Raw genomic sequence first — 57,671 nt, 5'->3', positions numbered from 1 at the left:
GAACTGGTGAAGCGGTAGCGTCCGGCCTCGTCGACGGTGAACGGGTGCTGCTGCACGCCACCGAAGAAGAAGCTCTGGCTGCGGGCATCGGAGCTGGACTTGAAGAAGCTGGTCAGGTCGACCTTGGCGGCTGCGGCCTGCGCCTGCTTGAGCGCCTCGCTCTGCGCCATGGCGGGCAGCGCGGTGGCGACACCGACGGCCAAGATAAGGGTGGAAAACGCGCGATACTTCATGGGGCCTCTCTCTGCACTCTGCGACCGAATCGGAGCCGAAGCATAACAGAGACGCTCCCCGAGGCACCTTAAAGGGCCTGGGAGAGCGCCTCCGTGCTGAATAGCCGCTGCACTGCCTCGCCGACCTGATGGCTGACGAGGCGGAGCAGCGATGCCGGGCGGCATGGCTGCCGCCCGGCCTGCAGGCCACCTTAGCCCTCGCTTTCGCTCTCGGCAAGGTCGACCAGTTCCCGGATGGCCACGGCGACCAGCGGAAAGCTGATCTGGGAGCCCGAGTCGATCTCTACCAACAGGGCATTCCAGCGATCGAACAGTGGCGAGTGCAACTCCTGCCAGTGCTCGACCCGGGGTTCGATCTCGCGCGGGGCATCCGACATGCCCAGTACCTTGACCGTCAGCGCCAACTGCTGGCGATCGAGGTCGTCACGGAACGTTTCCCGCGCCTGAGCCTGCCAGCTGTCCCGCACTTCCAAGCTGTTGATCTGCTGCATCATCCGCGGCAGCTCCAGCCGCTGGCCGATCGTGTAGTAGGTCTCCGCGACCCGCTGGATCTTCTCGCCACTGGTCCGCGCCGCCTGGATGATCCCCAGTCCGGCATAGAGGCTGGAAGCGGCGGCGACGATCGATGCCAGACCTTCCGGCACCTTCGCCTTGACCAGCGCATCCCGGCGCTGGCTCCAGGCTTCACGCTCGTCGCCACTGAGACGGTTGCCGATATCTTCCTGCAGCTGTGCCAGCTGAGGAGCATACTGCTCGACGCACTCCTTGACGCCGAGCGAGCCCCGGTGACGCAGGAACCAGCGTGTCGCCCGACGCAACAGCCGCATCAGGTCGAGCATCATGGCGTACTGGGTCTGGCTGTCGACACGATAATCCAGCGCCTCGATCTGCTCCCACAGCTGGTTCAAGCCGAAACTGTCGCGGGCGATGACATAGGCCTGGGCGATCTCGACCCGCGATGCGCCGGTGGAGTCGCGCAACTGGCGCACGAAGGTGATGCCCATGTGGTCGACCAGATCGTTGGCGATCTGGGTCGCCACGATCTCGCGCTTGAGGCGGTGCTGGTAAAGGTCCTCCGGATAGCGTTCCGCCAGCGTCTCGGGGAACGCTCTCGTCACGTGCTGCTGCAACGGCAAATCGGAGGGCAGCTCCGTCGCGATCAGATCGCTCTTGAGCGTGCTCTTGGCGTAGGAGATCAGCACGCTCAACTCCGGCAGCGTGAGCCCGCCATCGTTGTTGCTGCGCTCGATCAACTGCTCGTCGCTCGGCAGGAACTCGAGCTCCCGGTCGAGACTGCCGGCCGCCTCCAGCTCGTTGATGAACCGGCGGTACGGCCCCAGCCCCTCCTTCGATTGCAGCTCGGAGAGCGACAGCGCCTGGGTCTGGCGATAGTTGTCCCGCACGACCAGTTCACCCACCTCCTGCGTCATCTCGACCAGCAACTGGTTGCGCTGCTTCTCGGTCATGTCGCCACGCTGGACGATACCGTCGAGCAGAATCTTGATATTGACCTCGTGATCCGAGCAGTTGACGCCGCCGGCGTTATCGATGAAGTCGGTGTTGACGCGAATCCCCTTCTCCGCAGCCTCCATCCGACCACGCTGGGTCAGCCCCAGGTTGCCGCCCTCACCGACCACACGGCAGTTGAGCTCGCGGCCATCGATGCGCAGACCGTCGTTGGCCTTGTCGCCGACATCGGCGTGGCTCTCGCTGGCGGCCTTGACGTAGGTGCCGATGCCGCCGTTCCAGATCAGATCGACCTTGGATTTGAGCATCGCGTTGATCAGGTCGTTGGGCGACAGCTTGTCCGCCTTGATGCCGAAGACCTTCTTCATCGGCGCCGAGATGGCGATCGACTTGGCATCGCGGGAGAAGACGCCGCCGCCTTCCGAGATCAGCTTCTCGTCGTAGTCCGACCAGCTCGAGCGCGGCTGCGCAAACAGGCGCTTGCGCTCGGCGAAGGACTTGGCGGCGTCGGGATTCGGGTCGACGAAGATGTGCCGGTGGTTGAAAGCGCCCACCAGCAGGATCTTGTCCGACAGCAGCATGCCGTTGCCGAAGACATCGCCGGCCATGTCGCCGATGCCGAGTACGCTGAAAGTCTCCTTCTGGGTGTTCAGGCCCATCTCCCGGAAGTGACGCTTGACCGACTCCCAGGCGCCGCGAGCGGTGATCGCCATTCCCTTGTGGTCGTAGCCCTGGGCGCCACCGGAAGCGAAGGCGTCACGCAGCCAGAAGTCGTACTCGATCGAGATCGCGTTGGCGTAGTCGGAGAAGGTCGCCGTGCCCTTGTCCGCCGCCACCACCAGGTAGGGATCGTCCGGATCGTGGCGTACCACGGTGCGCGGCGGGACGACCGTGGTGCCGTCGAGATTGTCGGTGATGTCCAGCAGGCCGCGGATCAGGATCCGGTAACACTCGACCCCCTCGGCCTGGATCGCGTCGCGATCGGCGTTTTCCGGCATGCGCTTGCAGATGAAGCCACCCTTGGCGCCGACCGGGACGATGACCGAGTTCTTGACCTGCTGCGCCTTCATCAGCCCCAGGATCTCGGTGCGGAAATCCTCGTTGCGGTCCGACCAGCGCAGGCCGCCCCGTGCCACCTTGCCACCGCGCAGATGGACACCCTCCATCCTCGGCGAATAGACGAAGACCTCGAACATCGGCCGCGGCTTGGGCATGCCGGGCACCTTGCTCGGCTCCAGCTTGAACGAGATGTACTCCTTGGCGCTGCCATCTTCGCGTGGCTGGAAGAAATTGGTACGCACGGTCGCCAGGATCAGGTCGACGTAGCGGCGCAGCAACAGGTCGTCGTTGAGGCTGGCGACCTGATCGAGCATGGCGTTGAGTTCGTCGATGCAGCTCTGGCACTGCGCTTCACGGGACTCGAGCTCGGGGGAGAAGCGCAGCGTGAACAGCCGCGAGAGCCCTCGGGTGATGTCGGCATGGGCCGCCAGCGTGTTGGCGATGTAGGCCTGCGAAAGCCCGATCCGCAGCTGCTTCATGTAGCGCGCGTAGGCGCGCAGCACGGCGACCTGGCGCCACTCCAGGTCGGCACCGATGATCAACCGGTTGTAGGTATCGTTCTCCGCATCACCGACCCAGATCCTGGAGAAGGCGTCGATGAAGTTGTCGCGCATGTCGCCCAGGTCAACATCGCCCGCGCCGCGATACTCGAAGGTGAAATCGTGAATCCAGTAGGTCTGCTGGCCGCTGGCGATACGGTAGGGCCGCTCGCTGATCACCCGCAGCCCCAGATTCTCGAGCACCGGCAGCATGTCGGAGAGCGGGATCGGCGTATCCTGATGGTAGAGCTTGAGATTGACGCTGCCGGCGGCGCTCTCCGCCAGGTGATAGAGACTGACCCCGATCGGGGCACCCTCATCGAGTGCCTCGAGATGACGGATGTCGTTGGCGGCGGTGCGTGCCGAGAAGTCGTCGCGGTAGCTGCTGGGGAAGGCGTCGCGGAAGGCCTGGGCCTGACGGTTGCCCGCCTCCTCGCCCAGCGCCTCGATCAACGCACCGTGCAGCTCCTCGCGCCAGTTGCGGGCCAGGTTGATGACCTTCTTCTCCAGCGCGCGACTGTCGAAATCGACGGGCTTGTCGCCGTTGAAACGCAGCGTGAACTGGATACGCGCCAGGATCGACTCCGAGAGATAGGGATTGAAGTCGGCGAAGGTCGCGTCGAGCTCCTCGCACAGCAGTTTCTGGATGCGCAGACGCAGGTCCGTCGAAAAGATATCCCGCGGCACGAACACCAGGCAGGAGTAGAACTGACCAGCCCGATCCTCGCGAATGAAAAGACGCACCCGCCGGCGCTCACGGATGTTGAGAATGCCGAACGCGGTCCGGCTCAGCTCCTCGGTGGAACTCTGGAACAGATCGTCGCGGGGGTGAACTTCCAGCACCTGCAGCAGCAGCTTGCCGTTGTGCCCTTTCGGGTTGACCCCGGCCGCGTCGATGACCGCCTGGACCTTGCGGCGCAGGATCGGTACGGTGCGCGGCGATTCGTTGTAGACCAGCGACGTGAACAGCCCGAAGAAGCGCCACTCGCCCACCGCCTTGCCCTTGGCGTCGTAGCGTGTGATGGCGATGTAGTCGGGATAGGTCGGACGATGCACGCGCGCATGGTAGGCGCTCTTGGCGAAGTGCAGCAGCGCCGTCCCTTCGTCCGGCTCGAATCGCACCGGCTCCCGGTAGCGCGGCTGGTCCAGCTTGAGCACGCCGAGCTCGCTGCCATCGATCCGCTCGCTGCGCGCTTTCTTGCCAGTGCCGACGAAGCGGCTCTCGACATAGCCGAGGAACGTGAAGTGCTCGTCGAGCAGCCATTTGAGGAAGGCCACCGTCTCCTTCTGATCCGCCGCGGTGATACCGCTCGGCTTGTGGGCGTCCAGCGCGTCGATGACCTCACGGACCTTGTCGCACATCGGATCGAAATCGGCGACCGCCGTCCGCACGTCCAGCAGCACGTCGCGCAAGCCCTGCTCGAGATCGGACAGTGTCTCGCTGTCGGTATGACGATCCACCTCGATCAGGATGATCGACTCGCGCGCCTCCGGGGCCTGCTTGGCCCGGGTGCCGGTAATTCGCGTGGCGTGGTGGCGCGCATCGCGATCGACCGCCAGCACCGCATTGTGAATCGCGTGCAGCGTGAGACCGCGGCGGTTGAGCTCCATGCGCACCGAGTCGACCAGAAACGGCATGTCGCGATGCAGCACGGCGACCACCGTGTGGGGCGACTGCCAGCCGTGCGATTCGAAGCTGGGATTGAAGACGCGCACCTTGGCTTCATCGGGATCGAAGGTGCGCATGAAATGCCAGGCCGCCAGGGTCGCGCCATAGACATCATCGAGCTGCCGGTCCGCAGCCTCTTCGAAAGGCGCGGTGGCATAGAGATCCTCGGCGAACGCCGTGATCCGCTTGACCTTGTCCTCGGGGAGCCGCTTGGACAGTTTTTCCTGCAACTGCTCCAGAAATTCCGTTTTTCCCTCGATCGCGACGTGTTGCATCTATCACCTCGGCTGGCATCGACCGTCAACATGGCGGCCGCATTCAATAGGCTGGAAGCTTACGTCAGCGCCCTATGGCGCCCTACACAATTGAAGCTTCGTCATGACGCATGTCGGTTATGCATCAACGACGGGGCTGCCTGGCCGCATCGGCGGTTGACAAGCGGCGATGATGGCCCGGTCCGGGCCGGCACCGCCCCTCGAATCATGCCGACGGCAGGCGCTCGAGCAGCACCCCGCACTCACAGTGGTCCGTCCACGGGAATTGGTCAAACAGCGCCATCCGAATCACCCGATGAGTACGGGTCAGCTGCTCCAGATTGGTGGCCAGCGTATCGGGATTGCATGAAATGTAGACAATGCGGGAATAGCGCATCAGCGGCGCGCAGCTGTCGGCGTCCAGACCTGCCCTCGGCGGGTCCACCAGCACGGTCGAGAAGTCGCACTCGTCGAGCGCCATGGCGGCGACACGTCGCCCCTGCTTCTCGCCGCTCAGCGCCAGGGCGAACTCCTCCGCCGACATCCGCGCCACATGCACGTTGTCGATACCGTTGGCGTCGAGGTTGGCCTGGGCCGAGGCGACCGACGTCCGCGAGATCTCGGTGGCGACCACGCGCCGGAAATTGGGCGCCAGCGCTACCGTGAAATTGCCGTTGCCGCAGTATAGCTCGACCAGATCCCCCTGGCTGTCGGCGGTGACGTCCCGGGCCCAGTGCAGCATGGCACGACATATCTCGGCATTGGGCTGGGTGAAGCTGTTCTCGACCTGTTGATAGTGGAGCTCCCGGCCATCCACCTCGAGTCGCTCCCAGACGTGGTCGCGATCCAGCACCAGCCGCTGCTTGCGGGAGCGCCCGATCAACGACACCCCGAGCCGGTCCTGGAGCTCGCGGGCCTGTGCCTCCCACTCCTCTCCCAGCGGCTTGTGGTAGATCATCGTGACCAGCGCTTCCCCGCTCAAGGTCGTGAGGAACTCCACCTGGAACAGCTTGCGCCGCATCAGCGGCTCATCACGAATCGCATCGAGCAGACGCGGCATCAGTGCGTTGATGCGCTCGCAGGCGACCGGGAACCGGTCGATACGGACAACGCGCTGGGCGACTCGGCCTCGCTGAAGCGGTGCCTCCGGGTCGGCCTCGAACATCGCGTAGAAAAGATCGTCTCCCTCGTGCCAGATACGGAACTCGGCGCGCATCCGGTAGTGGGACGGCGGCGAGGCGAACACCTCCAGCGGCGGTGGCGAAAAGCGATCGAATTGACGCTCGATGCGCTCGCGCTTGGCTTCGAGCTGGGCGTCGTAACGCGAGGGATCAATATCGAAAATCACCAAACCAGAAATCCTCGGACAAAATTGGCGCAATGGTTCATGAAACGGGGGTGGCGACCGCCGGCTGGGTGATCTCCAGGGCCAGCGGCGACGAGTAACCGAAACGCCTCAGAATCGGACCCAGACTCGGGACCTGGGGCGCCGTGGCCCAGCTGGGCGCCTCGCTCGCCTCGCCTGGCGGCGCGGGGACCGACCGGGTATCACCGAGCACCTGACTCAGTCGGCGGGCGATCGCCGCCCCGGAGTCGATCCAGAGCCTGTCGGGCATCAGCGGTTCGAGCAGCCCACGCAGCAACGGAAAATGCGTGCACCCCAGCACCACGACATCGAGCTCCGCCGCCGCTCTCAATGGCGCAACGGCCATCTGGAGCGTGCGGGCATCGATCGCCTTGCCCGCGAGATGGGATTCGGCCTGGATCACCAGGGCATCAGCCGCCACGCGCACCACCCGGCAATCCGATGCATGATCGGCGATCAGCCGGTCCAGGTATGGCCGATGAACGGTCGCGCCGGTGGCGAGCAGTCCGATCGTCCGGCTGCGGGACGCTTCGGCCGCGGGCTTGATGGCCGGAACGGTGCCGATGACCGGTATCGGTAGCCGCGCCCTCAATGCCGCCAGGGCCAGTGTGCTGGCGGTGTTGCACGCCACCACCAGCACGCGGGGGCGCGCCAGTTCGCACGCACTCACGCAGACGGCGACGATCCTCTCGATCAGCCAGTCGTCACGCCTGGTGCCGTAGGGCAGCGCCGCGTTGTCGCAAAGATAGCCCAGCGAACAATCCGGCATCCGCCGGCGAATCTCCTCGCTGACGGAGAGCCCGCCGACACCGGAATCGAAGATCAATGCGTCAATCATAGGGCTGACCGTCGCCAAAATAGCCGAGCAGGGCCTCGATCAAGGCGCGCAGGCGCGCAGGCATGTAATCACGTTCGGCGTACAGGAGATGGATATCGAGCGGCGGCATCTCGAAGGCCTCGAGCACGCGCACCAGTTGCCCGGCCCGCTCTTCCGGCGCGGCCAGGGACGCCGGTTTCAAGGTCAATCCCATGCCGAGTACCGCGGCCTCGATCAGCGCCCTGCCGTTGTTGCAGGAGAGTGCCGGTTGCAGCCGGAAACGGTAGATCTCGCCGTCGACCCGGAACGGCCAGTAGAGCCCGTGTCTCGACAGGGTGTAGTGCAGACAGCGGTGATCCCGAAGCTCCTGGGGATGACGGGGCGTGCCATGGCGCTGGAGATAGCCTGGCGACGCGTAGAGGTGCATCGGAATCTGCATCAAGGGCCGCGCGATCAAGCTGGAATCCTCCAGCTCGCCGATTCGCACCACAAGATCGAAATCCTCCGCCAGCGGATCGACGCGGCGATCCTCGAGCACCAGGTCGAGTGACACCGCCGGATGCGCCGCCTCGAAGGCCTGCAACGCCGGCATCAACGAGCGCGCCCCGAAATCCACCGGCGCGGATAGCCGCAGCCGGCCACGAATCTCGCCGCGCTGCTCGCCGATGCCAGCCTCCAGCTCCTGAAGTTCGTCGAGCAGGCGAACGACGGTGGTCAGGTAGCGCTCGCCCTCGGCGGTCAACTGCAGACGCCGCGTGGTTCGCACCAGCAGCCGTACGCCCAGCATCTCCTCGAGCCGGGAAACCTGCTTGCTGACCATGGCATTGGAAACGCCCAGGCGCCGTGCGCCGCCGGCAAAACTTCCGGCGTCGATGACCGCGCGGAAAACCTGCATCGCTTGCAGTCGATCCATCCTGCCCCCGTCCTCTCGTTCCAGGCGGCCATTCTACGCAAGCGACGGCGATCGCGCAGTGGCGATCGCCGGGGTGTCGGGTAGCGAAGGGAAGCGAGGCGCCACGCCTACAGCGGCGAAGGGGCCTCGCGAAATTCGGTATACAGTTCCGGATACGCTTCCTGCAGCCGCGCCAGCTCGGCGCCCGCCTGGGGAGGCAGCTCGTCGGCGAGACGGGCGAGATCGTCCTCGTCGAAATGCTCGCGAATCAGCGGGAACAGCTCCTCCCGCTCGGCGCGCAGATAGGCCCGATGCGCTTCGAGATAGGACTTGAGGTCGTCGGCGAACCTGTCCATCGGCATCACGCCATCCATCAGGATCATGTCGAGGTCCTGGGACAGACGCATCAGCTGTTCGTGCAGATGCTGATAATCCTCGGCCAGACGCGTGCTCAAGTCATGGATGCCGGACGCCTTAGCCGCCAGTTGATCGCTGCAGAGACGCTCGAGGGGAATCGTGAATCCGTTCATGTAATCGAGGATATAGTCCACGACTTCCCGAATCAGCCGGAAGTCAGGACGCTCGCCGTCGGCCAGTGTCTTGTGCTTGAGTTGCAACACATGCAGCAGGCGCGCCATGTTGGCATGGTCCTGACGCAGTTGGGTCAGCATGGGCATGGTGAGTCTCCTGTCCGTGAAGCGCGGTGTCGAGTGACGTCCGTCGCCTAGTCAGCCTAGTGTAGTGCCTGTCGACGACATTGGTGCCGGAACCCGTCTCGACGGTCCGCCACCGGTGTTGCCTGGAGTGATCGAAGGCATCGCCATCCCGACAGCCGCCATCGGAGCCGACGAAGTACGCCATAGATTACCTCGGCCGGAGACCGGCAAACGAGCCTCGAATGACATCTTGGTCGATGATCGGTTGGGCCTGCCTCCAGCGACACGCTAGAATTTCCTACCCTAGCGGTTTTTCCGATAAACGCTCTACGCCTAACGTCTGAATCAGTGTAGCGAAATGTACCGTTTCGCTGCCGTCAGCCAGCCTGGAAGCCCCATGGACCTATTTTCCGACGACGCCTCCCGAGGCGACCCGCATCCGGACAGCGCGCCCCTCGCCTACCGTCTGCGCCCGCGCACCCTCGATGACTACATCGGCCAGCAAGCGCTGGTGGGTCCGGGCAAGCCGCTTCGACGCATGGCGGAGACCGCCAGCGTACGCTCGATGATCCTGTGGGGCCCTCCCGGGGTGGGCAAGACCACGCTGGCGGAGATTCTCGCCGAAGCCTCCGGCGCCCGGCTCGAGCAGCTGTCGGCGGTGATGGCGGGGGTGAAGGAGATTCGGGCGGCGGTGGAACGAGCCCGCGAGGGGCAGATGCGCGATCGCCGCACCCTTCTCTTCCTGGACGAGATCCATCGACTCAACAAGAGCCAACAGGATGCCCTGCTCCCCCACGTCGAATCCGGCCTGCTGACGCTGATCGGCGCCACCACCGAAAACCCCTCCTTCGAGGTCAACTCGGCGCTGCTCTCCCGTGCCCGGGTCTATGTCCTGAAAGCCCTCGACGAGAGCGAGCTGATCACGGTGCTCAAACGCGCCCTCGGCAACGAGACTCTGGGCCTCGGGCGGCGCAATATCCGCGCCAGCGACGAGACGCTGTCGATTCTGGCGAGGGCGGCATCGGGGGATGCGCGCCGCGCCCTCGGCCTGCTCGAGACCGCCTGTGACTTCGTCAAGAGCGACGAGCACGGCGAGATTCTCGATCGCGACGCCGTGATCGAGGTGATCGGGCATCAGGCGGCGGCGTTCGACAAACAGGGGGAGCACTATTACGACGTGCTGTCGGCCATTCACAAGTCGGTTCGCTCGTCGCGCCCCGATGCCGCGCTGCTCTATGTCGCCCAATTCATCAGCGGCGGCGGTGATCCGCTGGACATCGTCCGGCGCCTCGCCGCGATCGCTTCGGAGGACGTCGGCAACGCCGATCCGCGCGCCCTGCCGCTGGTGATAGCCGCCTGGGACGCCTACCTGCGGCTGGGCGACTACGAGGGCCAGCGCGCCATTGCCCATGCGGTGATCCACCTGGCGATCGCCCCCAAGAGCAACCGCATCGATCAGGCCTGGAGCCAGGCCAAGGCATTCGTCGCCGAGCATCCCGACCTGGAGGTGCCAGTCTATCTGCGCAATGCCCCTACCGAGTTGATGGCTTCGCTGGGTTACGGCGAGGGTTATCGCTACGCCCACAACGAGCCCAACGGCTACCCGGCCGGCAGCCGCCACGACTGCTGGCCGCCGAACCTGCCGCAGACCCGCTTCTACGAGCCCAGCGACTACGGTCAGGAGAAACGCTTCCAGCAGATGCAGGCCTGGCGCGAGGAGCTGGATCGCCAGGCGGACGGCGACTCCTGAGAGACGTCGCCTGCCGTCAAACGGCACTCGCCCCGGCGTGGAGACCACGGCGGGGCGAGTCGAGCGGCGAGCCTGGCGTCACGGCGTGGCGGGAGACTGCTCGCGAATCACGTCGGCACCTTCAGGGGCCTGAAACTGGAACTGGGCGGGATCGATATCGACATTGGTCTGCGCGTTGTCGAAATCGATCGCGGTGCGCTGGCCGGTGCTGTCGGTCATCTGCAGCGCATCGAGCTGCTCGCCGTAGAAGGTCAGCTTGAGCTGCTCGAACAGGGTGTCGTTGGCCTGCGGTACCAGTGTGAAGGTCTCGCTGGCGCCCTGCTGCTGTCGCGTGACATCGTAGTTGTCGGCGAGTTCGGAAGCACTCCCGGAGAGCAGCAGTGCCGGCGTGTGGGTGACCCGGTCGTCCAGCGGCTGGATCGTGACCTGCTCGAGATCGGGGTCGTAGAGCGAGACTTCGTTGCCGTCGGAGACGACCAGTTGCCGGTAGGGCTCGTTCACTTCCCAACGAAAATGCCCCGGGCGGGACAGCCACATGTGGCCGCTGGTGTCCTGCAGGCTGGAGCCCGAGGCATCCAGGATCTGCTGCTCGAAATCCGCGGAGTAGGTCTTCAGCGGCTCGAGCAGGTGGGTCAGCCGATCGGCGGATGCTTGATCCGCCAGTGCCGACTGGGTCATCAATACCGGCGCCAGCAACAGCGATCCGGCCAAGGCCAAGGTCTTCATCTTGCGCATGGACATTCCTTATCGGGAATCGTCGATCCGAGATCGACGATCATGAATCTGGTGAATGCTAGGACAGCAAAACGGCCACGGGGTTTAATTCCTCGTGGCCGCTCGAATCAGTGCCCGACGGGGGGCGGCGCCAAGACTTCGCGGGAGCCGTTGTTGCCCATGGACGAGACGACACCCGCCTGCTCCATCGCCTCGACCAGTCTCGCCGCGCGGTTGTAGCCGATCTTGAAACGGCGCTGCACGGCGGAGATCGACGCCCGACGGGTCTCGGTGACGAACTGCACCGCCTCGTCGTAGAGCGCGTCCTGCTCGGCATCGTCGCCATCGCCGCCACCCTCGGCCTCGAGCCCGGCCAGAGCGTCCGCGGAAACACCCCCGGAGAGGATCTCCTCGATGTATTCGGGCTCGCCCCGGCGCTTCCAGTCCTCGACGATGCGGTGCACCTCGTCGTCATCGACGAAGGCGCCGTGGACGCGCTGCGGCATGCCGGCCCCGGCCGGCAGGTAGAGCATGTCACCGTGACCCAGCAGGTTCTCGGCACCGCCCTGGTCGAGAATGGTGCGCGAATCGATCTTGGACGACACCTGGAACGCCATGCGGGTGGGGATGTTGGCCTTGATCAGCCCGGTCACCACGTCGACCGACGGCCGCTGGGTGGCCAGGATCAGGTGAATACCCGCTGCCCGCGCCTTCTGGGCCAGCCGCGCGATCAACTCCTCGACCTTCTTGCCGACGATCATGAACATGTCGGCGAACTCGTCGATCACCACGACGATGTAAGGCAGCTTCGCCAGTGTCGGCGGCGGCTGGTGCATCTCCCACGGCTGCGGCTCCCACAGCGGGTCCTGAACCTGGGCCCCATGGCTCTCGGCTTCGTCGAGCTTGGCGTTGAATCCGGCGATGTTGCGCACCCCCATCGCCGCCATCAGCTTGTAGCGTCGCTCCATCTCGGCAACACACCAGCGCAGTGCGTTGGCCGCCTCCTTCATGTCGGTCACCACCGGGGCCAACAGATGAGGAATACCGTCGTAGACGGAGAGCTCCAGCATCTTGGGATCGACCATGATCATTCGGACTTCGTCCGGGGTCGCCTTGAGCAGCATCGACACCAGCATGGTGTTGATCCCCACCGACTTGCCCGAACCGGTGGTGCCCGCCACCAGCAGGTGGGGCATCTTGTTGAGATTGGCGACCACCGGCTTGCCGCCGATGTCGTGCCCGAGCGCCAGCGTCACCGGCGACTCGGCATGCTGATAGACGTCCGAGTCCAGCACCTGGCGAATCCGAATCATCGCCCGATGCGGGTTGGGAATCTCGATCCCGACGGTCGGTTTACCGGGGATGATCTCGACCACGCGCACGCTCTTGACCATCAGCGAGCGCGCCAGGTCCTTGGCCAGGTTGCTGATCTTGGAGACCTTCACCCCGGCCGCAGGGCGGATTTCGAACCGGGTGATGACCGGCCCCGGCCAGGTCTCCACCACTTCCGCCTTGACGCCATACTCGCGCAGCCGCATCTCGAGCAGTTCGGCCATGTCTTCCAGCTGTTCCGGCGAGTAGTTCGGCTGCTCTGGGTCGGCGGGCGTGGTCAGACGAATCGACGGCAGATTACCGCTCGGCTCCGGCAGATCGTCCATTACCGGACGCTGGCTCTGCAGATGCTCGACGGTCCATAGCGTCGGCTGGTCCTCGGCAGCCGCTCTGGCCTGATCCGCGGTGGCCAGCGGGCCTTCGCCGCTCGGTATTGTACTCGGCGCGGCCGGTGTCGCGGGATCGGGGCGAGCGACGGGCGGCGCTGGCGCGGTCGGCGGCTGGCGCTCCGGCAAGACCGGGCCGGCCGCGTCATGCCGCTCTTCGTCAGCGACATCGAAACGCGGCGGCTGGCGCTCCGGCGAGACCGGACCAGGCACGTCGTGCCGCTCTTCGGCGGCGACATCGAAACGCGGCTCCTGGCGCTGCCGCGCCGCCCCCTCGATACGAGGTTCCTCATCGGCCAGGGATGAGGAAAGCGTCGGGTCCGCCGGCATGTCGCCGCTCTCCGCCTCGATATGGCTCCAGTCGACACCGGTACGCCGATGCGCCGGCTGTTCCGGTTCGCCCGCGCGTTCGACCGTCTCTTCGGGTGCATCGTCCCGCGATATCGTGGCGTGATGCCGATCCGTTGCCGGATCGTGGCGCTCGGCGCGAATTCCCCACTGCTGGACCGGCGCATCGTCGTCGCGGGCCGAGACCCCGTTGACCGGCGATTCGGGGCGACGATCGTCGAGGTCGTCACGCGCAGTCTCGCTCGACGGCGCTTCACTGCCGGTAGCGCCGCTCGGAGAAGAAGCCGTCTCTCCCGGGGCCTGGAAGGCATCGGGTATACGCCGTCGTGTGACGTCGGCCCGGAAGGGCATCCTTTCCGGAGAAGCGGTCGAGTCGGCTGCCGAACCCGCCTGCGAGGCCGCGGCCGTCGCGGCCGAGGAGTCGGCGGCCGATATCCGGCCCGGCGTCACCGAATCGGAGGCTGCCGGCCGCCCCGGTTCGCCACGCGTCATCGTCCGCGCTGAGGCGTCGGCGTCGGTCGCGGGCAGACGGCCCAACGTCGGCTCGCGCGCTTCGTCGCGCTGCTGACGGGCGGTATAGGAAGCCTCGGGGCGCTTGGCGGAGGGCGTTCGCGCCGGCACGTCCCACGGGATGTCGGTCCGGCCATCGTGGCGCCACATCGAGGAGTCGCGATGTTCCAGGCCCTCGCCGGCGCCGACGACATTTTCCCAGCCGGGCTCCTGGCGTGACTGACGGGCATGCTCCAACTCGTCGTGGTCCCAGCGCTCCAGATCGGGCGCCTTGTGCCATGGCAGCCACTTGGCCCACCAGGATGTCCTGGCCGGCGGTTCGTCCTCGTCCGCCACGGCCGCATCGACCCGGTCGTCTGGGCGATCCCGCTCCATCGACTCGGCCGCGTCCCGGCGGGCATCGGCCTTGTCGGATCGTCGGTTCTGGCGTGCTTCGCGGCGCTCGCTGGCCCGTGACTTCGTCCAGTGGAACAGTCGGTTCAACGAACTGCCCAGCTCGTCCATCACCGTCAACCACGACATGCCGGTGAACAGCGTGAAACCCGACATGAACGCCGCGATGGCAATCAGGGTGGTTCCCCGCACGCCCACCAGGGCGGTCAGGGAATTGGCAATGCCACGACCGAGAATGCCCCCCGCCTGATTGGGGAGGTCACTGGCAGCGCTGTAGAAGTGCAGGTCACCCAGCGTGGTCGTGCTCATCAGCAACAGCAGTAGCCCGCCGGTATGGACGGCCAGCGCCATCGGGTCCCAGGCTATCTGGACCTGAGCCTGACGCATCAGTCGCCAGGCGCCCAGCCCGAACATGCCTGGCCACCAGAGCGCGCTGGCGCCGAATAGCGAATAGAGGACATCGGACAACCAGGCGCCGATCTTGCCCATCCAGTTCGAGACCGACTGGTCCGGCCCGCTGTGCGACCAGCCAGGGTCCGTCGGTGTGTAGCTGAACAGAGCCAACAGCAGAAAAACGCAGATGGCGAGCAGCAGAATCACGGCGCCCTCGCGAGTCACGCCCTGCAGGCGCATGATCACGTGGCGCGCCTGCTCCCTGGCTTGCGCTTGCGTCGATGAACGACGGCTCTTCTTGGCCGAACTCTTGGCACTCAAATGATCAACCCCCTCGCGCCCGGTATGGCGTGGCGTAGCGCAGTCAACTGCCACGCCGCTGGCGGCATTCCATTCCGCTCGCGGCATTGGCGATCAATGACCGGCCCCAGGACGGGCCCGGTGTTTTCAACCCGCCATCATACCGGGGCCCGCGCCGACATCACAGGGGGCGCGGGTTGCGTCGAGCGCCGATCGAATCGGCGACGCCGAATCAAGCCGGTAGCGGCTCCTCCGTCGAACCATGTCGGGTCAGACTGGCGGCGGGAGACCCCAGGGCCGCCCCCTGCCGATCGAGGGCCGAACCGTCGCGCAGCCGGAAGACCGAGACCGTCTCCGCCAGCCGTCGGCTCTGTTCGTTCAACTGCTGGGTCGAAGCACTGGACTGACGAACCAGCGCCGCATTGCTCTGGGTGGTCTCGTCGATCTGCGCGATGGCCTGGTTGATCTGTTCGATCCCGTGGGACTGCTCCTCGGAAGCCAGACGAATTTCCGAAATCAGGGTGCTGATACGCTCCACCTGCGACACGATCTCCGACACCCGCTGCCCAGCCTCCGCAGCCCGCAGATTGCCGTTGTCGACCTCGTCGACAGTCCGCCCGATCAGCGCCTTGATCTCCTGCGCCGAGGTCGAACAGCGCTCGGCCAGACCACGAACCTCCTGCGCGACCACGGCAAAGCCTCTGCCATGCTCGCCGGCCCTGGCGGCCTCGACGGAGGCGTTCAGCGCGAGCAGGTTGGTCTGGAAGGCGATGCCGTCGATCACGCCGACCACCTCGGAGATCTGCTTTGCCATCCCGACGATGCGCTGCATGGCGTCAGACGTGGCTTCGACCGTGTTCTGGGCCTCGCCCGCGGCCAGCACGGTCTGCCGGGTCTGCTCGTCGCTCTCCTGCGCCCGCTGCGTGTTCTGGCGCACGGTCGCGTTGATCTCTTCGGTGCTGGCGGCGGTCTCCTCGAGGCTCGCTGCCTGAGACTCGGTACGCGAGGAGAGCTCGGCGTTCCCCGAGGCCAGTTCCTGGGTATGGTTCTCGGTCTCCACGACCGCGTGACGCACCTGCCCCACGATCCGCTCGAGGCCGTCGCCGATGCCGTTCATGGCGCCGACCAACTGGCCGATCTCGTCACGACGACGCGTCTCGATGCGCTGCGACAGATCCCCCTCCGCCAGCGCCTGGGCCAGGCCGACAGCGCGATTCATCGGCTTCGTGACCAGTTGCTTGGCGATCCAGTAGAGCGTCAGGCTCAACGCCGCCGCCAGCACCAGCGCGATCAGCAGGAAGCGATCGCGAGCGGCGATGACACCGGCCTCGATCTCGTCGACCGACACCGAGCCGGCGATGATCCATTGCCACTCGGGATAGCGGGAGTAGAGCGCCAGACGATTGTCGCCGCTGCCGGAGACGTAACTGATCTCGCCGGATTCCTGAGCGAACAGTGGCGCGAAGGCGTCGGCGTCCACGGAATTCAACAGGTTCTGTCCTTCGAAGGGTCCACCCGCGATGACCTCCCCCTTCTGATCCCCGGCGGCGGAGATCAGCATGGTGTAGCCACCGTTGCCAATCCCCATCTTGCGGATACGGTTCTGGACCTGGGCCATCTCGGCGCTGATATCGACCCCCACGAACAGCGCCCCGACCACCTTGCCGTCACCATCCTGTATCGGCTGGTACTTGGTGATGTAAGGCGTGCCGAAAAGCTTGGCGAGTCCGATATAGGATTCGTTCGCCATCAGCCTGGCGTAGCTCTTGGATTCCCGGTTGAGCAGCGTTCCCATCGCCCTCTTGTCATCTTGGTCCTTGAGAGAGGTGGAGATGCGCACGAAGTCGTCGCCGTCGCGGGCGAAGATCGTCGCCGGCGTGCCGGTCTGCGCGCTGAAGCGATCGAGCTTCCACGTATTGTCGTTGAGCACCTCGAGTCCATCCCTGAGCGTCGGTGTCTGACGCCCGGAGACCTCGACCTTCTGGTCCGGGCTCAGTGCGAACCGCCCCGAGTACTGGTCCGAGAAGATACTCAGGAACCGGTCAGCCTGCTGCTGAAGGCTGTAATCGAACAGCGACAGCATGGCGGAAATCGAGTCCTGCTGGGTTTTCAACTCGCGAGTCGTGGCCTCGCGCAGTTGCGACGTGCTCGCCTGGGCCATGGCGAAAGCCAGCCCCATGAGCACGACAACCTGCAACAGGGCGACAATGATGGCCAATTTGGTGCCGATGCTGGCATGACGAAGGCGTTGTCGGAGTGCAGCCATGATTCTTTCCACAGGTTGAGGAGTCGAGAATCTATCGGCAACGGCTGAACTATTCTTGATGCCTCTTTCGGCAAAGGTAGGCCAAGGATCACGCTTCCGGTGTTTGCTATGCTGTGGATCGCTTTCCTATCGGGTCCCCTGCATGCTGCCCTGGCTACCACCTCATCTCGTCGCCTTCCCGCCGGTCTCCCACGCCCTGGATGAACCGGATGGCTTGCTGGCCGCCGGGGGCGCGTTGACGTCGGAGTGGCTCCTGAGCGCTTATCGCCGCGGCATCTTCCCGTGGTACGCGGAGGGCCAGCCGATCCTGTGGTGGTCCCCCGATCCACGCATGGTGCTCTTTCCCGAGGAGATACGTGTCCGCAGAAGCCTGGCCAAACGGCTCCGCAACGGTGGCTTCGCGGTGACATTCGATCACGCCTTCGAGCGCGTCATCACGGCCTGCGCCGAGACTCGCGCGGACGCGGAGGGGACTTGGATCGACGACGCGATGCGACAGGCCTATCTCGAGCTTCACCGCTTGGGACACGCTCACAGTGTCGAGGTCTGGCGGGCGCAAACGCTGGTAGGCGGCCTCTACGGCCTGTCGATCGGCCGTATATTCTTCGGGGAGTCGATGTTCAGCCACGTCCCCGACGCCTCGAAAGTCGCCCTGGTCCATCTGGCGCGGCGACTCCGACTGCACGATTTCGCCTTGATCGACTGCCAGATGCATACCCCCCATCTGGCCAGCATGGGTGCCAGAGACATCGCCCGGGAGACGTTCATCGACTACCTTGAAGGCAACGTCAACTCACCCAACCCGGCCGACCTCTGGCCAACGGAGCCACCGTGAGCAGCGACAATGCGAACAACCCGCAACGTCAGGCACGCGATCTTCGTTTCTTCCTGACGGTGCCCCACCCCTGCAGCTACCTGAAGGGACGGGAGGCGACGACGCTGTTTCTCGACCCCGAGGAAACGGTCGCGCCCGAGGTTTACGACGCTCTCACCCTGCTGGGCTTCCGGCGTAGTGGCAGCAATCTCTATCGCCCCCACTGCGAGGCCTGCAGCGCCTGCACTTCCGTCAGAATTCCGGTCGAGGATTTTACCCCCAGCCGGACCCAGCGCAAACTGATCAACCGTAACCGGGATCTCACCACACGATGGCGCCCGGCGGTATTCGACGAGCAACACTACTCGTTATATGCCCGCTACATTCGCGCCCGACACGCCGACGGCGACATGTTTCCCCCCAGCCGCGAGCAGTACCGGATGTTTCTGACCCAGGCACACCCTTTTGCCAAATTGCTGGAGTTCCGGCTGGGCGATCATCTGATGGCAGTGGCCGCCACCGACTGCCTGGGCCACGGCCTCTCCGCGATCTATACGTTTTTCGACCCGGATCCGATCTTCGAGCGACGCTCGCTCGGCGGCTTCGCCATACTCAGCCAGATCGAGCTGGCGCGCGAGCGCCGGCTACCCTATCTCTATCTCGGCTACTGGATACGGGCCTGCCAGAAAATGCGCTACAAGCAGGACTATCAACCGCTGGAGTACCTCAACGGGGGGCGCTGGCAGCGCATGGTTCCCGCCAAGGCGCTGTGATGACGAGGATGGACCGTACCGCGCCAGGCCGAACTCGGCGCCGCGATCCGCCTCGGTAGCGCCGAACGGTGGAGAGACGATTCACCGGTTCGAAAGCTCCCGCACCGCAGGCCTGGCGATAGGCCATGAGCCGAGATCCATTCGATTTACGACGGATTTTTGCCTTCCCTGGCGAGATAGCCCATAATATCGCGCACTTCAGAGGCCCAAGGGCGGGCTGGTTCGATGATGACGTGAATGGCACCCATGCCTTTCGCGGCATTCCGCGTCGATAGCCAACCGCGAGGCGCCGTGTCAGGCCCTCAAACCAAGCCCCGTTCTCAACACGTTCAAGAGGGATCGCCTATATGGCACGAGAAGATCATATCGAAATGGAAGGCGTCGTCGTCGACACGCTTCCCAACACCATGTTCCGCGTTGAACTGGAGAATGGCCACGTTGTGACTGCCCACATCTCCGGCAAGATGCGCAAGAACTACATCCGCATCCTGACCGGCGACAAGGTCAAGGTCGAGCTGACTCCCTACGACCTCTCCAAAGGGCGTATCGTCTACCGCTCTCGCTAATTCGCGAGCCTGTCCCGGCTCCGCCTTCCCCGAACGGCTTCCCGCCCTCAGGAACAGTCCTGATATTCTATCTCCGTCAGGCGGGCAATCAGAGATGATACGAATCCAAAAACGCCTCGCCATGTTGCCATGGCGAGGCGTTATCGTGCCGTTGCGACCGGTTCAGGCCAGCTCGGCTTCGGTCTCTAGCTGCAACTCGTCGTTGTCGACCCGCACGTGGACGATGCCGCCGTTCTCGGCCAAGTCGCCGAACAGGATCATCTCGGCCAGTGGCTTCTTGAGCTTCTCCTGGATGACCCTGGCCATCGGCCGCGCCCCCATCTCGGGGTCGTACCCCTTTTCGGCCAGCCAGACGCGGGCGTCGTCATCGACATCGAGCTGCACCCGTTTCTCATCGAGCTGAGCCTGCAACTCGACCAGGAACTTGTCGACGACGTTGCGGACGATGGATGGTTCGAGACCGTGGAACTGGATGATCCCGTCCAGGCGATTGCGGAACTCCGGCGTGAAGGTCCGGCGAATCACCTCCATACCATCGGTCGAGTGATCCTGGGTCTGGAAGCCGATCGAGCGACGAGAGATCTGTTCGGCGCCGGCATTGGAGGTCATGATGACGATCACATGCCGGAAGTCCGCCTCGCGGCCGTTGTTGTCGGTCAAGCGACCATGGTCCATGACCTGCAACAGCAGGTTGAAGACTTCCGGATGCGCCTTCTCGATCTCGTCTAGCAGCAGCACGCAGTGCGGCTGCTTGGTGATCGCCTCGGTCAGCAGGCCGCCCTGGTCGTAACCGACGTAGCCCGGGGGCGCCCCGATGAGACGCGATACCGTGTGGCGCTCCATGTACTCCGACATGTCGAAGCGGACCAGTTCGATCCCCATCAGGTGCGACAACTGCCGAGCGACCTCGGTCTTGCCGACGCCGGTCGGGCCAGCGAACAGGAAGCTGCCCACCGGCTTGTCCGGCGACTTGAGACCGGCACGAGAGAGCTTGATCGCCGCCGACAGACTGGTGATCGCTTCGTCCTGGCCGAATACCAGCATCTTCAGGTCGCGCTCCAGGTTCGAGAGCAGCTTGCGGTCCGAAGTCGAAACGCTCTTCGGCGGGATGCGCGCAATGGAAGCCACCACCGCTTCGACCTGATCGACATCGATGGTCGCGATCCGCGCTTCCGGGGGCAGCAGGCGCTGGTGCGCGCCGGCCTCGTCGATCACGTCGATCGCCTTGTCCGGCAGGTGACGATCATTTATATAGCGATCGGCCAGGCGGGCTGCGCTTTCCAGCGCGCCATCGGTGTACTTCAACTGGTGATGCTCTTCGAAGCGGCCTCGCAGCCCCTTGAGAATGCGAATGGTATCCTCGACGGTCGGCTCCGGCACATCGACCTTCTGGAAACGACGGGCCAGCGCTCGATCCTTCTCGAAGATGCCACGGAACTCCTGGAACGTGGTCGAGCCGATGCAGCGCAGCTCGCCGGAGGAGAGCAGCGGCTTGAGCAGGTTGGAGGCATCCATGACCCCGCCCGATGCCGCGCCGGCACCAATGACCGTGTGAATCTCGTCGATGAACAGGATCGAATTGTCCTGCTTGCGCAACTCGGCCAGCAGCCCTTTCAACCGCTTCTCGAAATCGCCGCGGTACTTCGTGCCCGCCAGCAGCGCGCCCATGTCCAGCGAGTAGACCACGGCATCGGCGATCACGTCCGGCACGTCTTCCTCGACGATTCGCTTGGCCAGGCCTTCGGCGATGGCGGTCTTGCCGACGCCGGCCTCGCCCACCAGCAGCGGGTTGTTCTTGCGTCGACGGGCCAGAATCTGCACCACCCGCTCGAGCTCGTGGTCACGACCGATCAGCGGATCGATCTTGCCCAGTCGGGCCTGGTCGTTGAGATTGGTGGCGTAGTTGGAGAGCGGGCTCTGCCCGTTTTCCCCGGCGGCCTCCTCGCCGTCCTCGGACTCCTGGGAGGGCTGTTGGGCCTGGCCATGGCCAGCGACCTTGGAGATGCCATGGGCGATGTAGTTGACCGCATCCACCCGTGCCACGCTCTGCTGCTTGAGGAAGTAGACCGCCTGGCTCTCCTGCTCGGAGAAGATCGCCACCAGTACGTTGGCGCCGGTCACCTCACTCTTGCCGGAGGATTGCACGTGGAAGACCGCGCGCTGCAGCACGCGCTGGAAGCCCAGCGTAGGCTGCGTTTCCCGGTCTTCCTGCTCTTCGGGAATCAACGGTGTCGTGGAATTGATGAAATCCTGCAGATCGGCACGAAGCTTTTCCAGATTCGCCCCACAGGCATTCAGCACGTCGGCTGCCGAGGCATTATCGAGAAGCGCCAGCAGCAAGTGCTCCACGGTCATGAACTCGTGTCGCTTGGAACGCGCCACGGTGAAGGCCGTGTTCAGGGTGAGTTCAAGTTCTTTACTCAACATGGCAGTCCCCTTTTAGCCACTGAGGGCGTCGGTCGGCACTTTCACAATCGGGCACAAACAGCGGTTTCGCAAGTCTTCGAAGACAAAAGCGTCGACGATGTGTGTCCGCCATCTATTCCGCGGCATCCACGTCGCACATGAGAGGATGCTCGCACTCTTTCGCATATTCATTGACGAGGTGGCACTTGGTCTCCGCCACGTCACGGGTGAAGATGCCGCAGGTCGCCTTCCCCTGGGTATGGACGGCCAGCATGATCTGAACCGCCTTCTCGCTGTCCATGGCGAAGAATCGCTGCAGCACCTCGACGACGAACTCCATCGGGGTGTAGTCATCGTTGTACAGCACGACCTTGTACATCGGCGGCGGCGCCAGTTGCGGATCCGACACCTGTTCGGCAACATCACCCTGCTCGTCGTGTGCAGGGTCGGGAGGACGCGTCATACCCGTGCGGGCCGGCTCCCTGGCAAGGTAAGGCGACACTCTGTTTGAGATCTCTGACATAGTAAGGATGAATCCCTGGATGCATCGGCTCAGATACGGCAAGCCGGGACTCGATGAGGTATTGGATACCGTTGAAGACCCGAAGTTCCTTGAAGATGCGGCCGATGGAGCCGGTATGCAAGCCTTCCCTGAAAATAGTCTCGATCGCCGCTGCCCGCCATGGCGCGACGCGCCGGGAGCGCCCCGAGAGCCGGCCAGAACCAGCGTGGGCGGCGCGCCATGAGTCGAATCTATCTGCTGCACAAGCCCTACAACGTGCTCTGCCAATTCACCGATGCTCATGGGCGCCGAACGCTGGCCGACTGCCTCGAGGTGCCCGGTGTCTACCCCGCCGGTCGTCTCGATTACGATTCGGAGGGGCTGCTGCTGCTGACCGAAGATGGCGCGCTGATTCACCGTATCAGCGATCCCCGGCACAAGCTGCCCAAGCAGTACTGGGTCCAGGTGGAAGGCGAGCCGGACCAGAGCGCCCTGAAGGCGCTTCGCGAGGGGGTCATCCTGAAGGACGGACCGACTCGCCCGGCCAAGGTCAGAAGGCTGGCGCCAACGGAGCCGCCACCCCGCGATCCTCCCGTGCGCTACCGGCCCTCGGTGCCGACGACCTGGCTGGAGATAGAACTGCGCGAAGGGCGCAACCGCCAGGTACGCAGGATGACCGCACACGTGGGTCACCCGACCCTGCGGCTGATCCGCGTCGGCATCGGACCGTGGCGGCTCGGCGACCTGCCGTCGGGCCACTGGCGCAGCGAGACGGTGAACGCCCCCCGGCGTCCGCCTGGGCGCGACGCGAACCGGCGCTCGAACTCCCCTCGCAAGCGCTGAATCGAAGCGAAACAGGCAGACGTCCGGCCCACCAATCCGATAGCGGGCTTTCGAATTGGCGTAGACCGGGTATGATCGGCTGGAGTCCCACGGCCGGATGTCGAGGGCAGAGCATCGAGTCGGGAGAATGATGACATGAACCGTTGGACGCCTCGCGTGACCGTTGCCGTGGTGGTGGAGCGAGCAGGTCGTTACCTGATGGTGGAGGAGGATCGCGGCGGCCCGTTCAGCCTGTTCAACCAACCCGCGGGCCACCTGGAACGGGGTGAGCGCCTGATCGCGGCCGCCGAACGAGAAGTTCGCGAAGAGTCTGCCTGGCAGGTCGCCATCACCGACTATCTAGGGCTCTACGTCCACCAGACGTCGGATGGCCTCACCTTCCACAGCCATGCGTTCCTCAGCCTGCCACTGGCCCATCTGGGCAATACGCTGGACAAAGGCATCATTGGCACCCACTGGCTCACCTTCGACGAGATCGACGATCTCGACCGCAGCCACCGGCTGAGGAGCCCGGTCGTGATGCAACGGCTGCGCGACACACGCGACGGTCGCCGCTACCCGCTCGATGTCATTCGCGAGCGCTGATCGGTAAGCGGAATTGGCCTCGCCGCCTGTCACCACACGCCCAGCCCTCGGGAAATTGTCGATGGGCTCGATGCGATACCCCGCTTTCGGCTATAATCGCGGGCCGCTCATCCGAGTCGGTCGTTGATCGGATCCTGCACGCTCGCCGGGCACCGCCACTGGCGCGCAGGGTCTCACGACCCGCCCTCACCTGCCCCGGAAATCGTCATGACCACAGCCAGCGCAATCAGCGATACCGCGCACTCATCCAGCGAAGGCCCCCGGAAAGTCATCGTCGGCATGTCGGGTGGCGTCGACTCCTCCGTGACCGCGCTGCTGCTGCTGGAGCAGGGCTACCACGTCGAGGGCCTGTTCATGAAGAACTGGGACGAGGACGACGGCACCGAGTACTGCACCGCCATGGCGGACCTGGCGGACGCCGAGGCGGTCTGCGAGACCCTCGGGATCAAGCTGCATACGGCCAACTTCGCCGCCGAATACTGGGACAACGTCTTCGAACACTTCCTTGCCGAGTATCAGGCCGGACGCACGCCCAACCCGGATATCCTGTGCAACCGCGAGATCAAGTTCAAAGTCTTTCTCGACTACGCCGAAATGCTCGGCGCCGACCTGATCGCGACCGGTCACTATGTGCGAAGAGGGCTCGACGACGACGGTCGGGCTCGGTTGCTCAAGGGGCTGGATGGCAACAAGGACCAGAGCTATTTCCTGCACGCGGTTCCCGGTGCCGCCATCGAGAGGACGCTGTTTCCCGTTGGCGAGCTGGAGAAACCGCAGGTGCGAGCCCTGGCGGAGCGCCACGGTCTGGCGACGGCGAGCAAGAAGGACTCCACCGGCATCTGCTTCATCGGTGAGCGGCGCTTCAGCGACTTCCTCAAGCAGTATCTCCCCGCCCAGCCCGGGCGAATCGAAACGCCTGAAGGTGACCCGATCGGCGAACACATGGGGCTGATGTACTACACCCTGGGCCAGCGACGCGGCCTGGGCATCGGAGGCCTGAGGAACCACAGCGAGGATCCGTGGTTCGTGGCCGCCAAGGATCTCGAGCGCAATGTCCTCGTGGTCGTTCAGGGCGAACACCCCTTGCTCTACAGCGATGTCGTCTACTGCGAGCCGGCAGCCTGGATCGCGGGAACGCCGCCCGAGGCGTCGCGCCTGAGCGCCAAGACCCGCTATCGCCAGCACGACGTTCCCTGCGAGGTGACGCAGCTGGCCGACGGCGAACTCGAGGTCCGGTTCGATACCCCACAGCGTGCGGTCACGCCAGGCCAATCGCTGGTGCTCTACGATGGCGAAGTCTGCCTGGGCGGCGCCGTCATTCGCGCCACCGGAACCGACGATGGCGCCGCCGTCGCCGAACTCACCGACACCCCCTCCGCCATGACAGGGAGCCAGCGCTCGGCATGAACCCGACGCCCATTCAATCGGCACCGCTCGATAGCAACGGCCGACAGGCACTGGCCCTGGCCGGCGTCTTCCAGGCGGCATCCGTCGTCGATCAACTGGCCCGCACCGGGCAGTGCGACGAGCGCGCCTGGAATACCCTGATTCACGCCACGCTGGACACCGACCCGCCCAGTTTCGAGTCGATCTACGGCGGCCACCACAACAACCTGCGTCTGGGCATCGACACGCTGCTGGCAGTCATGTCACGCCAGAGCGCGCAGCCGGCTGTCATGCGCTACGGCTTCTCGATGGTGCTGCTGATGCAGAAGCTACGCAAGGACAGCGCCATGATGGAGACCCTCGGCCAACGGCTGGGGCGCGTCCAGGGCCAGGCCGAGCACTTCGGCGAGACCCACGAGAACGTGATCGCGAGCCTCGGCGAGCTCTACCAGGAGACACTCTCCACCTTCCGCTATCGGATCGTGGTGCAGGGCGAACCCAGCTTGCTGCAGAGCCGAATGATGCCGGAACGCATCCGCACGGCCCTGCTCGCCGGCGTTCGCTTCGCCCTCCTCTGGCACCAGCAAGGGGGCCGCCGCTGGCGCCTGATCTTCCAGCGGAGCGCCATCCGGCGCACCCTGCGGCAGCTCGACACTCACTGACGTCGAGCCCATGAATCGAGCCGCACGAATCTCTCAATCGCGAGCTGCTGGCTCGCGCGATGTCTCGGGAACCCACGATGATCGAACTCTCCGCACTGACCGCCCTTTCCCCCGTCGACGGCCGCTACGCCACCAAGGCCGCCCCGCTGCGCGAACATTTCAGCGAGTTCGGATTGATCCGGGCGCGCGTTACCGTCGAGGTCCGCTGGCTGGAACGTCTGGCGGCCCATCCCGGCATCGTCGAGGTGCCGCCGCTTTCCGCCAAGGCGCAGGCGTTTCTGGACACCCTGGTGAGTGATTTCTCGGTGGCCGATGCCGAGCGCATCAAGACCATCGAGCGCACCACCAACCACGACGTGAAGGCGGTCGAGTATTTCATCAAGGAGGCCATCGCCGATCAGCCGGAGCTCCACGCGATCACGGAATTCGTGCACTTCGCCTGTACCAGCGAGGACATCAACAACCTGTCCTACGCCTTAATGATGCGGGACGGCCTCGATGCCCTGACGCCGACGATGCAGGCAGTCCACGATGCGATCGCCCATCTGGCCCACCAGCATGCCGAACAGCCGATGCTGTCACGGACGCACGGCCAGACCGCCAGCCCCACCACGCTTGGCAAGGAGATGGCCAACGTCGCCTATCGCCTGAGGCGCCAGCTCAAGCAGATAGCGTCCGTCGAACTGCTGGGCAAGATCAACGGTGCCGTCGGCAACTACAACGCGCACCTGGCGACCTATCCGGAGGTGGACTGGGCCGAGAACGCCCGCACCTTCGTCGAGTCGCTCGGCCTCACGTTCAACCCCTACACCACCCAGATCGAACCCCACGACTACATCGCCGAGCTGTTCGATGCCATCAGCCGCTTCAACACCATCCTGATCGATTTCGATCGCGACGTGTGGGGCTATATCTCTCTCGGTTACTTCAAGCAACGCACGGTGGCGGGCGAGATCGGCTCCTCCACCATGCCGCACAAGGTCAATCCGATCGACTTCGAGAACTCAGAGGGGAATCTGGGGCTGGCCAACGCGCTGCTCGATCATCTGGCCCGGAAGCTACCCATCTCCCGCTGGCAGCGTGACCTGACCGACTCCACCGTGCTGCGCAACCTCGGCGTCGGCCTGGCCTACGGCCTGATCGCGTACGAAGCGGCACTCAAGGGTATCGGCAAGCTGGAAGCCAACCCCCAGCGTCTCGATGACGATCTCGACCAGAGCTGGGAGGTGCTGGCCGAGCCGATCCAGACCGTCATGCGCCGCTACGGGATCGAGAAGCCCTACGAGAAGCTCAAGGAGCTGACTCGCGGCAAGCGCATCGACCAGGCCGGTTTTGCCGCCTTCATCGACACGCTGGCGCTGCCGGACGAGGTGAAGACCGAACTCAAGGCCCTGTCGCCGGCGACTTACATCGGCAACGCCATCGATCAGGCCAAGGCGCTCTGAGCGCGCCGTACACGTTTTCGTCCAGGAGACCGACATGACGTCCGCCAACAAGCCACGTACGCTGCTCGGTGGTCTCACCCCCGCCCAGTTCCTCAGTCAGCACTGGCAGAAATCGCCGCTGTTGATTCGCGGTGCGTTTCCCGACTTCGTCTCGCCCCTGGAACCGGACGATCTGGCCGGCCTCGCCTGTGAAGAGGGAATCGAGGCCAGGCTGGTGGAGGAGAAAGGGCCGGACAAGGCGTGGCAGGTCAGCCACGGGCCGTTCGACGACGAGACCTTCGCGCGCCTGCCCGCCAGCGGCTGGTCGCTGCTGGTACAGGCGGTGGACCACTACGTGCCGGAAGTCGCCGAACTGCTGGCGTCCTTCGATTTTCTGCCGAGCTGGCGACTCGACGACATCATGGTCAGCTATGCGCCGCCAGGCGGCAGCGTTGGCGCGCACGTCGACCAGTACGACGTCTTTCTGTTGCAGGCCAGCGGACGCCGGCGCTGGCAGCTGGGCGGCAGCCCCGGCGCGGATGCCCGGCTGATCCACGGGATCGATCTGCGCATCCTCGAAGACTTCACCGTACAGGCCGACCAGGAGTGGGTACTGGAGCCCGGCGACATGCTCTACCTCCCCCCCGGCGTGGCTCATCACGGTATCAGCGAAGCCGACGATTGCCTGACCTACTCGATCGGCTTCCGGGCACCTTCGGCCGACGAGATCGTCACCTCCTTCGCCGACTACATCGGTGAACAGCTCGGCGACGGCCAACGCTATGCCGACCCCGACCTGCAACCACCGTTCGCGTCGGGCGAGCTGGACGAGCAGGCCGTGGCCCGCGTGCGCAGGCTACTGCTGGACGTCATCGACCGACCCGATCAGATGGCGCAATGGTTCGGGCGTGCCATGACGCAGCCCAAGTATCTGGATCAGTTGGCCCCGCCAGACTCCCCTACCGCACCGGAAGCGCTGCGCGCCGCGCTCGAGGGCGGCGACGAACTGGCCCGCAGCCTCGGCTCGCGTTTCGCCTGGCACCGCCTGGACGAGGCCAACGCCACCCTGTTCGTCGACGGAGACGCCGTCGACTGCCCGCTCGAGCTGGCCCGGCTGCTGGCGTCGAACGCGCCCATAGATGCCAGTGCGCTCAACCATCCAGGCGGCGCGCGCCTGCTGGCGACGCTCGTCGACAGCGGCAGTCTGGGCTTCGCCGACAGCGACCGGGATCATCAGGAGTGAGAGGCAGGAATTGCCAGTGGCTCCTACACTCAATCCGTGCTGGGTACAGTGCCGAAGGACTCATTAGCACTGGACTAGTTTTAGAACACTGTTTTAATGTACTGGGCACGAAGCCATACCTGGATGTTAAGGAGAATCATCATGAAACGACTCATCGCCCCCGCACTGGTCATGGGCCTGCTGGCTCTGGCGGGCTGTACCAACACCTCGACCTACTCGGGTGACGTCTACCGGGGAGATCAAGCGGGCACGGCGCAGTCCGTGAGCTATGGAACCATCCAGTCGGTGCGTCCGGTACAGATCCAGGGCGGCAACGGCGAGAGCGTGCTGGGCAGCCTGGGCGGCGCGGTCATCGGCGGTCTGCTGGGCAACCAGGTCGGCGGTGGCTCCGGCCGCACGATCGCGACCGCGGCCGGCGCCCTCGGTGGCACGGTGGCGGGCAGCAAGATCCAGCAGGCCACCGACCGCGTCGATGGCTACGAACTGGAGATTCGCCAGGACAGCGGCCAGAACGTCGTGGTCGTCCAGAAGGCGGACCGCAACTGGCAAGTCGGCCAACGTGTCAAGCTGGTCGCCAGTGGCTCCAGCGTCAGCGTCGCCCCCTACTGATCGCAGGACGACAGCCAGATCCCATGCCAGCGGCGCCCCAGGGCGCCGCTTTCTGTTAGCGTGATACTAATTTTCTATGTTCTCGAGGTTTTACGTACGCTATTGTATGTCCCGCAGATTCAATTATTCGTTTTAAGGGAATAAGGCGGAACATGAAGGGACACCTCTGGTCGAGAACCGGCCTTGCCATAACCATGGCGGCCATTTCCAGCACCGCGTGGGCGGATGGCATCCTGACACTGAAGTCGGAAAACGATATCTTCGCCAGCGGCGATGACGGTCACTACACCAATGGTATCGAGGCCGACTGGTCCTTCAGACCTTCACGGGACCACTGGACCCGCGACCTCGCGGAGCTGATTCCTGGCTGGAGTGCCGCCTCGCTGGATGGTGCCTCCTACCGGTTCGGACAGCAGATCTATACGCCGGAGGACATCGACGAGAGAGGCTTGATCGAGAACGATCGCCCCTACGCCGGTGTCCTCTACGCCGGACTCTCCCTGTTCGATGACCAGCAGTTGAGCGGATGGCGACGTACCAGTGGCGTGTATTTCGACGTCGGCCTTGTCGGCCCGGGAGCGGGGGGCCACACGGTACAGAACAACTTTCACCATCTGGTCGGCAGCGACGAAGCCGAGGGCTGGCACAATCAGCTGCACAACGAGCCCTTCGTCAATGTCGCCTACCAGACCGCCTGGTGGAAACAGGGCCACCTGGGAGCGCTGGAAGCCGAATACGGGCCGTCGGTCGGCCTGGCCGTCGGCAATCTCTACACCTATGGTGCGACCGGCTTGGGGTTGCGTATCGGGCAGGGGCTGGACGAGAGCTTCGGCGTGCCGGCCGTGGCCCCCTCTCAAGGCAGCAGGGTTTTCTTCGAGAAGGATAGCGGCTTCAACTGGTACCTGTTCGCCAACCTTGAGGGTCGGCTGATGGCCTACAACATGCTGCTCGACGGCAACACCTTCGAGGACAGCCACTCCGTGGATAGACGGCCTTGGGTGGGGGATGCCCAACTCGGCCTCGCCGTATCCTGGGATCGCTGGCAGTTGACCTACAGCTCGGTGTGGCGAACTCACGAGTTCGAGACCCAGGACGATGGCGATCAATTCGGCTCGATCACCCTCTCCACCTGGCTCTAGGCCGCGGATCCAGAAATCACGACGGGCGATGCCGTCGGCATCGCCCGTCTACCTGCATGGGCCGCTCCAGGCGACCAAGACCCTATTCAGTGCAGCTTGGCTTTGCGCACCGCCCAGCAGGCGACGCGCAGCCCCACCCAGATCCCGATGGCCAGCAGAATCAAGGTCAGGAGCATGGATACCGGCTTGATGATGAACGTCGCGCCGAGCACCGCCAGCGCGGTCGACATGACCCAGCGGTCCTGGGCGGGTTCCCCCTGCAACTGGGTCGGCAACCGGCGTTTGACCATCGCGCCAAGCGCCCCATCCCAAGCCTTGAGAAGTAGAAAGAGAAAAACGGCGAAGGCAACGAGCCAAACGACGAACACGGTCATGACGAACTTCTCCTCGGCCGCAAAATCACGGTAATTGGTCGTGACGTCAGGGTAACCACACCCTCGAAGTGGCGCAACTACCAGGGACGCCGTTCGAGATAAGCGCCCGATCGGCCCGACTTCACGGTCATTGCGACCTGACAGGAAGGCCGTGGCGCGTTAGGATGTGACAGACATGCACAAACGCAAAGGTTCCGAGATGCAGATTGCCCAGAACTCCGTGGTCGCGTTCCACTATACATTGACCAATGATGCAGGAGAGGTCCTGGACAGTTCCGAAGGTCGCGATCCGCTGACCTATCTACACGGTGCGGGCAACATCATTCCGGGGCTCGAGAAAGAACTCGAGGGCCACGGAAGCGGTGACAAGCTTCAGGTCGCCGTCGCGCCGAGCGAAGGGTACGGCGAAGTCCAGCCGGCACTGGTCCAGGAAGTTCCGCGGGACGCCTTTCAGGGCGTTGACGCTGTCGAGCCCGGCATGCAGTTCCAGGCTCAGACCCAGGAAGGACCGTTGATGGTCACCGTCACCAAGGTGGAAGGCGACACCGTGACGGTCGACGGCAACCACCCCCTGGCTGGCGAGAAGCTGAACTTCGATGTCGAGATTGCCGAAGTGCGGGAAGCGACCGAAGAAGAAGTGTCCCATGGCCACGTCCATGGCGAAGGTGGTCACGAGCACTGATCGTCGAACAGGCCTCCCGCCGGAGGTCAGTTCGATCGGTGGGGGTACGCCCTCCACGAAAAAGGGCAGCCAGGAGGCTGCCCTTTTTTCATGCTCGTGTTGCGCCGATCCGATGCCGCGCCCCCGGTGGAACGGGTACCGGGGCGAGATCGCGACGGGGATCCCCAGCGCGCGGCCTGCCCCGATTCAACCTTCTTTGGCCAGCATGACCCGCTGAGCCAGTTGTGTTCGTTCGACCGGACGGCGCGCTTGCCAGTAATATCGCTTCCAGTAGACGTTATCGAGGCGAGACAGCTTCACCCCTTGCGACGAGGAGGCGTGAAGAAAGTAGCCGTCGCCCACGTAGACGCCGACATGGTTGTAGGGTCCAGGCGGCTGGAAGAAGACCAGATCCCCTGCCTTGAGATTCTGTTCCGCGATCCGATTACCTTCCAGAACCTGTTCTTCGGTCGTCCGCGGCAGCTCGAAAGCGAAGGCTTCACCGAATATGTGCTGCATCAGCGCAGAGCAGTCGATGCCACGGTGCGTCGTTCCGCCGAGCACGTAAGGCGTTCCGACCCACCGTTGATGTTCATCCAGCAGGGCCTTGCGTATTAGCGCCGGGGAGACGCTCTGCGGCCGGAAGTCCCGGATCTTCTGGGGTGCCGGTGGGACGCTCTTGGGAATGTCGACCGCAACGGTGCGAGTCTTGACCAGGGGAAGTGAATACTGCGCGTTGACTTGTTGTTGTTTCACGGGGGCGGAGCAACCGGATATGACTATCGCCAGTGCCAACCCCATGGCTGTGCGTCTTAGCATTCAGCGCGACCTCGTTCGCCTGTGAGCCATTACGGGCACCGCCTCTTGCGACGACTCATGACGAATCATCCGGCGAATTGGAGTCGCTGTGGTGGTGACACACCTCGACGAGGTGTCACCGCCAGAACGGCCTGTATTGGGCTCGAATCATGATCAATCGGACAGAAAAAAGCCACGCCCTCTTTCCAGCGGGCGTAGCACAGCGGAGATCATATGTCATTGAAAACGCTTTGGCGAGTGTTCTCGGTTAATGAACGGCGTTAATGTAAAAGACTGGGTTCGCCGGGAAGAATGTCGACATGAAGTGATGTCCAGTGCGTCATGGGGCTGCCCGGAAAATCGAGACTCGCCCAGGCGCCGGCCAGTAGAGGCTCCGCCTCCAGCCAGGCAGTGAGCGCTTCGCGAAAGCGCTGCAGGAAAGCTTCGCGCTCCGGCGTGTCGTCCATGAAGAATCCGAAGCCGCTGTACAGCCCTTCGGCATAATCCCGCCAGTTGCTGTAGTGGCGCTCCGCCAGGCGCATGGCGGCATCGAGATAGTGCGCGAGGCGATCCTCGGAGAGCCAGTCGAGCTGCCGACCAGCCAGCGCCAGATCGACCAGCTGCGCGATATCCCATGCCGTCATGTCCTGATCGTTGCAGTGACAGGCATTGTCCCGCACGTGCTTCAGCCGCATCAGGTGGACGCGGTCCTCTTCCGCGCATGCCCCCGATTCGAGAATCGCGATTTCCGCTTCCAGGCGAGTACGATTCAGGGTGTAGGGAGCATAGTTGATCTGATAGTCCTGCCGGTCTCCCGCCTCGGCCAGGAAATCCAGGAAGTCGACCAGCCCCGCGGCACCCTGCAGGGCATACTGATGTTCGACCCACTCCCCCAGCGCTTCTCTGTCTTGGGGTGCCAGCGGCTGCGGCGCCTGCCATAGCGCTTCGTTGAGCGGTCCTGCCAGCGAGATCGCGGTGAACCGCGTCAACGTCGGCCGCACCCCCGGCTCGAGCCACGTCAGCGACCGCGACGGGGTCAGCCAGTGAAAGGGGGAGCCGGGATCGCGCCGATGCCAGGCGATATCGTCCGCCAGCGACACCTCCTCCGGCGTTTCATCCTCGCTCAGGACGGTTTCCCAGGCTTGCCATGCCGAGAGCAGACTCTCGGCGTCGCGGTAGAAGCGACTCAGCACGTCACACAGCGACTGCGCCAGAGCCTCGATCTCGACGGTCGAATAGCGCCCGCTGTCCGACGCCATCACCAGATAGAACGCGTACTTTTCCGCCATCGTGATCGTCGCCGCGTGATCCGCGCAGACGGCCAACCGCCGCGATGCCCCCGGCGGCGACCGGCGAGTGGCGGTATGGCGGGAGTCGGCGGCCAGTTGGTTGAGGTGATGCGCCTGTGCCGGCATCCAGAACCTCGCCAGCCCCGCGGTGCCCTCTTCCCGACGCAGGCCCAGCACCTCTTCGAGATAGCGCTCCGCCTCCTGGACCCGTTCCGGTCCCAACGCTTCGCCGAGGGATCGACGGTGGATCAGATCCGGGTCGCGGATCGAGGCGACGCTCAATACCCAGCAGCCGGGATCCTGGCGGTACTGACGAACGAACTCGCGGGACGACTCGCGCAACCCCTCCTCCAGCGTATCGGCGAGCGGGACCGCCCATGGACTGGTGTCGGCGGAGAGCAGGCCACCCCACTCCTCATCGAAGACGGGCCGCAGGTCTCGCCCCTCGAACAGGCTGCGCCCCCGTTGATACGCCCGAGCCGCTGCCTCCCAGTCCGCATAGCGCTGCTGCAGGAGGTCGATGCCATGGCTCGCGAACTGCTCCGCCTCCTGCGTCGTCAGCCACCCGGCGCAGTGGCCGAGATACGCCTGATCGATGAGTCGGAACCAGTCCCATGCCGCCCACTCCAGCGGCTCCGCATCGGCCAGGAACGCCAGCAGCACGCGACCATAATCGTGCTGATCGTTCAATCCCGAGAGCCACTCGAGCTGCGCCTCGGGGCGTTGACGTGACATCCGCACGGCGTCCAGATCCCAGCCATAGCGATGCCCCTGCCCCGCGAGCCAGAACAGCAGCGCCATGAGCTCTTCACGCCCCCCGACGTCGTCCTGCTCGCGCAGCAGCGTCCGGTACTGGCGCTGTTCCTCGAGCGGGATATCGACCGGCCAGGCCAGTACCGGCGCCATGGCAGCCCTGGCTCGCCACAGGCCTTCCGGCCAGAGATCGGCAGACAGGGACGGGAGAGAATCGAATCCGGCGGCATCCTGGGATGCCGGTGAATCGATGGACTTGAGGCGGTGGCGAAGCGCAGACCATGAGACGCCACGCTGCTGACGCTCGCGAGCCAGAAGCTCGCGCCCGGCGGCATCCAGCGCCGGGTCGTTCAAGGGGGCGAGCGACTGCAGCCAGGCCTTGAGCGTGGGCGCCTGAGCGACAATGCCGCGGGCCAGCATGGCAAGCCAGGCGTCGGTACAGGGGGAGCGAATCCAATTTGCCGCACTCCCGAGCGCGAGCAGCTCCAGGGCCGCCAACCGGGCGAACGATGGTGACCGAGCGTCGCCACCGCTCTCCCACAGGCGCCAGGCAAACTCGTCGCGCCCCCCGACCCCCAGTGACTGCAGGCGCGAGTGCGCCTGGACGGCATCGAGCGCCAGTCGGGGATCGCTGACGAGAGGCCAGCCACACAGCGTCAGCTGCTGGGCCCACCACGGGACGAGAAGTTCGCTCAAGAGAAACCTCGTGCTACGAGAGACGGCTTGCGCTCACTGCCGAAGTGGCTCGTGGCAGTGCGCTTGCGGCGGCATAGTATAACGGAAAGGTCGTCGCGCGCCGATGGCCGGCGCGCGACCGAGCAGCGGACGTCAGCTCATCTTCTCGGCGTGAGTGCGCGGCGCCTTGCCCAGAAGACGGCGTAGCAGGAATTTTCTGACCCGTACCACGAACTGCTCCTGGAAGAGTACACAGAACAGCACGGTCAGAATCAGGAACAGCGGATAGAGCCACAGGTGCAACTCTCCCGCCGCCGCCAGACAGCCTCTGAAATCCGTCAGACACAGGCCGGGATCACCGGAGAGCACGCGCTCGACACGCGAAAAAACCGCGTAGAGTGGCACATGCAGCGCGAACATCGGCAGCGATGCGCCGCCCAATCTGGAGGCCAGCCGCATCAGCCGGGGGTCGCGAGGCTCACCCCAGTGCGCCGCCACATAGATCAGTGCCAGCTGGGAAGGCAGCAGCAGGCCATTGTGCAGGACGTAGTACCACGCATGTCCCAACCCCAGCAGATAGACCGCGGCCACGACACTTGCCGCAACCGCCATCAGCGTCAACCAGCACTGACCGGAAGACATCAGCCGTCCCTGCGCCTTGCGCTGCGCGTAGAAAGTGCAGAGCAAAATTCCGGCGACGAACTCGGGAAGGCGAATCAACGGATTGCGATGCAGAATGCCGGTTTCCGGCACGCCGTAGTCTGTCGTCAGGATCACGTACAGCGGCGGGATCAGATAGATCAGATTGACCAGCAGCATGGCGCGACGGGGGTTCCGCACTCGACGCAGGCGAGGCGCCAGCCAGGGGAATGTCAGATAGAAGAAGAACAGCGCCGAAATCGACCAGGACGGCGGATTGAAAGTCAGGTACAGCGGGTTCCAGGCGTGCAACAGGGTCAGGTTGAGCAGCAGGTTGATACCGGTTTCCAGCGATCCCATGGTGTGATTGAGACTTTTCCAGTCCAGCTGACCGATATCGTTGTTGACGTCGTAGACCACGAATCTCAGCGAGATATCGCTATCCCCCGGCGCTATCGCCAGATAGCCGACCAGCGCCGAGACCGACATGGCAAGGATCAGCGATCCGATATGAATGGGATAAAGATTCGAGAACCGCTTCAGCCAGAAGCTCTTGCGTGGCTCGCGCATCTGATCGGAGGAGTCGAGGTAGACATGCGTCAGCAGAAAGCCGGATAGCACGAAGAACGCACTGGTCGAGAAAAAACCGATATCGGTCACGTAATGCGACCATTCACGTATGGAGGGATAGTTATGGAGCGTGTGGAAAATGACGATATAGAGGCCGAGCAGGAAACGCAGCCATTCGAGCCCTATAAAACGTTCTTTGCGCGTGGCGGTCGATGAATCAAGCATCCGTTGCAGATCTCTGGCCGTCAAAAGGCGCTAGTGTACCTGATTCTACCGGGTAGACACGTCAGCGGCGCATCGCGCTCGCCCTAAACCGGCACGGCCGCGCAGAAGCGCGGCCGTCCGTCACGACAATCGATCAGCATGGCCGATCGAGATATGAATCCGTGCTATGCCTTCTTGACCTTGGCAACGATCCACAACAGGATTATCGCCCCGATGGTGGCGACGACCAGTGATCCGATCAACCCGTTCGACGACAACCCCAGCAGGCTGAACAGGAAGCCGCCGATCACGGCGCCGACGATGCCGACGACGATGTTGCCGAGGATACCGAAGCCGCCGCCACGCATAACCTTACCGGCGATCCAGCCAGCAATGCCGCCGATGATCAGCCACAAGATAAAGCCCATAGTCCTACTCCTTGATTCCCTTCGGATTGAATAACCGGCAAGCGGCTCGATACCGCCTTGCTCAAGCATAGTCACCAATCGCCGAATCTTCGAAGAATAACCGGCAAGAGGGTCAACTTTTGTCGACCCTCCTGCCCGACGAAGGCGTCGCTGTCAGGTCAACCGAACGCCGGCACCCGCAGTGAGGCTCTCGACGGCAAGCCGTGCTCGTGCCAGCCATGGTGTGCCTCGGCATCGCCCCAGACCCGCCAGTGCAGCTGGGAGAGCATCACCGGATCATCCAGAAACGCCAGGCGCTCGAGGTTGTTCATCGAAGCCGGCCCCTGCTTGAGCGCCCGGCTCACGCGCTCGTGGCGCCGCCGCTTCAACGGCTCGGCATGACCATGTCGCGAGGTGCCGAGCGCGGTCGCCAGTGCGTTCGATACCGGGTCCACCACTATCTGGACGAAATTCGGCGTGGGCGCGGCCGCGTTCATCCTGCCCAGGTGGCGCACCATCCTGCGCAGCACCCGTGGCGGATGCGTCTCCTCGGGAATCCGAAACAGTCGCGCCCGGAAGCAGGCGCTGCCGAGAGAGACGCGACTGGAGAGCGCGGATACCGGTATCGAGATCATCATGGCCCCCACGATGGGCGACAGCCACCACAGGAACGTCGGTTCCATGAAGTAGACGCCCACCGCCCAGACGGCGCCGATGAGTGTCTGGCTCCAGTGATTGCGAATCGCATCGCCCCAGGTCGTGTCGCTGTTCTCCCGTGACGGCGAGCGCCACTGGATCGCCCACCCCATGATAGAGGTCAGCACGAAACGCGTGTGGAACAGCATTCGCACAGGGGCCAATGCCATCGAGAACAGCGACTCCAGGACCATGCTCGCCAGTACCTTGAGCGGCCCACCGAACTGACGACTCCCCTGGACCCACACCAGGATCACGCTCAATACCTTGGGCAGGAACAGCAGCGTCGCGGTAGCACCGAACAGGCCCACGGCCAGCGTCGGGTTCCACTGGGGCCACACCGGAAACATCATCCCCGGTTCCGGGAAATAATTGGGCGTACTCAGCGTGTGAACGGCAAGCAAGGCCGTCGACAGCACCAGAAACAGACACCAGAGCGGTGCGGAGATATAGGACATCAGCCCCGTCAGGAACACGGCCCGATGAACGGGGTGAATACCTTTGGAGAGGAACAGCCTGAAATTCATCAGGTTGCCGTGACACCAGCGCCGATCCCGATTGAGCTCGTCGAGCAGGTTCGGCGGCATCTCCTCATAGCTGCCATCCAGCTCGTAGGCGATCCAGACGCCCCAGCCGGCACGCCGCATCAGGGCTGCCTCGACGAAGTCGTGCGACAGGATTTCCCCGGACATGGAGCCCTTGCCGGGCAGCGGTGCCAACATGCAGTGGCGCATGAACGGCGCCATGCGAATGATGGCGTTATGCCCCCAGTAGTGCGACTCACCGAGCTGCCAGAAATGCAGTCCCGCGGTGAACAGAGGGCCGTAGACGCGGGTCGCGAACTGCTGCATGCGGGCGTAGAGGTTCATTCGCCCGGAAGCCCGCGGCGCGGTCTGCACGATACCGGCATCCGGATGCGCTTCCATCATCTGAACCAGGCGGGTCAGGCAGGCACCGCTCATCACGCTATCGGCATCCAGCACCAGCATGTAGCGGTAGCAGGCCCCCCAGCGGCGACAGAAGTCGTCGAGGTTGCCGCTCTTGCGCTTCACCCGACGCTGACGACGTCGATAGAAGACCTGGCCGAACGCCTCGAGATCGCGGCACAACGCCAACCAAGCATGGGTTTCCTGAATCGCGATGTCGGGATCGAAGGTGTCGCTCAGGATGAACACGTCGAAGTGCTGACCATTGCCGCTCTGGCGCAACGACTCGATGGTCGCCCGGACACCGGCGAAGACACGGGGGACGTCTTCGTTGCAGATGGGAACCAGCAGTGCGGTACGCGCGTCCGCCGGAATCGGCTCGTCACCGACTTCGGAGTCGATGGCATAGCGGTCACGCCCGCGAAGCAACTGGAAGAAGCCCATCAGCGCGGTCCAGAAGCCCGCGGAGACCCAGGCAAACAGGAGCACGAACAGTGCCAGGATGGTGATCTCGAGCCACTGCTGTCCCTGGCCCGGCAAGACCGTGCGCATCTGGTTGGCAGCGATGAAGCTCTGACCAAAGATGAGCACCAGCAGTACCCAGCGGCGCGCGCTGGCAATCATCTGCCAGCGCGGCGCTGGTCTGCTCTCCCGATGTTTGCGACGAAACCCTCGCCCTGCCCAGCTCTTGAAGCGCTGACCGAATCGCACGAAGGGGTTGGTCGACCACCCTTCGGGCGCCAGCGGCGTACGCTGCAGCGGCGGCGCCGTCTTCACCCGGGTGATGCCGTGCTCGTCGGTGTTCAGGATTTCCGGCGGTGCCAGCGGCGGCTCGGCGTAGGCCAGAGCCAGACGCCGGCCCACCGAACTGGCGGCCGGATCATCCTCGTCGACCTCGCCACCGCCCAGTGCGGCATGCAGCGAAGCCATGTCATGGGTGTCCAGGTCGCTGGCGAGCAGCCTGCGCCGCTCGTTCCGATCCTGCGCCTCGAGCGCCAACCGCTCCAGATAATGCTCGGCTGACACCATCGTCTTGGAAGGCGTCACTTCAGCCATTGGCGGGCAACCGGTAATACCAGGTTTCGGAAACCCGCTTCTCGCCCTGGTTCAGATAGGCGCGAATGTCCAGCGGCTGGTTGTTGTCGCTGCGCTTGATCTTGACGAAGACGCGCCAGCCTCCCGTGGCCGTATTGCGCTCGGCATGGCTATCCACCAGTTCACCGTTGTCGCCGACACTCGCCTGCACGCTGATGTTGGCGTCGTCACCGAGACCTGACAGCGAGGGACCGTTGAAATCCAGCACGAATGCCAGTGAACCGTCGGCTTCTCTGACCAGGTTGTCCTTACGCACTTCGCCACGGGAACGGCGAGTCTGCTCGACCCAGGCCAGCGAGGGATCGACGTAGCGGCTCTCGTCCTTGGTCACGGTGAAGCGGTAGTCGTAATCCAACGGCGTACCCGGCTGCGGCGCAGTCTCCGGCAGCCACATCGAGACGATGTTGTCGTTGGTCTCGTTGGGAGTCGGGATCTGGATCAGCTCGATCTTGCCGGCGCCCCACTCGTTCTGCGGCTCGACCCAGGCGCTCGGGCGCAAGTCATAACGGCTGTCCAGATCCTGGTAGCTGTCGAACTGGTGGTCCCGCTGCATCAGGCCGTAGCCCCGCAGGCGCGGCGTGGCCTGTTCGTTGATCATCAGCTTCGCCGGATTGGCCAGAGGCCGCCAGGTCCAGCCGTTCTGGGAGTCGCTGACAAGCAGACCATTGGAGTCGTGGATGGCAGGCCGGTAGTTCAATGTCGATGAAGGCTGCTCGGGACCGAACAGATACATGCTGGTCAGCGGTGCCACGCCCAATTTTTCCACCGGACGACGCAGGAAGATGCGTGACTTGACATCGACGACGGTATCCGCGCCCGGGCGCAGCACGAAGCGATAGGCCCCGGTCAGGCTGGGAGAATCGAGAAGCGCGAAGATCGTCAGGTACTGGCTCGTCTTGCTCGGCTTGACGATCCAGAACTCCTTGAAACGGGGGAACTCTTCGCCGGAGGAGAGCCCGGTATCGACCGCGAGCCCCCGACCGGAGACCCCATAGACCTGGTTCTTGCCGACGACGCGGAAGTAGCTCGCGCCGAGGAACACCATCGTCTCGTCTTTGCGATCGACCTGGTTGAGGGCGTAGTTGACCTTGAAACCCGCGATGCCAAGATCGTCGTCGTTCTTGGCACTGTCCGGAAGGTCCAGATTGCCGAAGGTAAAGTCGTCGGGATTGTAGGCGAAATCGTGCACGCCTTGATCATCGACGCTGTGGAGTTGAATGGCGCTGCTGTAATGCATGCCCTCATGGAAGAAGCTCAGGGTGAAGGGCACCCCGTCACCACTCCAGACATCACGATCACGTTTGTACTGGATCTGCTCGTACTGGCCATAATCCAGATTGCTCAGCGCCTCCGGCAGATTCTGTTCGGGTTCGCTGTAACCCTTCTGTGAAAGGTCCTCGGCTTTCTTCGCGACGTCATCGAAACCAAAAGCCAATACATTTTGGGCGATACCGCTGAGTAGCAACCCGGTCAGGGCTACCACCGGAAGAAGCGCCTTGCGTTTTTCAAGGTTACTCCGCCGGATCGATGCACTCACACTCATACTCCTGTCATAACTATCTTGGCCGATATCAACGAGCTCGGGGCGTTCTAGGCCGTGCATGCCGATACCATAAAAAAACGGTCAGTCATGCCGAGCCGAAAAAGCCACGCTGCAAGGCATGCCAGCAGCGGGCGCAACTCACGATGAAGGACGACGAGATAGCGAAGCCTCCTTGCTCCGTACCGCCGCAGTCTAGCATACGCTACACTTCGGGTACGGGAAGACCTCGTTATCGGCCCACGACTGCCTGACTGAATAGCGCCCCCGGTTCACCGACGGATGAGACCGCTGCATGCCCATGGATTCGAACTCCGATCAAGGGGCCGCGACGACCGGGCCACGCCTTTGGCTGGGCATGATGGCGTATCTCGTCATTTTCAGCTACCCCCTGCTCCAGGCCGACCGGCTCTACCGGGACGACATCTGGCGCAGTTTCCACGGCGAGATGGGCTGGGTTTCCAACGGTCGGCCGCTCTCCAGTCTCGTCGTCCTGGTGCTCAACGGTGGCCCTCGCCTCGCGGACCTCGCGCCGCTGCCGCTCTGGCTGGGCCTGGCCGCAGTCGCCGCGGCCATTCTCCTGTGGCGGCGGCGCCTGCTGGCCTTCGGTAGCGGTCACGCCTGGCTTGCGATGCTGATTCTCGTCGTACAGCCGTTTTTCCTACAAAACCTCTCCTACCATTTCGATGCGCTCCCCATGGCGCTCTCGCTGGCCTGTGCCATCGCCGGTATCGCCTGGGCGCTGGACCCGCGTCAGCATCACGACTGGCAGGCAAGATTTCGCTGGCTGGCCGGTGGTGGCGGCATTCTGGCATCTCTGCTCTTCTACCAGCCGGCTGCCAATGTCTATTTCGTGATGCTTGCCTTCCATGTCGCCTTGAGCGTTTCCCTGCGGGGTCGTCCGGATTGGCCCCGTCATCTGGAGGCGCTGGCGATCGGCGTGACGGCGCTGGTGATCTCGAAGGCCGTCTCGATATGGCTGATCGCCGGCGATTACAGCGTCAAGCACAGCCAACTGGTTCCCCTCGACCAGCTCCCCGGCCACCTGGTCGAACAGACATGGCGATTCTGGCACTACGCCGCCATGACTCTGGGCACCCCGACATGGTGGCTGGTGATGACGCTGGCTGTGGTGACCGTGACGGGGTTGTGGATCACGGCATGGCGCCATCGCAATCTTGCGGGGCTGGCGGTCATGTGTCTGGTCACGATCAGCCTGCCGCTGGGCGGGCTCGGCTTTCTATCCGTTCTGGCCGACCCTATCTGGCGGCCAAGAGTGATGATGGGATTCGGCGCGGTCTATGCCGGACTGCTCTTCTGCACGCTGCACTGGCTGGGACGTTCCCGCTGGCGGCTGTTCAACGACGTGACGATAGGCTGGCCGCTGCTGGTGATCGCGCTCGGTACGCCCCTCACCCTGACCTACGCCTACGGCAACGCCCAGAGACAGCAGGCGCTGTTCGCCGATCACGTCTCCATGACGCTGATCGATGATCTCGCCGTGCAGCCCTCGGCCGCGCCACTGGTCATCGACGGGGCGCTGCCCTACTCCCGGACCACCCGCAACGCGATCGCCTCGCACCCGATGATCGGCGAGCTGATCCAGCCCTATCTCGACAATGGCTACTGGTGGGGCTACCAGGAGCTCTATCGTAGAGGCTTGTCCGCGGGCTTCGAGCTCAGCAGCGACACGGCCTTGCGGAGCGATTTCGAGTCCCGCTGCCAGAGCCTGCCTCCGCTGGTCCGGCGAGCCTGGTATACGCTCTACCGATTCGAAGGCCATTACGTGGTCTCTCTCGAGCCTCGCTGCCACCGCAGCCTGACGACCAGCGAACTCCCCATCGACGATTGAGCGCGACGCTCGCCCTGCCGCGACGATGAACGGACCTCCGATGCCAAGCCGCGCCGGTCGAACCTCCAAACGCCTACACATTTAACGAGCTATGTCAGACAAATGGAGAATGGCGATTCGCCGCCCGTTGCCCAACACTGCCGGGGTAACGTGGCGGCAGCCTCCTTCGTGAGCCGCCACCGGGATGCATTCAACCAGGACACCTCTATGCATGCATGGACTCTGATCTCGTTCCTCTTCTTTACGGGATTGGTCGCCTTGATCACGTGGCGTATCACTCACCGTGACGATCTCAGCAATACGCGGGGCTACTTTCTCGCCGGTCGCAGCCTGAGCTTCCCGCTGATCGCGGGCTCGCTGTTGATGACCAACCTCTCCACCGAGCAGATGGTCGGTCTCAATGGCGCGGCCTTCTCCGACGGCCTGAGCGTCATGGCCTGGGAAGTCGTTGCCGTCGTCGCTCTGGTGCTGCTGGCGCTGTTCTTCCTGCCGCGGTTCCTGCGCAGCGGGATAGCCACCGTCCCGCAGTTGCTGCAGGAACGTTTCGGCCCGACCACGCAACTGATCTGCAACGTCATCTTTCTGGTCGCCTATGCCGTCATCCTGCTGCCGATCATTCTCTACTCCGGCGCAGTGGGTCTGCAGGGGATGCTTGACCTGCCGGTGCTGACGGGCATCGAGTCCAGCACCACGCTGCTGTGGCTGACCGTGTGGGTTGTCGGCATCATCGGCGCGATCTACGCCCTGTTCGGCGGTCTGCGAACGGTCGCCGTCTCCGATACCATCAATGCCATCGGCCTGCTGGTCGGCGGCTTCCTGATCGTCTATCTCGGTCTCAATGCCGCGGGAGACGGCAACGGCATCGCCGCCGGTTGGCAGGCCATTCAGCAGGCCCAGCCGGACCGCCTCAACTCCCTGGGTCGCCCGGACCAGCAGGTTCCCTGGCCGACACTGTTCACCGGCGTGTTCCTGATCAATCTGTTCTACTGGTCCACCAACCAGCAGATCATTCAGCGGACCTTTGCCGCCAGGAGTCTCTCCGAAGGCCAGAAAGGCGTCCTGCTGACCGGCTTCCTCAAGCTCCTCGGACCGCTCTACCTGGTGCTGCCCGGCATCATCGCCTACCAGCTCTACGCCGATGAGGGCATCGCTGGCGACCAGGCCTATGGCTATCTGGTCTTCCACCTGCTGCCGCCGTGGCTGACCGGCTTCTTTGCCGCCGTCATGGTCGGTGCGATCCTGTCGTCGTTCAATTCGGCCCTGAACAGCACCACGACGCTGTTCAGCCTGGGTATCTACAAAGGGATATTCAAGAAGGAAGCGAGCGAGCAGCAGGTGGTCAACGCCGGCAAGACCTTCGGTTGGGTCATGGCCGTCGCGGCCATGGTGATCGCCCCGCTGCTGGCCGGCCAGGACAGTCTCTTCGACTACCTGCAAACGATGAATGCGATCTACTTCATCCCGATCCTGGCGGTGGTGATCGTGGGCCTGCTGACCAAGCGGGTGCCGGAGTCCGCTGCCATCTTCGGGCTGGTCGGCGGCATCGTGCTGATTGCGGCCGGCTACTTCGTGCCACCGTTCAACGGTATCCTGGAGATCACCAACCAGTATCACTTCGTGGCCGGCGTCTTCGTGGTACTGGTGCTCGGCATGCTACTGATCGGCAAGATCGCGCCACGCCGCGAGGCCTGGGTGCACGAGGACGCCAAGGCGGTCGATCTCACGCCCTGGAAGGGGGCGGTACCGATAGCGATCGTACTGCTGATCCTGGTCTTCGCGATCTACTTCGCCTTCGCCGGTTGACGCGACCGGGGGCGAACCCGACCCGACCGACGCCTCGCCTCTCGCGCGAGGCGTCGTCGTTTCCGGCCTTGGTCAGCGGTCGCCCTCCCTGCCCGGGGGGTCACTGACCACCGCCGATATCGTTTACCATGCGGACTGGTTTCTTCGGAAATAGAGGCGATGCCCCGACACCTGACTCACGACCTTCGGAATCTGCTCGATCGCGGCCGGGACCGCCAACTGCGACTGGCCGTCACCGGACTCTCCCGCGCCGGCAAGACGGCGTTCTTGACCTCGCTGGTCAACCAGTTGCGCCATGCCGGTATCGATGCGCGTCTCGACCTGCTCAAGTCCGCCCGGGAGGAGCGCCTGCTCGGCGCGCAGCGGATTTCGCAGCCGGATCTCGGGATCCCTCGTTTTCCCTACGACGAAGCGATCGCCTCGCTCGAATCGACGCCGCCCCGCTGGCCCGAACCGACGCGCGGCATCAGCGAACTGCGCCTGCAGTTGCGCTACAAGACCCGACGCGTACGCGGCCTGCTTGGCGACACGGCGACGCTGACCCTGGACCTGATCGACTATCCGGGCGAGTGGCTGCTGGATCTGCCGCTGCTCGAGCACGACTTTCTCAGCTGGAGTGAAAGCCAGCTCCGACGAACCGGGCCGGAGCGCCAGCGGCATGCCGAAGCCTGGCGAACGGCGGTCGCTCGACATCGCCCCGACGAGGAGGTGGACGAATCCCGCCTGGCCGAACTGGCCGACCTCTACGCGACCTCCTTGAGAAGCGCACGAGAAGCCGGCTTTTCCCACCTGCAACCGGGCCGTTTCCTGCTTCCCGGCGACCTGCAGGGAGCCCCGGTGCTGCAGTTCTTTCCGCTACCCGGTGTCGGGGAGCCAGATCGCCGGACACTCGAAGCGCTACCTGCCGGCAGCCTGTATCAGACGCTGAAGAAGCGCTTTCGCTTCTATCAGCAGCATGTGGTCAAGCCCTTCTATCGCGAGCATTTCCGCCGCTTCGACCGCCAGATCGTACTGGTCGACGTGCTTGGCGCGCTCAACGCCGGCCCGGAGCGCTTCGAGGATCTCTCCGAGGCGCTGGCGACCCTGATGCGGAGCTTCGACTACGGCAAGCGCAGCCTGATCAACCGGCTGTTCTCGCCGCGTATCGACCGCCTGGCGATCGCCGCCACCAAGGCGGACCACGTCACGCCGGATCAGCATGCCAACCTGGTGGCGCTGCTCGAATCGCTGCTGGCCGAACCGATCAAGGACCTGCGCTACGCGGACGTACCGGTGCGGGCGTTCTCCCTGGCCTCGATACGCGCCACCGAGACCCGAGAGATAGAGACCGACGGCCAGCGACAGCCGGCGCTGCGCGGTCACGGTCTCGACGGAGAGCCATTGCTGCTCTACCCCGGCGACGTGCCAGACAGGCTCCCCGAGAAAGAGTTCTGGCAGCGCCAGGGATTCGACTTCACCGCCTTTCGACCGGTGCCCTGCCGGTCCCAGGCGCTACCTCACATCCGCATGGATGCCGCCCTGGAGTGGCTGATGGGAGACAAACTGCGATGAGCGATCCTCGGCCCGGACAGCGCTTCACCTTCGACGATGCCCCCGCTCCGGGGGAGCCCGCCTCGGTTCAGGGCGCGCGGCACTATCCGCCCACCCAGGCAAGCGATCCGTACACTCAGGACGAAACCTCCGACGCCGCCGCCATCGATGCCGCGATCGCGCCACCCCGCAAGCGGCGTTGGGGATTGATGATCGTCCTCGGTGGCGCACTCGGCCTCGGCACGATAGAGGCCGCCCACACGCTCTACCTCTCCACGCTCGGCGGCGACTGGCTTGCCGGTGCCTGGAGCCTGATCGGTCTGACCGCCGTCGGCCTGGGCGCCAAGGCGCTGTTCGGTGAGCTCTGGCGGCTGCGCAAGCTACGCCGGCACGCCCGGCTGCGCCGGCAACTCGACGAGGAGTGGGTCGACGATACCTCGCCCACCCACTCGGACCCGCTGACGCTGGCCGGAGAGCTTCGCGAACAGATGGGCCTGTCCAGGGATCACCCCCAGTGGCAATCCTTTCTCGACGCTCACCAGTCGCATCACACCCCCCAGGAGACCCGCCAGCTGGTCGCCCACTATCTCCTTCACCCGCGCGACCGGGCGGCACGACGGCTGGTGACGCGGATGTCCGGGGAAACCGCCGTGATGGTCGCGGTCAGCCCGTTGACACTGGTCGACATGTCCTTGATGGCCTGGCGCAACATCGCCATGCTCGACCGCATCGCCGCGCTCTACGGCCTGCAGCTCGGCTATGCCAGCCGTTTGCGGCTGTTCAGGGAAGTGCTGCGCAACATGGCCTTCGCCGGGGCCAGCGAAATGATCAGCGACGCCGGCATGGATCTGCTGTCGATGAACCTGGCGGCGAAGCTGTCCACCCGCGCCGGGCAGGGTCTCGGTGCCGGACTGCTGACCGCGCGCCTGGGACTGCGCGCCATGCGCACGATTCGACCGATCGCGTTCGAGGGGGACGAACAGCCAAGGCTGGCCGACCTCCGCCGCGAGGTCTGGCAGCAACTGCGCAGGCTCGACGATCGCGCGGAGCCGCGCTGAAGCCCGCCGTCGCACCCTCACTCGAGCGCGAAGAACTCCCGCAGCGCATGCGCCACCGCCGACTCGTGATGGGCGCCGATGGTGGTGGCGTGGGGGAGCTGATCGATCACTGCCGGATGGGCATTGGAAACCACATAGGCGTGGCCGGCGAGGGTCAGCATCTCGACATCGTTGAAATTGTCGCCGAACGCCAGCGCTCTCTCGGTCGGGAGATCGAGTGCCTTGAGCGCCCGACTCAGGGCCGTCGCCTTGTTCACCCCCCGCTGCATGATCTCAAGGGAGTTGGCCGCCGAATAGGTGATGTGCAGCGCCTCGCCGTGACGCTCCCTCAGGGTGAGTTCCAGTGGCTTCAGCAGCGCCGGCTCGCCGATGTAGAGCACCTTGCCGACATGCTCGTTGTCCAGATCGTCCATCTCGTCGACCTGGTAGGTGAAGCCGGTCATCGCATGCAGCGGTAGCAGCTCGGGCGCTTCGGCGTCGATCAACCAGCGATCGCGAGTATAGAGATTGAGCCTGACCGACGCCGGTCGCGGCAGATCCACCAGGGCCCTGACCAGCGCCGTGGGCACCAGCGTGTCGCTGACGACACCATCCTCGGCGTCATGCACGTGGGCACCGTTGCTGCTGATGATCCAGGCGGGGATGTCCAGTTGGCGCCGGATCGCCGCAATATCGTGGTAATGCCGACCGGAGGCCAGCGCGATCACGTGGCCCCGAGCCGACAACGTACGCAACGTGTCGCGGGTCAGGGCATCGACGCGATGCTCGGCATTCAACAGGGTGTTGTCGAGATCGCTGGCGATCAGGTACTGGGACATGAGGTCTCCTCGGATACGCGACTTCGGGCTTCGACCAGCATCGGCTGCAGGAGGCTGTCGATAGCGGCTTCGGGCTTCGGCCAGCGCCGGCTGCAGGAGGCTGTTGATAGCAGCTTCGAGCGAACCGTGTCAAAGCGTGAACACGAGGCGCCAGCCGCCGATTCGGCGACTGGCGCGACATCCTGCCCGTGGGAGGTGTCGTGCTCCACTCCAGTCTGGACCGGCGTTCCGTCAGGAAGACCTGGTGTCGATACCGTTGGCTATCGCCCCCGCCTGGCGTCCCAGCACCAGATGGACGACACCACGCTCCAGGTCCTGAATGCCGGCGGCACCCAGCCCCGCCAGCGCGGACTCGTCCACTTTCCCGCGATCCCCCAGCTCCAGCCGCAGGCGGGTGGTGGCCACCGCAGCGACGCTGCGAATGTTCCCGGCACCGCCCAGCGCCGCCATCCACGCCTTGCGCGACGCCTCGTCGAGCCGGGCATCGGTGGGTAGCGCGTCGTCCTCGACGGCCGGCGCCGCCGCCAGCGTCTTGCCATGATCGCGCACCGCCGACCGGATGTCGTCGGCCACGGCATCGGCGATCGGCCCCAGGATCACCTGCAGGCCGCCACCGCGCAGGTGCAGAATGCCACGGGCCCCCAGCGCCTTGAGTGCCGGTTCGTCGATCGCGGCGTCGTCGTTCATCACCAGCCGCAGCCGGGTGGTACAGGCCCCGACGCTGACCATGTTGGCCGCCCCGCCCAGCGCGGTCACGAAGGCGGGTCCCCGCTCGCCGGCGTCGCGGCTGACGTTGGTGGTCGCCGGTTCCGGCTCGCGCCCCGGGGTCGGCAGGTCGAAGCGCACGATCGCCCAGCGAAAGATGCCGTAATAGAGCACAAAGTAGACCAGTCCCACGGGGATCATCATCCAGCCGTTGGTCGAGAGACCATAGGAGAGCGCATAGTCGAACGCCCCGGCGGAGAAGGTGAAGCCCAGCTTGACGTCGAGCATGTTCATCACCGCCATCGAGATGCCGGTGAGAATGGCGTGCATGGCATACAACGCCGGTGCCAGGAACATGAACGAGAACTCGATCGGCTCGGTCACACCGGTCAGGAAGGCGGTCAAGGCCAGAGACAGCAGCAGGCCGCCGACCTGAGCCCGGCGGGAACGGGGCGCGGCGTGATACATCGCCAGCGCGGCGGCGGGCAGGCCGAACATCATCACCGGGAAGAAACCGGCCATGAAACTGCCCGCGGTCGGATCGCCGGCGAAGAAGCGATTGAGATCGCCGGTGACGCCGTCGTAACTGCCGAAGACGAACCACACGAAACTGTTGAGCACGTGATGCAGCCCGGTCACGATCAGGATCCGGTTGAGCACGCCATAGACGAACAGGCCCAGGTCGCCGGCGTCGATCAGCCACTGCCCCAGTTGATCGATACCCTGCTGGATCGGCGGCCAGATCAGGCCGAAGAGGCCGCCCAGCACTACGGCGGAGAGCCCGGTGACGATGGGAATGAAGCGCCGTCCGCCGAAGAAGGCCAGATAGTCCGGCAACTTGATCGCCTTGTAGCGGTTGTAGAGCACACCGGCCACGCTGCCGATGATGATGCCCGACAGCACGCCCATGTTGATGTCCGGGTTCAGCGTCTCCAGTACCGCGTTGAGCACCAGATAGCCGATCACGCCCGCCAGTCCGGCCGCGCCGTTGTCGTCATCGGCGAAGCCGACCGCCACGCCGATGGCGAAGATCAGTGCCAGGTTGGAGAAGATCGCGTTGCCGGCATTGGCGACGAAGCCGATATCGAGCAGATCGGGCTGGCCCAGGCGCAGCAGCAGCCCTGCCACCGGCAGCACCGCGATCGGCAGCATCAGCGAGCGTCCGAGTTTCTGCAGACCGGCCATGAGCCGGGAACCGAAGGTAGTGGTCATGACGACTCCTCAGGATCTTGTTGTCGTGTCGGCGGCGGCGGTATCGCCGGATGCCGGGGTCGCTGCCTCGGCGGAGGATGCCAGCATCGTGGCCAGCGCCTCTCTCACCGCGGCCGCATCGTCCAGCGCCAGCAGCGCCGGTAGTTGTGCCGCCAGCGCCTCGGCATCCAGCCCGCGCAGCGTCGCCTTGACCGCCGCCACTCGCGCAGGTTCGACGGAGAGCTCGTCGACGCCCATGGCGGCCAGCAGCGCCCCTGCCAGCGGATCGCCTGCCGCGGTGCCGCAGACCGCGACCGGGCACCGTCCTTCGGCCCCCTCCAGGCACAGGGCGATCAGGCGCAGCACGCCCGGATGCAGCACATCGCTGCGCGCCGCCAGCGACGCGACTTCACGGTCCATGGCCAGCGCGTACTGGGTCAGGTCGTTGGTACCGATCGAGAGGAACTCCGCCTCGCGGGCGAGACTGCCGGCGCAGAGCGCCGCCGTCGGCACCTCCACCATGGCGCCGAGCGAAGGCAACCGTTCGATCCCGAGCGCGGCCGCCCTCGTCGCCAACCGCCGGCGCACCCAGCGCAGCTCCCCGGCATCCGCGATCATCGGCACCATCAACCGCAGCCTCGTCAGGCCATCCTCGCAGACCGGCAGCCCGCGACCCGCTTCCAGCAACGCATCCAGTTGCGTGTCGAACATCTCGGGATGCGATTGCCACAGCCTCGCACCGCGTTCGCCCAGCGCCGGATTCGGCGTCGCCGGAAGTGCCAGATAGGGCAACTGCTTGTCGGCCCCGATGTCCAGCAGCCGGACGACCACCGGTTTTCCCGCCATCGCCTCGACGGCGGCGCGATACTCGGCCTGCTGCTCGGCGAGATCCGGCGCAGCCTGCCGCGCCAGGAACAGGAACTCGCTGCGCATCAGCCCGACCCCATCCGCCCCGGCATCCAGGGCACCTTGCGCCTCCCCGCCAGCGGCGATATTGGCCGCGACATGAAGACGGCGACCATCACGCATCGTCACCGGCTCGAAGGCGGCGGCCAGGTCGGCCTCGGCCCGCTGACGCTGGCGTGCCTGTTCGGCCTCGACCGCCGCCAGGCGACGCTCATCGGGCGCCAGCTCCAGCCGCCCTTGATCGGCATCGAGGCAGACCCGATCGCCGCTGGCCTCCAGCAGGGCATCCCCCATCGCCACCAGGCAGGGCAGCCCGCGCGCCCGAGCCAGAATCGAGACGTGGGACGTCGAACCACCGCCCGCCAGGCAAAGCCCGGCAATCTGCTCCGCCACCTCGACGAACTGCGAGGGAGTCATCTCGCGCGCGGCGAGGATCGCTCCTTCGAGCCCGGTGGTGGCGACGACATCCTGGGTGGCAAAACGCTGCATGACCCGGCGCTGCAGATCGTGGAGATCGTCGGCCCGCCCGGCCAGCAGCGTATTGCCGCTACCGCGCAGGCGCTGGATCTCGGTCTCGAGGGCCAGGTACCAGGCGCGTCCGGCGCTGGCACCCTCCACGATCTTCGATTCCGCCGCCGCCCGCAGATCGGGGTCGTCCAGCCAGGCCCGGTGCGCCTCGAAGATATCCGCCTCGGCCTGCTGTCCCCGCGACCCGGCCGCGCGCCTCGACCGCTCCAGGTCGGCATCCACTTCGGCCACGGCCGCGTCCAGCGCCCTGCGCTCCCGTTCGGGGTCGTCGGCGGTGTCGGCAACGCTGGGCAATGCGGCGCGGTAGCGGACCAGCGGGCCGACGGCGAGGCCCGGGCTCGCCGACAGGCCGTTCAACGTACCCGGCGTTGCCGCCACGGCGGGAGCGGTAGCCGGTTCGGCGGAGACATCGGCCCGGCCGGGCTCGTGCTCGGGCGTCTCCAGCAGCGTGATGGTCGCGTCGACTGCGGCCTGGGCCCCGGCACCCCGCGCCGTGACCCGGACCCGGTCGCCCCGGACCAGCCCAAGATTGAGCAGCGCGCTCAGACTGGCGACGCTCGCGCCGTCGACGCCAGATCGGTCTTTACCGGCCTCCTCGGCTCGCGTCAGCCTCAGTTCGACAGCGTGCTTCTGGGCGAGCGCCCTTAGCCTCGACGCTGGCCGGGCGTGCAGCCCATGGGCGGCAGCGATCGTTGCCTCGCCGCGGGCAGACGCCTGGGTGGAGACCTCCCGGCCGGCGGTCTCCTTAGCTGGGCCCGGGGCCTGCCACTGCAGCAGCGTCTCGCCCTTGTCGACGATCGTCCCCGGCGCGACCAGCGTCTCCAGGGAGAGGTCCGGGGCGTTGGTCACCACGATCGGCGTGACCAGGGCCTTGGCATGCCGTGCCAGCCCATCGACATCGAACCGGCACAGCGGATCGCCGGCGACGACACGCTCGCCGGTGGCCACCAGCAGCTCGAACCCTTCCCCGCCCAGGTCGACGGTATCGATGCCGATGTGCAACAGCCATTCATGGCCGTGATCGTCGCGCAGCGTGAGCGCATGGGCGGTCTGGGCACACTGGATGACCTCTCCGTCACAAGGCGCATGCAGCGTCTCGCCCAGCGGATCGATGGCGACACCGGGCCCCAGGGCGCCTTCGGCGAAGGCCGGATCCGGCACCTCGCCGAGCGGGACCACTACCCCGCGCAGCGGGGCGCAGAGAAACCGAGATGTAGATGACATGAAGACTCCCGACTTGTTGTTGTTCCAATCCCGACCGACTCGTCACGCAGCGCGACTCGGGCAGGCGGCGACTCACGGTGAAACAGGACCTCAGCGACGACTCACAGCGTTCTCGTCACTTTCTGCAGGTGGCGAGGCTGATCCGGGTCGCCGCCACGGGCGACGGCCAGTTCGGCCGCCATCACATAGAAGCTCTGGATCACCGATAGCGGCTGGAGGTCGTCGTGACCGGCGTCGACCAGCGTCAATTGGCGCGCCGCGACGCTCTCGTCGGCAGCCAGCAGCACCCTGGCGCCGATCCCCGCCAGCCACTCGGCCAGCTCCAGCAGCCCGGGCTGGTCCGGACCCGGTGGCGCGAACACCAGCACCGGATAGCCCGGACCGATCAGCGCCATCGGTCCGTGACGGACCTCGGCGGCACTGAACGGCTCGGCCTGGATGGCGCAGGTCTCCTTGAACTTGAGCGCAGCCTCCTGGGCCACGGCAAGCCCCACGCCCCGACCGATGACCAGCAATCTGTCGACATCGACCAGCGCGTCCAGCGCTGGCTGCCAGTTCTGCCGCGCCGCGGTCTCGAGCGCCGACGGCAGCGCTTTCAACGCCGCCAGCAGCGCGTCGTCCTCCGCCCAGGCGCCGATCAGGTGCGCACAGGCGGCCAACGTGGCCAGATAGCTCTTGGTGGCGGCGACGCTCTTCTCGATGCCGGCGTGTAGCGCGATCTCATGCTCCGAAGTCTCGCCCAGCGGCGAGTGCGGCGTGTTGACCAGCGCCACGCTGCGCGCGCCGCCATCGACCAGGGCCCGCTGCGTCGCGATGAGATCGGGGCTGGCACCGGACTGCGAGATCGCCACCGCCAGTTGCCCGCGAACCCGCCACGGCGTGTCGGCGACGGTGGTCAGCGAGGGCGGCACCGAGGCCATCGGCAGCCCCAGGTGCTTCATGCCGAGATAGGCGAAGTAGGCAGCAGCGTGATCGGAGCTGCCGCGGGCCACCGTCAGCGCCCCGTGCAGGTCCGCCCCGCGCAGGGTGCTGCCGAGCTCGGCGAGAATGGCGGCATTGGCCTGCCACTGGGCTCGCAGGCAATTCGGGGCGCTCTGCGCCTCTTGAAGCATCAACGACATCGGTTTCTCTCCTGCGACGCGCGGGTCGCTTGTGGTGCCGGCGGCAGGTTCGAGGCCGACGGGCCGCGATGGGCCTGTTCGCCCCCGACATAGACGGCATCGATCTCCAGGCCGGCATCCATGACCACGACATCGGCCCGACAGCCGACATCGATCCGCCCTATTTCGGTCTCACCGAGGAAATCGGCGGGGTATTGCGACAGTCGCCGCGAGGCGTCGTCCAGCTCGAGGCCGATCTGGACCAGATTGCGCAACGCCTGGTCCATGGTCAGCGTACTGCCCGCCAGGGTGCCGTCGGCCAGGCGAACACCGCCCAGGCACTTGGTGACGTGCTGCTCGCCGAGACGGTACTCGCCGTCGGGCATGCCGGCGGCGGCCGTGGAATCGGTGACGCCGAAGAGATGGGGAATGCAGCGCAGCGCCGTGCGGATGGCGCCGGGATGCACGTGCAGCAGATCGGGGATGATCTCGGCATAGTCGGCGTGCGCCAGCGCCGCCCCGACCATGCCGGGCTTGCGGTGGTGAAGCCCGGTCATGGCATTGAACAGATGGGTGAAGCCGTGGGCGCCATGCTCGAGTCCGGCCACGCCCTCCTCGTAGCTGCCCAGGGTATGGCCCATCTGCACGCGGACACCGCGCTCGCGGAGTTGACCGATGAGCGTGGCATGGCCCGACAGCTCAGGCGCCAGCGTCAGCAGCCGGATCGGCGCCAGTTCCATCAGCGCCGCGACGTCAGCGATCGCGCCGGGGTGGGCATATGGCGGCTGCGCACCCAGCTTGCCGGGATTGAGATAGGGCCCCTCGAGATGAACACCCAGCAGCCGCGCCGCGTGGGAGGGAGGCCGAGCCATGATGCGAGCGATGTCCCGCAGCGCCTGACGAATGTCGGGCAGCGGCGCCGTCATCGTGGTCACCAGCAGACTGGTGGTGCCGAAACGGACGTGGGTCCGCGCCATGACCGCCGCGGCGTCGCCCCCCTCCATGGCGTCCGCCCCGCCGCCGCCGTGCACGTGGAGATCGACGAACCCCGGCAGCAACCGAGGATGCGCGTTGGTGGCCGGGTCGACCGGCTCGCCGTCGATGGCGGCTATCCGGCCCTCGCGCCATGTCAGCGTGCCCAGTCGCCAGCCCCGGGGGGTCAGAATGTTGCCGTAGAGCATGTCGTCTCCCGCTCGTGCGATCTCATTGGGTCAACTCCACCATGAAGTCGTAGTAATCGGTCCGACAGTAGGTCACCGTCAGCTCCCCGGGGCGGCCGTCGGCCAGATAGCCGAGGCGCGTCATCATCAACAGCGCCTGGGCGGGCGGCACCTCCGCCAGTTGCGCCAGCTCGGCGTCGGCGTTGATCGCCGAGACGTGCTGCAGGGCGCGCACGATCGGCGTCCCCAGCTCGTCGAGATGGCGATAGAGCGAGTGGGTGACGCTCTCGGGATCGGGCAGGACCCGGCTCGGCAGGCAGCTCTCCTCGACCGCGACCACCACGTCATCCGCCAGTCGCAGGCGTTTGAGACGCGAGACCTGGTGGTCCGCACTCAAGCCCAGGCGCAGGCTCTCCTCCACCGTGGGCGTCCCGGAGCAGCGGCTCAGCCACCGCGAACTGGGCCGGTGGCCGCGTTGAACCAGCAGCTCGGTAAAGCTGGTCAGCCGCGTCAGCGACTGGTTGAGTCGCGGGGCGATGAACGTCCCGGAGCCATGGGTGCGCTGGATCAGGCCCAGTGCCACCAGCCGGTCGAGCGCCTTGCGCGCGGTGATGCGAGAAATGTTGAGCGACTCCGCCAGGACCCGTTCCGAGGGCAAGGCTTCGCCGGTCTCCCAGTCCCCCGCTTCGATCGCCTCGACCAGTTGCTGGGCCAGTTGGCGATAGAGCGGCGTCGACCGGCCGGCGTCCAGCTTGAGCCGCGATAGCGTCGGTGCCATGAAGATCGGTTCCGAAGTGATGGAGTCTGATACCAGTTCAATACCACCAACATAACCAGTCGAATACCAATCTGCCAGACCCAAAGGGAGCGACTTTGGTCTCACGCCCTCTCGTGAGCGAACGTGCCAGGTCCAACGATCCCTGGGACGGCGGCGTGTGATTGGCGTGGCCAACGCGGAATCCGTATAGTGTCGCTCTCGTCCACCGACCGATCCGATCCGATGCTGCAGAACAACTCTCTTCTGGCCCAGCTGAAGCAGGACATCCGCGCCAATACGCCGCGTGTCCAGGGCACCATCAAGGCGACCGACAAGGGCTTCGGGTTTCTCGAAGCCGAAGACGGTACTTCCTACTTCATTCCGCCCCCCGCCATGAAGCAGGTCGTTCACGGCGACCGCATCGAAGCGGTCATCAAGGAGGATGGCGACAAGAAACAGGCCGACCCCGAGACGCTGATCGAGGCATCGCTGGATCGCTTCGTGGCTCGCGTGCAGAAACGCGACGGCCGCCTGGCCGTGGTTCCCGACCACCCCTCCATCAATCTGTCGCTGAAGGCACGCCTCAAGCGCTCGCTGGAAGAGTCCGACATCGCCGACGGCGACTGGATCGTCGCGCGCCTGATTCGCCATCCGCTGCGCCCGGACGACCGGGGGTTCTTCACCCAGATCGACGAATTGGTGGTCAAGAGTGACGATCCGGCAGTGCCGTGGCGCGTCACCCTGGCTCGCCATGCGCTCGAGCAGGAGTGCCCGCCGGCGGCCGATGAGTGGCCGCTGCAGGACGAGGGCCTGGTGCGCGAGGACCTGACCGCCGAGCCGTTCTTCACCATCGATGGTGAGAAGACGCGCGACATGGACGATGCGCTGCGGGTGGAAGCGACCGACGACGGCTGGACGATGACGGTCGCGATCGCCGACCCCACCGCCTATGTGGGCGAGTCCCACCCGGCGGACAAGGAGGCCCGCACCCGCGCCTTCACGGTCTACCTGCCGGGCCAGAACATCACCATGCTGCCAGAAGCGCTGGCCGACGACCTGTGCTCGCTGAAGCCGGACGTGGATCGCCCGGTGCTGGCTTGCCGGCTGCAGGTCGGTCGCGACGGCACGCTGGGCGAATACCGCTTTTTCGCCGCCACGATTCGCTCCCAGGCTCGCCTGGCCTACGACGACGTCTCCGACTGGCTCGAGGAGCGGTCCGACACCGCAGCGCCGGCCGAGCCCATCGCCGAGCAGCTCAAGGCGCTGGCCGACCTCGCCCGCGCCCGCGCGGCCTGGCGGGAAGCCAACACGCTGGTGTTCAAGGATCGTCCGGACTATGCGTTCGACCTCGACGACGCCGGCAATGTGCTGGGCATCGTCATCGAAGAGCGTCGCATCGGTCAGCGCATGATCGAAGAGGCGATGATCGTTGCCAACGCCTGCTGCGCCGACCTGCTGGCCAAGGAGATCGGCCACGGTATCTTCAACGTCCACAACGCCTTCGAGCCCGAGAAGATCGACCAGGCCGTCGAGTTCCTGGCCACCCAGGAAATCGCCGTCGAGCGCGAGCAGCTCGCCGAACTGTCGCGCTACAAGGAGCTTCGCCGCACGCTGGACGCGCGCGAGGATGCGTGGCTGGACGCCCGCCTGCGGCGCTTCCAGGGCTACACCAACATGTCGGCCCGGCCGGGGCCCCACTTCGGCCTGGGCCTGCCCGCCTATGCCACCTGGACATCGCCGATCCGCAAGTACGGCGACATGGTCAACCATCGTCTGATCAAGCGGGTGCTGAAGTCCGAAGCGGCACCGGCCGAGGCGACCCAGCAGCTCACGGAGCAGTTGACCGAACGCCGCCGACTGAACCGAATGGCCGAACGCGACGTCAAAGACTGGCTCTACGTGCGCTATCTGGGCGCCACCATCGAGAAGGGTGAAGTCTTCGACGCCGACATCATCGACATCCGCCGTGGTGGCATGCGCGTTCGCCTGACGGCCAACGGCGCCACGGCGTTCGTGCCGGCGCCGCTGATTCACAGCGACCGCAACCAGATGGCCATCGACGACAAGGAAGGCCGCATTCGGATCGACGGCGAGCTGCGTTACCAGCTCGGCGGCT

The 57,671-nt window shown here is 64.9% G+C and carries 42 protein-coding genes (2 of these 42 running past the window's edge); 18 read left to right on the top strand and 24 right to left on the bottom strand.

The genetic code is table 11. From position 1 onward, the window contains the following. The 6 genes from DOM45_RS11865 to DOM45_RS11840 all read right to left on the bottom strand — a co-directional run. Positions 1 to 233, bottom strand: the beginning of a protein-coding gene (locus tag DOM45_RS11865; protein ID WP_110600778.1) for a hypothetical protein. 868 nt of this gene lie to the left of the window's left edge; 233 of the gene's 1,101 nt are visible here — the first part of the coding sequence; it begins with the start codon at positions 231 to 233; its stop codon lies beyond the left edge, outside the window. 191 nt (positions 234 to 424) lie between these two features. Beyond that, on the bottom strand, positions 425 to 5,242 hold the full coding sequence (locus DOM45_RS11860; RefSeq protein WP_110600777.1) for an NAD-glutamate dehydrogenase: 4,818 nt from the start codon (positions 5,240 to 5,242) through the stop codon (positions 425 to 427). A gap of 205 nt (positions 5,243 to 5,447) precedes the next feature. Next, on the bottom strand, positions 5,448 to 6,572 hold the full coding sequence (gene trmA, locus DOM45_RS11855; RefSeq protein WP_110600775.1) for a tRNA (uridine(54)-C5)-methyltransferase TrmA: 1,125 nt from the start codon (positions 6,570 to 6,572) through the stop codon (positions 5,448 to 5,450). Positions 6,573 to 6,606: 34 nt separating this feature from the next. Beyond that, positions 6,607 to 7,425, bottom strand: coding sequence for a glutamate racemase (gene murI, locus DOM45_RS11850; RefSeq protein WP_110600774.1), 819 nt, complete (start codon positions 7,423 to 7,425; stop codon positions 6,607 to 6,609). Further along, positions 7,418 to 8,317: a LysR family transcriptional regulator gene (locus DOM45_RS11845; RefSeq protein ID WP_110600773.1), complete on the bottom strand. Its 900-nt coding sequence runs from the start codon at positions 8,315 to 8,317 to the stop codon at positions 7,418 to 7,420. The genes murI and DOM45_RS11845 overlap by 8 nt, the downstream gene beginning before the upstream one ends. A 107-nt stretch (positions 8,318 to 8,424) precedes the next feature. After that, positions 8,425 to 8,967 (bottom strand): hemerythrin domain-containing protein, encoded by a 543-nt coding sequence (locus DOM45_RS11840; protein ID WP_110601126.1) that lies wholly within the window; start codon positions 8,965 to 8,967, stop codon positions 8,425 to 8,427. A 382-nt stretch (positions 8,968 to 9,349) separates the two neighbouring features. On the opposite strand from DOM45_RS11840, the gene DOM45_RS11835 reads away from it, so the two are divergent. After that, entirely contained in the window at positions 9,350 to 10,702 is a 1,353-nt protein-coding gene (locus DOM45_RS11835; protein WP_110600772.1) for a replication-associated recombination protein A, read from the top strand. Positions 10,703 to 10,780: 78 nt separating this feature from the next. On the opposite strand, the gene lolA is transcribed toward DOM45_RS11835, so the two are convergent. The 3 genes from lolA to DOM45_RS11820 all read right to left on the bottom strand — a co-directional run bounded on the left by lolA (position 10,781) and on the right by DOM45_RS11820 (position 17,344). Continuing rightward, the gene (gene lolA / locus DOM45_RS11830; protein WP_110600771.1) at positions 10,781 to 11,437 is read right to left on the bottom strand and encodes an outer membrane lipoprotein periplasmic chaperone LolA; all 657 of its coding nucleotides are present in this window, start codon (positions 11,435 to 11,437) and stop codon (positions 10,781 to 10,783) included. Between the two features lie 107 nt (positions 11,438 to 11,544). Continuing rightward, the gene (locus DOM45_RS11825; RefSeq protein WP_425353336.1) at positions 11,545 to 15,099 is read right to left on the bottom strand and encodes a DNA translocase FtsK; all 3,555 of its coding nucleotides are present in this window, start codon (positions 15,097 to 15,099) and stop codon (positions 11,545 to 11,547) included. A 211-nt stretch (positions 15,100 to 15,310) separates the two neighbouring features. Continuing rightward, on the bottom strand, positions 15,311 to 17,344 hold the full coding sequence (locus DOM45_RS11820; protein ID WP_110600769.1) for a methyl-accepting chemotaxis protein: 2,034 nt from the start codon (positions 17,342 to 17,344) through the stop codon (positions 15,311 to 15,313). Positions 17,345 to 17,486: 142 nt separating this feature from the next. On the opposite strand from DOM45_RS11820, the gene aat reads away from it, so the two are divergent. The 3 genes from aat (at position 17,487) to infA (ending at position 19,497) form a co-directional block, all read left to right on the top strand. Next, positions 17,487 to 18,179: a leucyl/phenylalanyl-tRNA--protein transferase gene (gene aat / locus DOM45_RS11815; RefSeq protein ID WP_110600768.1), complete on the top strand. Its 693-nt coding sequence runs from the start codon at positions 17,487 to 17,489 to the stop codon at positions 18,177 to 18,179. Then, positions 18,176 to 18,931, top strand: a complete 756-nt coding sequence (locus tag DOM45_RS11810) for an arginyltransferase (RefSeq protein ID WP_110600766.1) — start codon at positions 18,176 to 18,178, stop codon at positions 18,929 to 18,931. The genes aat and DOM45_RS11810 overlap by 4 nt, the downstream gene beginning before the upstream one ends. Positions 18,932 to 19,278: 347 nt before the next feature. Continuing rightward, entirely contained in the window at positions 19,279 to 19,497 is a 219-nt protein-coding gene (infA, locus tag DOM45_RS11805) for a translation initiation factor IF-1 (protein ID WP_013332816.1), read from the top strand. A gap of 162 nt (positions 19,498 to 19,659) precedes the next feature. Here infA and clpA read toward each other — a convergent pair whose 3' ends face one another. Both clpA and clpS read right to left on the bottom strand, forming a co-directional pair. Further along, positions 19,660 to 21,924 carry an ATP-dependent Clp protease ATP-binding subunit ClpA gene (gene clpA, locus DOM45_RS11800; protein WP_110600764.1) on the bottom strand — a complete coding sequence of 755 codons (2,265 nt, stop codon included), beginning with the start codon at positions 21,922 to 21,924 and terminating at the stop codon, positions 19,660 to 19,662. A 112-nt stretch (positions 21,925 to 22,036) separates the two neighbouring features. Then, the gene (gene clpS, locus DOM45_RS11795) at positions 22,037 to 22,366 is read right to left on the bottom strand and encodes an ATP-dependent Clp protease adapter ClpS (RefSeq protein WP_240612375.1); all 330 of its coding nucleotides are present in this window, start codon (positions 22,364 to 22,366) and stop codon (positions 22,037 to 22,039) included. Between the two features lie 279 nt (positions 22,367 to 22,645). Between clpS and DOM45_RS11790 the strand changes: the two genes are divergently transcribed. The 8 genes from DOM45_RS11790 to DOM45_RS11755 all read left to right on the top strand — a co-directional run bounded on the left by DOM45_RS11790 (position 22,646) and on the right by DOM45_RS11755 (position 30,296). Then, on the top strand, positions 22,646 to 23,248 hold the full coding sequence (locus DOM45_RS11790; protein ID WP_110600762.1) for a pseudouridine synthase: 603 nt from the start codon (positions 22,646 to 22,648) through the stop codon (positions 23,246 to 23,248). Positions 23,249 to 23,383: 135 nt separating this feature from the next. After that, entirely contained in the window at positions 23,384 to 23,833 is a 450-nt protein-coding gene (locus DOM45_RS11785) for an NUDIX domain-containing protein (protein ID WP_110600760.1), read from the top strand. Between the two features lie 207 nt (positions 23,834 to 24,040). Then, positions 24,041 to 25,240 (top strand): tRNA 2-thiouridine(34) synthase MnmA, encoded by a 1,200-nt coding sequence (mnmA, locus tag DOM45_RS11780; protein ID WP_110600758.1) that lies wholly within the window; start codon positions 24,041 to 24,043, stop codon positions 25,238 to 25,240. Beyond that, positions 25,237 to 25,881 carry a high frequency lysogenization protein HflD gene (hflD, locus tag DOM45_RS11775; RefSeq protein ID WP_110600756.1) on the top strand — a complete coding sequence of 215 codons (645 nt, stop codon included), beginning with the start codon at positions 25,237 to 25,239 and terminating at the stop codon, positions 25,879 to 25,881. The genes mnmA and hflD overlap by 4 nt, the downstream gene beginning before the upstream one ends. Positions 25,882 to 25,961: 80 nt before the next feature. Then, positions 25,962 to 27,326 (top strand): adenylosuccinate lyase, encoded by a 1,365-nt coding sequence (gene purB / locus DOM45_RS11770; protein ID WP_110601123.1) that lies wholly within the window; start codon positions 25,962 to 25,964, stop codon positions 27,324 to 27,326. A 34-nt stretch (positions 27,327 to 27,360) separates the two neighbouring features. After that, positions 27,361 to 28,548, top strand: a complete 1,188-nt coding sequence (locus tag DOM45_RS11765; protein ID WP_110600754.1) for a cupin domain-containing protein — start codon at positions 27,361 to 27,363, stop codon at positions 28,546 to 28,548. Positions 28,549 to 28,689: 141 nt separating this feature from the next. Beyond that, positions 28,690 to 29,157 (top strand): outer membrane lipoprotein, encoded by a 468-nt coding sequence (locus DOM45_RS11760; protein ID WP_110600753.1) that lies wholly within the window; start codon positions 28,690 to 28,692, stop codon positions 29,155 to 29,157. Between the two features lie 152 nt (positions 29,158 to 29,309). After that, entirely contained in the window at positions 29,310 to 30,296 is a 987-nt protein-coding gene (locus DOM45_RS11755) for a lipid A deacylase LpxR family protein (protein WP_110600750.1), read from the top strand. Between the two features lie 86 nt (positions 30,297 to 30,382). Here DOM45_RS11755 and DOM45_RS11750 read toward each other — a convergent pair whose 3' ends face one another. Continuing rightward, entirely contained in the window at positions 30,383 to 30,670 is a 288-nt protein-coding gene (locus DOM45_RS11750; protein WP_110600748.1) for a hypothetical protein, read from the bottom strand. Between the two features lie 199 nt (positions 30,671 to 30,869). Here DOM45_RS11750 and slyD point away from each other — a divergent pair, with 199 nt between their 5' ends. Next, positions 30,870 to 31,352, top strand: coding sequence for a peptidylprolyl isomerase (gene slyD, locus DOM45_RS11745; RefSeq protein WP_110601121.1), 483 nt, complete (start codon positions 30,870 to 30,872; stop codon positions 31,350 to 31,352). A 186-nt stretch (positions 31,353 to 31,538) separates the two neighbouring features. On the opposite strand, the gene DOM45_RS11740 is transcribed toward slyD, so the two are convergent. The 6 genes from DOM45_RS11740 to DOM45_RS11715 form a co-directional block, all read right to left on the bottom strand. Beyond that, the gene (locus DOM45_RS11740; protein WP_240612374.1) at positions 31,539 to 32,087 is read right to left on the bottom strand and encodes a C40 family peptidase; all 549 of its coding nucleotides are present in this window, start codon (positions 32,085 to 32,087) and stop codon (positions 31,539 to 31,541) included. Positions 32,088 to 32,410: 323 nt separating this feature from the next. Further along, positions 32,411 to 34,867, bottom strand: a complete 2,457-nt coding sequence (locus tag DOM45_RS11735) for a DUF1266 domain-containing protein (RefSeq protein ID WP_110600744.1) — start codon at positions 34,865 to 34,867, stop codon at positions 32,411 to 32,413. Positions 34,868 to 34,999: 132 nt separating this feature from the next. After that, positions 35,000 to 36,280: an acyltransferase family protein gene (locus DOM45_RS11730; protein WP_110600742.1), complete on the bottom strand. Its 1,281-nt coding sequence runs from the start codon at positions 36,278 to 36,280 to the stop codon at positions 35,000 to 35,002. A 164-nt stretch (positions 36,281 to 36,444) separates the two neighbouring features. After that, on the bottom strand, positions 36,445 to 36,687 hold the full coding sequence (locus DOM45_RS11725; protein ID WP_071233199.1) for a GlsB/YeaQ/YmgE family stress response membrane protein: 243 nt from the start codon (positions 36,685 to 36,687) through the stop codon (positions 36,445 to 36,447). 158 nt (positions 36,688 to 36,845) lie between these two features. Continuing rightward, entirely contained in the window at positions 36,846 to 39,344 is a 2,499-nt protein-coding gene (gene mdoH, locus DOM45_RS11720; protein WP_240612373.1) for a glucans biosynthesis glucosyltransferase MdoH, read from the bottom strand. Then, on the bottom strand, positions 39,337 to 40,920 hold the full coding sequence (locus DOM45_RS11715; protein WP_232822338.1) for a glucan biosynthesis protein G: 1,584 nt from the start codon (positions 40,918 to 40,920) through the stop codon (positions 39,337 to 39,339). Before DOM45_RS11715 ends, mdoH begins: the two co-directional genes overlap by 8 nt. A gap of 298 nt (positions 40,921 to 41,218) precedes the next feature. Here DOM45_RS11715 and DOM45_RS11710 point away from each other — a divergent pair, with 298 nt between their 5' ends. From DOM45_RS11710 to DOM45_RS11695, 4 genes are all read left to right on the top strand, one after another. Continuing rightward, the gene (locus DOM45_RS11710) at positions 41,219 to 42,775 is read left to right on the top strand and encodes a glucosyltransferase domain-containing protein (protein ID WP_110600738.1); all 1,557 of its coding nucleotides are present in this window, start codon (positions 41,219 to 41,221) and stop codon (positions 42,773 to 42,775) included. A gap of 207 nt (positions 42,776 to 42,982) precedes the next feature. Continuing rightward, on the top strand, positions 42,983 to 44,578 hold the full coding sequence (locus tag DOM45_RS11705) for a solute:sodium symporter family transporter (RefSeq protein WP_110600736.1): 1,596 nt from the start codon (positions 42,983 to 42,985) through the stop codon (positions 44,576 to 44,578). A 159-nt stretch (positions 44,579 to 44,737) separates the two neighbouring features. Beyond that, complete coding sequence (locus DOM45_RS11700) at positions 44,738 to 46,129, top strand: YcjX family GTP-binding protein (RefSeq protein ID WP_110600734.1); 1,392 nt, start codon at positions 44,738 to 44,740, stop codon at positions 46,127 to 46,129. After that, positions 46,126 to 47,166 (top strand): YcjF family protein, encoded by a 1,041-nt coding sequence (locus DOM45_RS11695; protein WP_110600732.1) that lies wholly within the window; start codon positions 46,126 to 46,128, stop codon positions 47,164 to 47,166. The genes DOM45_RS11700 and DOM45_RS11695 overlap by 4 nt, the downstream gene beginning before the upstream one ends. Positions 47,167 to 47,183: 17 nt before the next feature. On the opposite strand, the gene DOM45_RS11690 is transcribed toward DOM45_RS11695, so the two are convergent. The 6 genes from DOM45_RS11690 to DOM45_RS11665 form a co-directional block, all read right to left on the bottom strand. Next, a complete protein-coding gene (locus DOM45_RS11690; protein ID WP_110600730.1) occupies positions 47,184 to 47,984 on the bottom strand; it encodes a Cof-type HAD-IIB family hydrolase in 801 nt (266 codons plus the stop codon). A gap of 231 nt (positions 47,985 to 48,215) precedes the next feature. After that, positions 48,216 to 49,901 carry an N-acetylglucosamine-specific PTS transporter subunit IIBC gene (gene nagE, locus DOM45_RS11685; RefSeq protein ID WP_110600728.1) on the bottom strand — a complete coding sequence of 562 codons (1,686 nt, stop codon included), beginning with the start codon at positions 49,899 to 49,901 and terminating at the stop codon, positions 48,216 to 48,218. Between the two features lie 9 nt (positions 49,902 to 49,910). After that, positions 49,911 to 52,538: a phosphoenolpyruvate--protein phosphotransferase gene (ptsP, locus tag DOM45_RS11680; protein ID WP_110600726.1), complete on the bottom strand. Its 2,628-nt coding sequence runs from the start codon at positions 52,536 to 52,538 to the stop codon at positions 49,911 to 49,913. Between the two features lie 101 nt (positions 52,539 to 52,639). Continuing rightward, positions 52,640 to 53,659 (bottom strand): SIS domain-containing protein, encoded by a 1,020-nt coding sequence (locus tag DOM45_RS11675; protein WP_110600724.1) that lies wholly within the window; start codon positions 53,657 to 53,659, stop codon positions 52,640 to 52,642. Further along, positions 53,650 to 54,819 (bottom strand): N-acetylglucosamine-6-phosphate deacetylase, encoded by a 1,170-nt coding sequence (gene nagA / locus DOM45_RS11670; protein ID WP_110600722.1) that lies wholly within the window; start codon positions 54,817 to 54,819, stop codon positions 53,650 to 53,652. The genes DOM45_RS11675 and nagA overlap by 10 nt, the downstream gene beginning before the upstream one ends. Positions 54,820 to 54,841: 22 nt before the next feature. Continuing rightward, positions 54,842 to 55,576 carry a GntR family transcriptional regulator gene (locus DOM45_RS11665; protein WP_110600720.1) on the bottom strand — a complete coding sequence of 245 codons (735 nt, stop codon included), beginning with the start codon at positions 55,574 to 55,576 and terminating at the stop codon, positions 54,842 to 54,844. A gap of 222 nt (positions 55,577 to 55,798) precedes the next feature. On the opposite strand from DOM45_RS11665, the gene DOM45_RS11660 reads away from it, so the two are divergent. Beyond that, positions 55,799 to 57,671, top strand: the 5' portion of a protein-coding gene (locus DOM45_RS11660; protein WP_110600718.1) for an exoribonuclease II. Its footprint extends 68 nt past the window's final position; only the first 1,873 of its 1,941 coding nucleotides appear in the window; its start codon is at positions 55,799 to 55,801; the stop codon falls past the right edge of the window.

The organism is Salinicola lusitanus (genome assembly GCF_003206045.1).
GTDB lineage: Bacteria > Pseudomonadota > Gammaproteobacteria > Pseudomonadales > Halomonadaceae > Salinicola > Salinicola lusitanus.
The sequence above is the reverse complement of the archived record's forward strand: the minus strand, read 5'-3'. Positions and strand labels throughout refer to the sequence as shown.

Bases quoted from the DNA above. Each gene is read 5' to 3' on its own strand.
- DOM45_RS11860 (WP_110600777.1), bottom strand. From the start codon at position 5,242: ATGCAACACGTCGCGATCGAGGGAAAAACGGAATTTCTGGAGCAGTTG.
- murI (WP_110600774.1), bottom strand. From the start codon at position 7,425: ATGATTGACGCATTGATCTTCGATTCCGGTGTCGGCGGGCTCTCCGTC.
- DOM45_RS11845 (WP_110600773.1), bottom strand. From the start codon at position 8,317: ATGGATCGACTGCAAGCGATGCAGGTTTTCCGCGCGGTCATCGACGCC.
- DOM45_RS11840 (WP_110601126.1), bottom strand. From the start codon at position 8,967: ATGCTGACCCAACTGCGTCAGGACCATGCCAACATGGCGCGCCTGCTG.
- DOM45_RS11835 (WP_110600772.1), top strand. From the start codon at position 9,350: ATGGACCTATTTTCCGACGACGCCTCCCGAGGCGACCCGCATCCGGAC.
- lolA (WP_110600771.1), bottom strand. From the start codon at position 11,437: ATGCGCAAGATGAAGACCTTGGCCTTGGCCGGATCGCTGTTGCTGGCG.
- DOM45_RS11820 (WP_110600769.1), bottom strand. From the start codon at position 17,344: ATGGCTGCACTCCGACAACGCCTTCGTCATGCCAGCATCGGCACCAAA.
- aat (WP_110600768.1), top strand. From the start codon at position 17,487: ATGCTGCCCTGGCTACCACCTCATCTCGTCGCCTTCCCGCCGGTCTCC.
- infA (WP_013332816.1), top strand. From the start codon at position 19,279: ATGGCACGAGAAGATCATATCGAAATGGAAGGCGTCGTCGTCGACACG.
- clpA (WP_110600764.1), bottom strand. From the start codon at position 21,924: ATGTTGAGTAAAGAACTTGAACTCACCCTGAACACGGCCTTCACCGTG.
- clpS (WP_240612375.1), bottom strand. From the start codon at position 22,366: ATGACGCGTCCTCCCGACCCTGCACACGACGAGCAGGGTGATGTTGCC.
- DOM45_RS11790 (WP_110600762.1), top strand. From the start codon at position 22,646: ATGAGTCGAATCTATCTGCTGCACAAGCCCTACAACGTGCTCTGCCAA.
- DOM45_RS11785 (WP_110600760.1), top strand. From the start codon at position 23,384: ATGAACCGTTGGACGCCTCGCGTGACCGTTGCCGTGGTGGTGGAGCGA.
- mnmA (WP_110600758.1), top strand. From the start codon at position 24,041: ATGACCACAGCCAGCGCAATCAGCGATACCGCGCACTCATCCAGCGAA.
- hflD (WP_110600756.1), top strand. From the start codon at position 25,237: ATGAACCCGACGCCCATTCAATCGGCACCGCTCGATAGCAACGGCCGA.
- DOM45_RS11765 (WP_110600754.1), top strand. From the start codon at position 27,361: ATGACGTCCGCCAACAAGCCACGTACGCTGCTCGGTGGTCTCACCCCC.
- DOM45_RS11760 (WP_110600753.1), top strand. From the start codon at position 28,690: ATGAAACGACTCATCGCCCCCGCACTGGTCATGGGCCTGCTGGCTCTG.
- DOM45_RS11755 (WP_110600750.1), top strand. From the start codon at position 29,310: ATGAAGGGACACCTCTGGTCGAGAACCGGCCTTGCCATAACCATGGCG.
- DOM45_RS11750 (WP_110600748.1), bottom strand. From the start codon at position 30,670: ATGACCGTGTTCGTCGTTTGGCTCGTTGCCTTCGCCGTTTTTCTCTTT.
- slyD (WP_110601121.1), top strand. From the start codon at position 30,870: ATGCAGATTGCCCAGAACTCCGTGGTCGCGTTCCACTATACATTGACC.
- DOM45_RS11730 (WP_110600742.1), bottom strand. From the start codon at position 36,280: ATGCTTGATTCATCGACCGCCACGCGCAAAGAACGTTTTATAGGGCTC.
- DOM45_RS11725 (WP_071233199.1), bottom strand. From the start codon at position 36,687: ATGGGCTTTATCTTGTGGCTGATCATCGGCGGCATTGCTGGCTGGATC.
- mdoH (WP_240612373.1), bottom strand. From the start codon at position 39,344: ATGGCTGAAGTGACGCCTTCCAAGACGATGGTGTCAGCCGAGCATTAT.
- DOM45_RS11710 (WP_110600738.1), top strand. From the start codon at position 41,219: ATGCCCATGGATTCGAACTCCGATCAAGGGGCCGCGACGACCGGGCCA.
- DOM45_RS11705 (WP_110600736.1), top strand. From the start codon at position 42,983: ATGCATGCATGGACTCTGATCTCGTTCCTCTTCTTTACGGGATTGGTC.
- DOM45_RS11700 (WP_110600734.1), top strand. From the start codon at position 44,738: ATGCCCCGACACCTGACTCACGACCTTCGGAATCTGCTCGATCGCGGC.
- DOM45_RS11695 (WP_110600732.1), top strand. From the start codon at position 46,126: ATGAGCGATCCTCGGCCCGGACAGCGCTTCACCTTCGACGATGCCCCC.
- DOM45_RS11690 (WP_110600730.1), bottom strand. From the start codon at position 47,984: ATGTCCCAGTACCTGATCGCCAGCGATCTCGACAACACCCTGTTGAAT.
- nagE (WP_110600728.1), bottom strand. From the start codon at position 49,901: ATGACCACTACCTTCGGTTCCCGGCTCATGGCCGGTCTGCAGAAACTC.
- ptsP (WP_110600726.1), bottom strand. From the start codon at position 52,538: ATGTCATCTACATCTCGGTTTCTCTGCGCCCCGCTGCGCGGGGTAGTG.
- DOM45_RS11675 (WP_110600724.1), bottom strand. From the start codon at position 53,659: ATGTCGTTGATGCTTCAAGAGGCGCAGAGCGCCCCGAATTGCCTGCGA.
- nagA (WP_110600722.1), bottom strand. From the start codon at position 54,819: ATGCTCTACGGCAACATTCTGACCCCCCGGGGCTGGCGACTGGGCACG.
- DOM45_RS11665 (WP_110600720.1), bottom strand. From the start codon at position 55,576: ATGGCACCGACGCTATCGCGGCTCAAGCTGGACGCCGGCCGGTCGACG.